This is a genomic window from Corynebacterium sp. CCM 9204 (genome assembly GCF_041357695.1).
Lineage (GTDB): Bacteria > Actinomycetota > Actinomycetes > Mycobacteriales > Mycobacteriaceae > Corynebacterium.
The window spans coordinates 346,028-403,698 of record NZ_JAUERX010000003.1 but is presented as its reverse complement, the minus strand read 5'-3'; the positions used below and the strand labels follow the sequence as shown (position 1 = coordinate 403,698).

The 57,671-nt window shown below is 62.8% G+C and carries 55 protein-coding genes (2 of these 55 running past the window's edge); 23 read left to right on the top strand and 32 right to left on the bottom strand.

Features of this window, described 5'->3' with window-relative positions; translation table 11 throughout:
* The 3 genes from QWU43_RS08280 to QWU43_RS08270 form a co-directional block, all read right to left on the bottom strand.
* Window positions 1-356: the beginning of a ferredoxin reductase gene (locus QWU43_RS08280; protein ID WP_370917568.1), read on the bottom strand. The gene continues 748 nt to the left of window position 1, outside the view; 356 of the gene's 1,104 nt are visible here — the first part of the coding sequence; its start codon is at window positions 354-356; its stop codon lies beyond the left edge, outside the window.
* Between the two features lie 187 nt (window positions 357-543).
* Complete coding sequence (locus tag QWU43_RS08275; RefSeq protein WP_370914386.1) at window positions 544-1,050, bottom strand: hypothetical protein; 507 nt, start codon at window positions 1,048-1,050, stop codon at window positions 544-546.
* 3 nt (window positions 1,051-1,053) lie between these two features.
* Window positions 1,054-1,539, bottom strand: coding sequence for an HAD family hydrolase (locus QWU43_RS08270; RefSeq protein WP_370917567.1), 486 nt, complete (start codon window positions 1,537-1,539; stop codon window positions 1,054-1,056).
* Window positions 1,540-1,739: 200 nt separating this feature from the next.
* Between QWU43_RS08270 and QWU43_RS08265 the strand changes: the two genes are divergently transcribed.
* On the top strand, window positions 1,740-2,219 hold the full coding sequence (locus QWU43_RS08265; protein WP_370917566.1) for a hypothetical protein: 480 nt from the start codon (window positions 1,740-1,742) through the stop codon (window positions 2,217-2,219).
* A gap of 134 nt (window positions 2,220-2,353) precedes the next feature.
* Here QWU43_RS08265 and secA read toward each other — a convergent pair whose 3' ends face one another.
* The 13 genes from secA to QWU43_RS08200 all read right to left on the bottom strand — a co-directional run bounded on the left by secA (window position 2,354) and on the right by QWU43_RS08200 (window position 17,354).
* Entirely contained in the window at window positions 2,354-4,990 is a 2,637-nt protein-coding gene (secA, locus tag QWU43_RS08260) for a preprotein translocase subunit SecA (RefSeq protein WP_370914389.1), read from the bottom strand.
* A gap of 196 nt (window positions 4,991-5,186) precedes the next feature.
* The gene (gene hpf / locus QWU43_RS08255) at window positions 5,187-5,855 is read right to left on the bottom strand and encodes a ribosome hibernation-promoting factor, HPF/YfiA family (protein WP_370914390.1); all 669 of its coding nucleotides are present in this window, start codon (window positions 5,853-5,855) and stop codon (window positions 5,187-5,189) included.
* A 132-nt stretch (window positions 5,856-5,987) separates the two neighbouring features.
* The gene (locus tag QWU43_RS08250) at window positions 5,988-6,542 is read right to left on the bottom strand and encodes a ComF family protein (protein WP_370917565.1); all 555 of its coding nucleotides are present in this window, start codon (window positions 6,540-6,542) and stop codon (window positions 5,988-5,990) included.
* A gap of 99 nt (window positions 6,543-6,641) precedes the next feature.
* Window positions 6,642-8,426, bottom strand: coding sequence for an MtrAB system accessory lipoprotein LpqB (gene lpqB, locus QWU43_RS08245; RefSeq protein ID WP_370914392.1), 1,785 nt, complete (start codon window positions 8,424-8,426; stop codon window positions 6,642-6,644).
* Entirely contained in the window at window positions 8,426-10,075 is a 1,650-nt protein-coding gene (gene mtrB, locus QWU43_RS08240) for an MtrAB system histidine kinase MtrB (protein WP_370917564.1), read from the bottom strand. Before mtrB ends, lpqB begins: the two co-directional genes overlap by 1 nt.
* A gap of 72 nt (window positions 10,076-10,147) precedes the next feature.
* Window positions 10,148-10,828, bottom strand: coding sequence for an MtrAB system response regulator MtrA (gene mtrA / locus QWU43_RS08235; protein ID WP_370914394.1), 681 nt, complete (start codon window positions 10,826-10,828; stop codon window positions 10,148-10,150).
* Between the two features lie 102 nt (window positions 10,829-10,930).
* Window positions 10,931-11,605, bottom strand: a complete 675-nt coding sequence (locus tag QWU43_RS08230; protein ID WP_370917563.1) for a dTMP kinase — start codon at window positions 11,603-11,605, stop codon at window positions 10,931-10,933.
* Window positions 11,606-11,622: 17 nt separating this feature from the next.
* Complete coding sequence (locus QWU43_RS08225; RefSeq protein ID WP_370914396.1) at window positions 11,623-11,985, bottom strand: hypothetical protein; 363 nt, start codon at window positions 11,983-11,985, stop codon at window positions 11,623-11,625.
* An 82-nt stretch (window positions 11,986-12,067) separates the two neighbouring features.
* On the bottom strand, window positions 12,068-12,676 hold the full coding sequence (locus tag QWU43_RS08220) for a hypothetical protein (RefSeq protein ID WP_370914397.1): 609 nt from the start codon (window positions 12,674-12,676) through the stop codon (window positions 12,068-12,070).
* 221 nt (window positions 12,677-12,897) lie between these two features.
* Window positions 12,898-14,103 carry a mannose-6-phosphate isomerase, class I gene (gene manA / locus QWU43_RS08215; protein ID WP_370914398.1) on the bottom strand — a complete coding sequence of 402 codons (1,206 nt, stop codon included), beginning with the start codon at window positions 14,101-14,103 and terminating at the stop codon, window positions 12,898-12,900.
* 18 nt (window positions 14,104-14,121) lie between these two features.
* Window positions 14,122-15,117, bottom strand: a complete 996-nt coding sequence (locus tag QWU43_RS08210) for a hypothetical protein (RefSeq protein ID WP_370914399.1) — start codon at window positions 15,115-15,117, stop codon at window positions 14,122-14,124.
* A gap of 171 nt (window positions 15,118-15,288) precedes the next feature.
* Window positions 15,289-16,665: a phosphomannomutase/phosphoglucomutase gene (locus QWU43_RS08205; RefSeq protein WP_370917562.1), complete on the bottom strand. Its 1,377-nt coding sequence runs from the start codon at window positions 16,663-16,665 to the stop codon at window positions 15,289-15,291.
* 242 nt (window positions 16,666-16,907) lie between these two features.
* Entirely contained in the window at window positions 16,908-17,354 is a 447-nt protein-coding gene (locus tag QWU43_RS08200) for a DUF3499 domain-containing protein (protein ID WP_370914401.1), read from the bottom strand.
* 95 nt (window positions 17,355-17,449) lie between these two features.
* On the opposite strand from QWU43_RS08200, the gene QWU43_RS08195 reads away from it, so the two are divergent.
* Window positions 17,450-17,905, top strand: a complete 456-nt coding sequence (locus QWU43_RS08195; protein ID WP_370917561.1) for a metallopeptidase family protein — start codon at window positions 17,450-17,452, stop codon at window positions 17,903-17,905.
* A gap of 69 nt (window positions 17,906-17,974) precedes the next feature.
* On the opposite strand, the gene QWU43_RS08190 is transcribed toward QWU43_RS08195, so the two are convergent.
* The 4 genes from QWU43_RS08190 to rfbD form a co-directional block, all read right to left on the bottom strand.
* Window positions 17,975-18,322: a WhiB family transcriptional regulator gene (locus QWU43_RS08190; RefSeq protein WP_370914403.1), complete on the bottom strand. Its 348-nt coding sequence runs from the start codon at window positions 18,320-18,322 to the stop codon at window positions 17,975-17,977.
* Window positions 18,323-18,736: 414 nt separating this feature from the next.
* Window positions 18,737-19,828, bottom strand: coding sequence for a sugar phosphate nucleotidyltransferase (locus tag QWU43_RS08185; RefSeq protein ID WP_370914404.1), 1,092 nt, complete (start codon window positions 19,826-19,828; stop codon window positions 18,737-18,739).
* 70 nt (window positions 19,829-19,898) lie between these two features.
* On the bottom strand, window positions 19,899-20,789 hold the full coding sequence (locus QWU43_RS08180) for a glycosyltransferase family 2 protein (protein WP_370914405.1): 891 nt from the start codon (window positions 20,787-20,789) through the stop codon (window positions 19,899-19,901).
* 4 nt (window positions 20,790-20,793) lie between these two features.
* A complete protein-coding gene (gene rfbD / locus QWU43_RS08175; protein WP_370914406.1) occupies window positions 20,794-21,762 on the bottom strand; it encodes a dTDP-4-dehydrorhamnose reductase in 969 nt (322 codons plus the stop codon).
* A 36-nt stretch (window positions 21,763-21,798) separates the two neighbouring features.
* Here rfbD and QWU43_RS08170 point away from each other — a divergent pair, with 36 nt between their 5' ends.
* From QWU43_RS08170 to QWU43_RS08140, 7 genes are all read left to right on the top strand, one after another.
* The gene (locus QWU43_RS08170) at window positions 21,799-23,373 is read left to right on the top strand and encodes an LCP family protein (RefSeq protein WP_370914407.1); all 1,575 of its coding nucleotides are present in this window, start codon (window positions 21,799-21,801) and stop codon (window positions 23,371-23,373) included.
* A 34-nt stretch (window positions 23,374-23,407) separates the two neighbouring features.
* Window positions 23,408-24,064, top strand: coding sequence for a TIGR03089 family protein (locus QWU43_RS08165; protein ID WP_370914408.1), 657 nt, complete (start codon window positions 23,408-23,410; stop codon window positions 24,062-24,064).
* 29 nt (window positions 24,065-24,093) lie between these two features.
* A complete protein-coding gene (locus QWU43_RS08160; RefSeq protein WP_370917560.1) occupies window positions 24,094-25,158 on the top strand; it encodes an ABC transporter ATP-binding protein in 1,065 nt (354 codons plus the stop codon).
* A 249-nt stretch (window positions 25,159-25,407) separates the two neighbouring features.
* The gene (locus QWU43_RS08155) at window positions 25,408-26,730 is read left to right on the top strand and encodes an ABC transporter substrate-binding protein (protein ID WP_370917559.1); all 1,323 of its coding nucleotides are present in this window, start codon (window positions 25,408-25,410) and stop codon (window positions 26,728-26,730) included.
* 238 nt (window positions 26,731-26,968) lie between these two features.
* Entirely contained in the window at window positions 26,969-28,039 is a 1,071-nt protein-coding gene (locus QWU43_RS08150; RefSeq protein WP_370914411.1) for a carbohydrate ABC transporter permease, read from the top strand.
* Window positions 28,033-28,857 (top strand): carbohydrate ABC transporter permease, encoded by an 825-nt coding sequence (locus QWU43_RS08145; protein WP_370914412.1) that lies wholly within the window; start codon window positions 28,033-28,035, stop codon window positions 28,855-28,857. Before QWU43_RS08150 ends, QWU43_RS08145 begins: the two co-directional genes overlap by 7 nt.
* Window positions 28,858-28,887: 30 nt before the next feature.
* The gene (locus QWU43_RS08140) at window positions 28,888-29,103 is read left to right on the top strand and encodes a hypothetical protein (protein ID WP_370914413.1); all 216 of its coding nucleotides are present in this window, start codon (window positions 28,888-28,890) and stop codon (window positions 29,101-29,103) included.
* A 19-nt stretch (window positions 29,104-29,122) separates the two neighbouring features.
* Here the strand turns inward: QWU43_RS08140 and QWU43_RS08135 are convergent, their stop codons facing one another.
* The 5 genes from QWU43_RS08135 to QWU43_RS08115 are packed head-to-tail and all read right to left on the bottom strand — an operon-like array spanning window position 29,123 to window position 32,791.
* On the bottom strand, window positions 29,123-29,605 hold the full coding sequence (locus QWU43_RS08135) for a YdcF family protein (protein ID WP_370914414.1): 483 nt from the start codon (window positions 29,603-29,605) through the stop codon (window positions 29,123-29,125).
* Window positions 29,602-30,135 (bottom strand): 5-(carboxyamino)imidazole ribonucleotide mutase, encoded by a 534-nt coding sequence (gene purE / locus QWU43_RS08130; protein WP_370914415.1) that lies wholly within the window; start codon window positions 30,133-30,135, stop codon window positions 29,602-29,604. Before purE ends, QWU43_RS08135 begins: the two co-directional genes overlap by 4 nt.
* A gap of 42 nt (window positions 30,136-30,177) precedes the next feature.
* Window positions 30,178-31,440 carry a 5-(carboxyamino)imidazole ribonucleotide synthase gene (locus QWU43_RS08125; RefSeq protein WP_370914416.1) on the bottom strand — a complete coding sequence of 421 codons (1,263 nt, stop codon included), beginning with the start codon at window positions 31,438-31,440 and terminating at the stop codon, window positions 30,178-30,180.
* A gap of 32 nt (window positions 31,441-31,472) precedes the next feature.
* Window positions 31,473-31,940, bottom strand: coding sequence for a hypothetical protein (locus tag QWU43_RS08120; protein WP_370914417.1), 468 nt, complete (start codon window positions 31,938-31,940; stop codon window positions 31,473-31,475).
* Between the two features lie 8 nt (window positions 31,941-31,948).
* On the bottom strand, window positions 31,949-32,791 hold the full coding sequence (locus QWU43_RS08115; RefSeq protein ID WP_370914893.1) for a biotin--[acetyl-CoA-carboxylase] ligase: 843 nt from the start codon (window positions 32,789-32,791) through the stop codon (window positions 31,949-31,951).
* Between the two features lie 160 nt (window positions 32,792-32,951).
* On the opposite strand from QWU43_RS08115, the gene QWU43_RS08110 reads away from it, so the two are divergent.
* From QWU43_RS08110 to QWU43_RS08100, 3 genes are all read left to right on the top strand, one after another.
* Window positions 32,952-34,583, top strand: a complete 1,632-nt coding sequence (locus tag QWU43_RS08110) for an acyl-CoA carboxylase subunit beta (RefSeq protein WP_370914418.1) — start codon at window positions 32,952-32,954, stop codon at window positions 34,581-34,583.
* A gap of 324 nt (window positions 34,584-34,907) precedes the next feature.
* Complete coding sequence (locus QWU43_RS08105) at window positions 34,908-36,521, top strand: acyl-CoA carboxylase subunit beta (protein WP_370914419.1); 1,614 nt, start codon at window positions 34,908-34,910, stop codon at window positions 36,519-36,521.
* Between the two features lie 41 nt (window positions 36,522-36,562).
* Window positions 36,563-36,826 carry an acyl-CoA carboxylase subunit epsilon gene (locus QWU43_RS08100; RefSeq protein WP_370914420.1) on the top strand — a complete coding sequence of 88 codons (264 nt, stop codon included), beginning with the start codon at window positions 36,563-36,565 and terminating at the stop codon, window positions 36,824-36,826.
* A gap of 68 nt (window positions 36,827-36,894) precedes the next feature.
* Here the strand turns inward: QWU43_RS08100 and QWU43_RS08095 are convergent, their stop codons facing one another.
* Window positions 36,895-37,578 carry a TetR/AcrR family transcriptional regulator gene (locus tag QWU43_RS08095; protein WP_370914421.1) on the bottom strand — a complete coding sequence of 228 codons (684 nt, stop codon included), beginning with the start codon at window positions 37,576-37,578 and terminating at the stop codon, window positions 36,895-36,897.
* 121 nt (window positions 37,579-37,699) lie between these two features.
* Between QWU43_RS08095 and QWU43_RS08090 the strand changes: the two genes are divergently transcribed.
* From QWU43_RS08090 to QWU43_RS08070, 5 genes are all read left to right on the top strand, one after another.
* A complete protein-coding gene (locus QWU43_RS08090) occupies window positions 37,700-38,614 on the top strand; it encodes an NAD-dependent epimerase/dehydratase family protein (protein WP_370917558.1) in 915 nt (304 codons plus the stop codon).
* Between the two features lie 240 nt (window positions 38,615-38,854).
* Window positions 38,855-39,472, top strand: a complete 618-nt coding sequence (locus QWU43_RS08085; protein ID WP_370917557.1) for a nucleoside triphosphate pyrophosphatase — start codon at window positions 38,855-38,857, stop codon at window positions 39,470-39,472.
* A gap of 53 nt (window positions 39,473-39,525) precedes the next feature.
* On the top strand, window positions 39,526-40,218 hold the full coding sequence (locus QWU43_RS08080) for a peptidylprolyl isomerase (RefSeq protein ID WP_370917556.1): 693 nt from the start codon (window positions 39,526-39,528) through the stop codon (window positions 40,216-40,218).
* A 73-nt stretch (window positions 40,219-40,291) separates the two neighbouring features.
* A complete protein-coding gene (locus QWU43_RS08075) occupies window positions 40,292-40,906 on the top strand; it encodes a hypothetical protein (protein ID WP_370914425.1) in 615 nt (204 codons plus the stop codon).
* A gap of 60 nt (window positions 40,907-40,966) precedes the next feature.
* Complete coding sequence (locus QWU43_RS08070) at window positions 40,967-41,416, top strand: DUF3151 domain-containing protein (RefSeq protein WP_370914426.1); 450 nt, start codon at window positions 40,967-40,969, stop codon at window positions 41,414-41,416.
* An 84-nt stretch (window positions 41,417-41,500) separates the two neighbouring features.
* Here the strand turns inward: QWU43_RS08070 and QWU43_RS08065 are convergent, their stop codons facing one another.
* Window positions 41,501-42,568 (bottom strand): Cj0069 family protein, encoded by a 1,068-nt coding sequence (locus QWU43_RS08065; protein WP_370914427.1) that lies wholly within the window; start codon window positions 42,566-42,568, stop codon window positions 41,501-41,503.
* Window positions 42,569-42,888: 320 nt separating this feature from the next.
* On the opposite strand from QWU43_RS08065, the gene QWU43_RS08060 reads away from it, so the two are divergent.
* The 5 genes from QWU43_RS08060 (at window position 42,889) to glpK (ending at window position 48,444) form a co-directional block, all read left to right on the top strand.
* Entirely contained in the window at window positions 42,889-43,830 is a 942-nt protein-coding gene (locus QWU43_RS08060; protein ID WP_370914428.1) for a sulfurtransferase, read from the top strand.
* Window positions 43,831-44,082: 252 nt separating this feature from the next.
* Complete coding sequence (locus tag QWU43_RS08055) at window positions 44,083-45,855, top strand: biotin carboxylase N-terminal domain-containing protein (RefSeq protein ID WP_370914429.1); 1,773 nt, start codon at window positions 44,083-44,085, stop codon at window positions 45,853-45,855.
* Window positions 45,856-45,937: 82 nt separating this feature from the next.
* A complete protein-coding gene (locus tag QWU43_RS08050; RefSeq protein WP_370917555.1) occupies window positions 45,938-46,426 on the top strand; it encodes a DUF1707 domain-containing protein in 489 nt (162 codons plus the stop codon).
* A 57-nt stretch (window positions 46,427-46,483) separates the two neighbouring features.
* Window positions 46,484-46,873: a hypothetical protein gene (locus QWU43_RS08045; protein ID WP_370917554.1), complete on the top strand. Its 390-nt coding sequence runs from the start codon at window positions 46,484-46,486 to the stop codon at window positions 46,871-46,873.
* Window positions 46,874-46,908: 35 nt separating this feature from the next.
* The gene (glpK, locus tag QWU43_RS08040) at window positions 46,909-48,444 is read left to right on the top strand and encodes a glycerol kinase GlpK (RefSeq protein WP_370917635.1); all 1,536 of its coding nucleotides are present in this window, start codon (window positions 46,909-46,911) and stop codon (window positions 48,442-48,444) included.
* 483 nt (window positions 48,445-48,927) lie between these two features.
* Here the strand turns inward: glpK and QWU43_RS08035 are convergent, their stop codons facing one another.
* The 5 genes from QWU43_RS08035 to prpD form a co-directional block, all read right to left on the bottom strand.
* Window positions 48,928-52,326: a pyruvate carboxylase gene (locus tag QWU43_RS08035; protein ID WP_370917553.1), complete on the bottom strand. Its 3,399-nt coding sequence runs from the start codon at window positions 52,324-52,326 to the stop codon at window positions 48,928-48,930.
* A gap of 22 nt (window positions 52,327-52,348) precedes the next feature.
* Entirely contained in the window at window positions 52,349-52,522 is a 174-nt protein-coding gene (locus tag QWU43_RS08030; protein WP_370917552.1) for a hypothetical protein, read from the bottom strand.
* Between the two features lie 54 nt (window positions 52,523-52,576).
* Window positions 52,577-53,728 (bottom strand): bifunctional 2-methylcitrate synthase/citrate synthase, encoded by a 1,152-nt coding sequence (locus tag QWU43_RS08025; protein ID WP_370914435.1) that lies wholly within the window; start codon window positions 53,726-53,728, stop codon window positions 52,577-52,579.
* A gap of 161 nt (window positions 53,729-53,889) precedes the next feature.
* On the bottom strand, window positions 53,890-54,804 hold the full coding sequence (prpB, locus tag QWU43_RS08020) for a methylisocitrate lyase (RefSeq protein ID WP_370914436.1): 915 nt from the start codon (window positions 54,802-54,804) through the stop codon (window positions 53,890-53,892).
* The gene (prpD, locus tag QWU43_RS08015) at window positions 54,805-56,310 is read right to left on the bottom strand and encodes a 2-methylcitrate dehydratase PrpD (protein WP_370917551.1); all 1,506 of its coding nucleotides are present in this window, start codon (window positions 56,308-56,310) and stop codon (window positions 54,805-54,807) included. It lies immediately after the preceding gene.
* Window positions 56,311-56,538: 228 nt separating this feature from the next.
* Here prpD and QWU43_RS08010 point away from each other — a divergent pair, with 228 nt between their 5' ends.
* Window positions 56,539-57,671: the 5' portion of a short-chain fatty acyl-CoA regulator family protein gene (locus QWU43_RS08010; RefSeq protein WP_370914438.1), read on the top strand. 322 nt of this gene lie beyond the right edge of the window; the window shows 1,133 of its 1,455 coding nt (coding positions 1-1,133); it begins with the start codon at window positions 56,539-56,541; the stop codon falls past the right edge of the window.

Here is a 57,671-nt window from a genome sequence, read left to right as displayed (position 1 = left end):
ACGGTGATGGAGAGCAGATCCCCCGCCGGGCGGGGGCTACAGGTCAACGAATAGGAGCGCCAGACGTACCGCCCGTCGATCTGTACCCCGATCCCGATGTACTGTCCCGCCTCGAAATCGACGGGTACACCCCACCCTGGACGAATGACGAGATTGATGGTGTCCTCCGTGGCCCTGGAGGCACTGACGATCTGCCCCCGCAGTTCCCGCACCGACCACAGCGGGTTGACCAACTGGGTGTAATCGTCCGGCAGGAGTGGAGTGGTGAAACGTCGTAGTACATGGCGCAGGGCGCCGAGGCCGTCCCGTGCTCTGGCGGCTTTTGTTACCACAGGTGATTCACTGTCCTTACGCATTCCCGAATATTCGTACGACACCGTAGCTTACGGCATCGTAGGTTACCGTGTCCATGCAGGACATGACACAGGATCAGGGCGAGCGGATGATCTGCAGCCCCTGACCGGGAACAACGCCACCAAAAAATCAAGCCGCAACATTGACTGATAACCCCGCCACCCCCACTGGAGGACTACCCGGCACGGATCAGAGAAGCTCGACCAACGCTCCGAGCTCCTGGACCTCGTACCACGCCATGAAATTGTCCAGAGCGTCGCCAACAGTCAACTCCGCATCCTCATCTCCGAGATCCGCAGCATCCACAACCTGTACCGCCGCAGCCGTCGCCCCCTCACTTCCCGCAATATCAACATGGAAGCACACGACGTCATCCAGGTTCACCCGGGGTGGATCCAGCCGAACCACGGATTCCCCCGATTCAGCGGAAAACGAGACAGCGTCATCATCAATGTCTGCGGAGACCACCACCCGACGATGCGGAAAACGCTCCTGCTCACCGGTAGCCAAGAGACGTAAAGAGGCACGCGCGGCATCCAGAAAAGCCAGGTGCGCAATCTCTTCCTCATCTCCGGAAGTGTAGAACTCGAGAAGCGCCGGGGTAACGGCAAAACCCCAGCCTCCCCGCGCAGAGAGAACACGCTCCTGCGCGAGTTCCGCAAGCATGTCGAAAGTCGCCGGAATATAGACACGCACGGGTCAGAACTCTCCTTCGATGCCGAACAGTCCGGTGATCTCCACTACAGCGCGATCAAACTGCTGATAATAAACACCGACCAGTCCCGCGCGCACCGCCGCATGAACGTTGAGGATGGAATCATCGACCATGACGCAATCCTGACGCCTCAGCTCGATTGCGTCAGCCGCAGCCTGGAATGCCGCCTCATCAGGTTTCTCCACCCCAACTTCACCGGAGAGCACCACAGCATCCACGACGCCCCGGTACTCCAACTCCCGGATCGGCTCCGCTCCCGGGCCGCCCGGGTCATTCGACAGCACAGCCGTGGCCACACCGTTGCTCTTGGCTGCAGCCAGCAGATTACGCCAACGGCGCTGGTCTTCTTCAGGTCCGTCCAGGACACCACAGTAATCGACGATCAGTCCACGCACTTTTGTTCTCTCCGCTCCTCGAACACGTTTCTGCGCACCCGACCACCCGGTCGGCGCGTGCCGACGGGCGGACATCAACCGATGCCCGTAACCCCGGCACCACCAAGGTAGTCGGTCACTACCCCGCCTGTCGCCCCGAAGCATCCGATGACCACTTGTGATCCCGGGAGAACACCGTTACACATGCTCAACCCTGCCCCCACAGGGAACCTGAAGGCACCTGAACCCGGTCAATAACAACAGATCAGTCCCCTCCCAGTACCCAGGAGCAGAAGATGCTGAGCACACTACCAGGACACATCCACCTGAAAACCCTTCCCGAGCCGAGCCACCGAGGCTTCTCCTCCCACCGGGCGGTCGCCCGCAGATCCTTCAGTCCCTCAACCCAGGCGTCCCAGGAGGCGGTGCGCGCGAGCCACCGCCTCACTATGATCAGCCTCGAGGCCGCGTTCGCGGTCCGTTCCCCCTCCCAACTCCGTATGTCTGAATATTCGGCGCAGGTCCGACAACTCGTACAGATCCGACACAGAAGGGCACTCCGCGCCCGTGGGACGACGGGTGGCCGGGTAGCACTGACTTCCCTCCACATCCGGAGAGAGGATCACCACCCCGGGACCTCGGACGGTTCCCGGGGCACCGTCCTGGAAATCTGTGGATCAGCACAAGCAGTCGGGCGGAGATGGGCATTCGCCGCCCGACTAGAAAGAGAATCCGAGTCCCGCCCCTGGCGGATGGCCGTCCTCAAACTCTTCTGACCGCTCAGGAGGTTCCCAGGCCTGCGCAGCTCCATCACCTATCACGGTGGCGGATGCGCTCACCGGCCATCCGACCGGCACACATCCGCGCCACCACCCTCCGGGGAATCGGAGGACCACAACCGGTCAGGGAATCAGGATTCCTTCCGGAGGGAGTCCGGGACCGAAGGCTCACTGTCTTCGACGTAATCCATCAGGTCATCTCCATCGAGTTTGCCGTCTTTGTTCAGGTCAGCGGTTCCCTCTTCCTCAATCTTCGGGAGTGCCTGCTTACGTAGGATGAACAGCTTGCGGACGGTCTCTTCCTTGATGCCGTCCTTCATCGCATGGAACATGTCGCCGCCCTCCTTCTGATATTCGACCAGTGGATCGCGCTGTGCCATCGCACGCAGACCGATACCCTCCTTCAGATAGTCCATCTCATAGAGGTGTTCCCGCCACTTCTGGTCAACCACGCTGAGGATCGCCATACGCTCAACGGAACGCATCTGCTCCTCCGAGCCCTGGGTGATGACGAAATCCTCCATCTCGTCGTACTGCGCGTGCACATCCTTGAGCACGGCATCCAGCAACTGCTCCGCGGTGAGTTCTCCCGGCTGCCCGTATTCACTCCCAGAGACGAGACTCTTCCAGGACATGGACGGCCCGTAGAGGCTCTCCAGTGCGTTCCAGAGACGATCGAGGTCCCAATCCTCCACATACCCGTTCGACGTCTCCTCCGCGACATACGCGGTGACCGTGTCATCGATCATCGCCTGCACCTGGGGTCCGACGTCCCGGCCCTCGAGGATCTGCCGACGTTCACGGTATATGACCTTGCGCTGCTCGTTCATCACCTCGTCGTACTTGAGCACGTTCTTGCGCATCTCAAAGTTCTGGTTTTCGACCTGCGCCTGTGCGCCCTTGATCGAGTTGGAGACCATCTTCGCGTCGATGGGCATATCGTCCGGCACATTGAGCCGGTTCATCATGTTCTCCATCGTCGCACCGACGAAACGAACCATGAGGTCATCACGCATGGAGAGGTAGAAGCGCGTCAGACCAGGATCACCCTGACGCCCCGAACGACCGCGCAACTGATTGTCGATGCGGCGGGACTCGTGACGCTCCGTACCAAGGACGTAGAGGCCCCCGGCCTCCCGAACCTGCTCGGCGAACTTCTCGGATTTCGCCTTCATCCGGGCGATCTCCTCATCCCACGCATCCTCGTACTCCTCCGGATTCTCCACGGGATCGAGCCCCCGCTCACGCAGGTTAATGTCGGCGAGGATGTCCGGGTTACCGCCCAACACGATGTCCGTACCGCGACCGGCCATATTGGTGGCGACGGTGACTGCGGAGGGAAGACCGGCCCGGGCAACGATCTCAGCCTCCTGCTCATGGTGCTTGGCGTTCAACACGTGATGCCGGATGCCACGCTTCTGGAGCAGGCTGGAGAGATACTCGCTGCGCTCAACAGACGTGGTACCCACGAGAACGGGCTGCCCCTTCTCGACCCTCTCCGCAATATCGTCAACCACTGCCGCGAACTTCGCCTCCTGAGTCTTGTAGACCAGGTCCGTGAGATCCTCGCGCTGATTCGGCCGGTTGGTGGGGATCGGCACCACGTTGAGCTTGTAGATCTGGTGTAGCTCAGCAGCCTCAGTTTCGGCGGTACCCGTCATACCGGCGAGCTTGTCGTAGAGACGGAAATAGTTCTGCAGGGTGATCGTGGCGAGCGTCTGGTTCTCGCTTTTGATCTCTACCCCTTCCTTGGCTTCGATCGCCTGGTGCATGCCCTCGTTGTAGCGGCGACCGGGCAGCACACGGCCGGTGAACTCATCAACGATCATCACTTCACCGTTGCGGACGATGTAGTCCTTGTCACGGGTGAACAGCTCCTGCGCTTTGATCGCATTGTTCAGGTAACTGACCAGTTGGGAATGCTCCGGTGCGTAGAGGTTGTCGATGCCGAGCTGATCCTCGACGAACTCGACCCCCTCTTCCCGCACACCGATGGTCCGCTTCCGGTGATCCACCTCATAGTGGACGTCGAGGCGCATTCTCGGGACGATCGTGGCGAAAGCGGAATACCACTCACTGGAGCCGTCCGCAGGACCCGAGATGATCAACGGTGTCCGGGCCTCGTCAATCAGGATCGAGTCAACCTCGTCAACGATGGCGTAATGATGCGGACGCTGCACCAGGGCATCAACGCTCTGTGCCATGTTGTCCCGCAGATAATCGAAGCCCAGTTCATTGTTGGTTCCGTAAGTGATGTCAGCGTTGTAGGCACGACGGCGTTCATCCGGCCGCATGTTGGAGAGGATCACGTCCGTCTCCAGACCGAGGAAACGGTGTACACGCCCCATCCACTCGGAGTCACGCTTGGCCAGGTAGTCATTCACCGTAACCACGTGGACGCCCTTGCCTTCCAGAGCATTGAGATAGGCCGGCAACACACAGGTCAAGGTCTTGCCCTCACCGGTGCGCATCTCCGCGACATTACCGAAATGCAGCGCGGCACCACCCATGATCTGCACGGGGTAGTGCTTCTGACCGAGTACCCGCCACGACGCCTCCCTGGCCACCGCGAAGGCGTCCAGCAGGATATCGTCGAGGGTTTCCCCCGCCGCCAGACGCTCCCGGAACTGGTCCGTGAAGGCCTTCAGCTCTTCATCGCTCACATCGGCGTACTTCGGCTCAAGGGCGATGACCTCGTCGGAGATCTTCTTCAGGCGCTTCACGGCGCGCCCCTCACCGACTCGGAGGATCCGGGACAGTCCAAACACGGGCAGTCGTCCTTTGTCTTTTGGGGTTCAAGCGGATAGATTCCCGATCATTCTACGCGCCCTCCCAGACATGGGAAGCACCCGCCACCTCACATCCGGTGTGAGCGACGGGTGCCGGGCACCTCCCGACGGGGTCAACACAACCCTGTAGAGAGCATCAGTACCGCACGAGAAACACGGTGAAAATCTGCGGAGATCACTCCTCCGGTTCAGTCAGTGTGATCAAGCCGTAGTCGAATGCACGACGACGGTAGACCACCGACGGTTGACCGTTCTCCTCGTTCACGAAGAGGTAGAAGTCGTGTCCGACCAGCTCCATCTCCGATAGCGCGTCATCAACACTCATCGGCACAGCCGGGTGTTCCTTCGAACGGACGATCTGGCCGGGAACCACGTCCTGGACACTGTCCGCGTACGGATCAACATCGAACGGACCCTGCGGCTCCTCAACTTCCTTCGGCTTCGCGGTGAGTTCGGCGGCAATCTCACCGGTGGACAGCGGTGCCCGGTGCCCCGAACGGCTGATCTGCCGCCGTGCCTTCACCTTGCGCAGCGACCGTTCCATCCTGCTGAGTGCGGTCTCCAGGGCAGCGTAGAAGCTGTCTTCCTTCGCCTCGGCGCGGGCGATGTGGCCCTTGCCGGTCGCGGTGATCTGGATCTTGTCGCTCTGATCACTGCGTCGCGGATTCGGCTCGTGCTGGAGCTCGACGTGGAAGAAGGTCAACGTCGGGTCCAGGCGCTCGATCTTGGCGAGCTTCGAATTCACGCGTTCCGCGAAGTGCTCCGGAACCTCCACGTTACGGCCTGTAATACTCACCTGAGTCTCAGGACGCAGGCCGTCTTTGTTGTCAGCAGGCATGGTCATTGCTCTTACCTCCCGGTATCGGCCACCGCACAGAAGTGGGTGGGATTACCCACGACGTCCACGGTGACGGGGACTACTGCAACCTCAAGTTTACCTTCCGGTCATAACCATTGAGACGAATACCCCCGGAGCCTAAGCAGCGGTAAGCGCAACTACCCCCATGACCTTTATTCCGGCGGCAGCGAGGCACTCAACTGTGGCAGATACGGTTGCCCCCGTTGTCACCACATCATCAACGAGAACCACCGACTCCGGGCTTCTCAGGCCCCTGGGATCAGGGGAGTTCAAGCGGACTGCACCCGCTAGATTCGCCCGCCGAGCCGCCGCATCGAGCCCAACCGAATCGGCGGTGGACGCACGGAGGTGCACCAGTGGCACCACAGTGAATCCAGTCGCGCGGCACACCGAAGTTACCGGATCACCGCCCCGCAACCGAGCCATCCGCCTGCGGGTAGGCGCAGGTGAAAGGGTAAGAAAGGACGGGTCCGGTAATTCTCCCCGGGCAGCGAGAAAACGAATCGCGGATCCCAGTACTGCACCGATCGCCGGGACAGCGTCGCGTCTGCCACGCTCCTTGATCTCCAGGATCGTCGAACGGTGTACACCACCCCAGGGCCCCAATGCGAACACCGTCACCCGGGGATCGATCCGCGGGTCGACACGGAACGGGGGCGTCCGCCAGACCATCCGACAAAGTTCACACAATGTCACCCCTGCTGATCCACAACCGACACACCGCCTCGGGAGCAGAAGTTCAAACACGGACACACCCCCGCTCGGATTCCTCTAGTCCGCGACCACCGGCACCGCGCGAGTTCCCTGGAGCGCCGGAACTTCACGCCAGAACGCTGCAGACGGTGTCGACGACGGGAGCTGGAGCATCGCATGAGCGTCAGTCACATAAAGGGTGTTCGAGGATGCTGCGACCGCAACGACCGGGGCAGTGAGGTTACCGGTCGGCAGAGAAGTCACCGCAGAACCGTCAACCTCGACCCGCCAGACAGGTGTGTCCGGTGAGGAGGTACCGACCAACAACGAACCATCCGGCTGCCATGAGAGGGCGAGTGCCGTATCGCCGATGGCCGGTGCGATCTCCACGGGCCGCACGATCTTTCGCTCTCCCGGCGCGGGCCGGGCGACCGTTCCCACCCATACCCTGCCGTTGCGGATCATCGCGACCCGCACGCCATCCGGGGAGAGACGGAGAACGGAGATGAGCTGATCGGGACCCCCGTTGTCAGGTTCATCAAGTACCCCGGCTGCAACCTCCACCTGGGAGAGCTCCCCCGTGGACGTCGAACGTGCGACACGAGCGATGGTTCGCCCGTCCAGGACGGTCCACAGGGCGGTGGCCTCGTACTCGAAGCTCGGCTGTGTCAGCGTCCCAGCCGTGAGCACCTCCGTGGTCTGGCCCCCGACCGGCCCCAGCAGAAGCCGCGATCTGCCCAGACCGGCCACCGGCGCCGGCACCGAATCCGTGTCACCGTCCGCTCCCGGTTCGCCCGTACTTTTCCGGGTTTCCACGACCGCGACCACCCCGCCAGATGACGAGATCTCCGCGGACGCGATGGTGCCCGCCTCACCCAGCGGGCCTGCGACAGGCCGCGACGTCGCCCCATCGACGAGGAATAGCGATCCCTCATTCAACGCGTAGAGCGGACTGATCGCACCGGCAAACGCATTGGGATTGAACTCCGCAACATCCTCCACCGTGAGTGCCTCGTGCACCGGATCAACCGGAGTTCCGTCAAGTTCAACTCGGTAGGGGCCGCGGGTCCCCGCATGAGCAAGGGTCCAGACGACCTGCGCCGCGAACCTGTGACGCTGATCGATGTCGAGGTCACCGAATCCGGTGAAACGGTAGACTCCACCCTCCATTCCGGTGAACACAGCCTCCGGTGGAATCTCATTGACTACACCGGGAGCCAGATCATGCTGCGGTCCCTCCATGAGGAGGGAAAGCAGGGCGGTATCCAGCGATGCCTGCCCGTTGTACACCCATCGCCGGTCGCGCACCAGGAATTTTCCGGTCGGGGCGAAGAAAAACAATTCGTAGGGACTGAACTTATTGCGGAGTTCCGTCCGTTCAAGAACCACTCCCGGTGGAAGAGATGAGATCCGCCACTCACCGTTCACCCGCTCCAGTTCCATCGTGGCCTCATACTCACCGTTCTCCGGGGTATAGACGCCACCCGCCCCCAGGGTTCCGACGACGGTTCCACGAACCTTGTAGGAGATCGACTGATTCGTCGCCCCCGGCTCAGCGTTGAGATCGATACGATCAAGGATTAGGGTTGCCGCGGTATCGTCCCAGTTGGTGGCCATCGATTCAGTGAGAAACACTCTCGCCGCCTGATGTTTCTGGGCCGGGTTTCCCGCTGCAGTGAAGAATCCCCGAAGCAGGAGGTCCGGCTCCTGGCCTGGAACCGGAGCGAGTTCATCCCCGTTCGGATGGGTTCTCTCGAAGGAACGGATCGCCTGCGGAGCGGAATCCCCGGGGAGACTCGTGCATCCGGAAAGCACAGTCGGGACCATCAGCAGGGCACACAACGAACGTAGGCGTCGGTTCATCAACTGCGCTCATCCTCGCCATCGGTATCCGGTATCGGGGGAAAGACACCAACTGTAGGCTCCGGTTGCGGCAGAACCTGTTCCTGGACGCCATCGGGCAGACCCGGCGGATCCCTGTCGTCCTCAACGGACAATGGCAGTGGAGGATCACCGACCCAGACAGATCCCGGGGTCATGGGAAGGGTGAGCCTGAAGCAGGACCCCACGCCGATCTCGCCAATCGCTTCCAGCGCCCCTCCGTGGAGCACCGCGTCCTCGTGGGAGATCGCCAAGCCGAGTCCGGTTCCACCGGAATGCCGGACCCTCGACGGATCAGCCCGCCAGAAACGGTTGAACACAAGAGCCTCCTGTCCTGGTTTCAGTCCGACGCCGTGATCTGTGACAGTGACCGCTACCACATTATCTCCGGTGCCGATACGGACATGGACGGGATTACCCTCCGAATGGTCCACCGCGTTTGCCAGGAGGTTTCGCAGGATCCTTTCGATCCGGCGGGAATCCCCCACGAGTGCAACCGGAGTGGAGGGGTGATCGAAGGTGACGTCGACCCCGAGTTCTTCCGCGAGATGCTGCACCTGCTGCCACGCTGCAGCGACACACGTCCGCAGATCGATACGTTCCTCAGAAAGATCCGCCACCCCGGCATCATGCCGGGAGATCTCCAGCAGGTCCGTGAGGAGGGACTCGAACCTATCAAGCTCCCGAACCATCAGTTCTGCGGCACGCCGAGTGTAGGGATCAAGCTCATCCGCCCTATCCGCGATCATGTCGGCTGCCATACGCACCGTCGTCAACGGTGTGCGCAACTCGTGGGAAACATCAGACGTGAACTGTCGCTGGAGGTTCCCGTACTCCTCAAGCTGACGGATCTGCTTCGACAGGGATTCCGCCATGGCGTTGAAACTCATGGCCAATCGCGCCATCTCATCCTCACCGTCCACACGCATCCGTTCCCGCAGGTGCCCGGCAGCGAAACGCTGCGCGATCCGGGACGCGGACCGTACCGGCGCTGTGACCTGTTGGGTCAGCAACCACGCGATACCGACGAGGAGCAGAATGAGAACCACTCCGCCGAATGAGAGCAGCCCCCGCATGAGAGCGAGCGTCGCCTCCTCGTTCTCAAGGGGAAGAACCAGATAAAGCTGCAGACCTGGGATATCCGACTCAGTCGGTGTCCCGATGATGAGTGCCTTGTACACCGAACCATCGGCCCGGTCGATCGTGGCGTACTGGTAGGAGATCTGCCCTTCCGAGACGAAGGTCCGGAGCCGGTCAGGTATTCGGTACGCCTCCGGAGATGTCGCCATGACGTTCCCGTTCTCCGTGACGACGAGGACGGGTTCGAACACCGCCACGGACTCCGCAGTCGCACCCGCACCCCGATTGGTCAACGCCGCGCGGGCGGAGTTGATACGCACCTGCGTCGAATTCGAGGTGTCCGTCGCCGCCACCTGCTGTTCGACGATTCCCCGGGCGCGGTCAATCTCGGACGTGGCTATCGACAGTTTGGACTCGATCAGCCGCTGGGCGACGATGCTCACCATCGCGAGCCCGAGAATCAACACCACCGCTGCTGACGCGGCCAAAATCGAACCGATGACCCGAACCTGGAGCGAGGTACGCCACGCCTCCGTGAGCCGCTTCCGCACACCCGTGAGTTGTCTTTCTAGAACTGTCCCGCTCCCTCATGTTCCCGTCCACCAGCACCTGATACGGTGCCGCTAGTCTCCGGCTCCTGTTTTGTACCCAACGCCACGAACCGTCAGTACGATCTGCGGATTCTCGGGATCCTTCTCGATTTTCGCCCGAAGCCTCTGAACGTGCACATTGACGAGGCGGGTATCAGATGCATGCCGGTACCCCCATACCTTCTCCAGGAGTTCCTCCCTGGTGAACACCTGACGAGGCCGACGCGAAAGCTGCAGGAGAAGATCGAATTCGAGTGGAGTGAGCTGAATCTCCTCGGTTCCACGTTTCACCATGTGCCCGGGAACATCGATTGTGAGATCACCGACTTCAAGCACTTCACCCGGTTCATCGTCGATACGACGAAGACGCGCACGGATCCGGGCGACCAGCTCCTTCGGTTTGAAGGGCTTGTTGACGTAGTCATCCGCTCCGGACTCCAGCCCCAGGACAACGTCGACGGTGTCCGTCTTCGCCGTCAACATCACGATAGGCACCGTGGATTTCTTCCGGATGATCCGGCAGATATCGATGCCGTTCATACCGGGAAGCATGAGATCCAAGAGAATCAGATCCGGTTGCTCCCGCTCCGCTGCAGCCACCGCCTTCGTACCATCCATGACCGCGACGGTATCGAAACCCTCGGCTTGGAGAACGATGGTGAGCATCTCTGAGATGGCGGGGTCGTCATCGACCACCAGAATCTTGGCGTTCATCTGTCCTACTTCACGTCTGTGTCCGGGGTTGTCCTGCGGCGGCCCCGGGATACGGGAAAGTACCCAACCTACGATGGTGCCGCGCGGTTCACTCCCCAGATACTACCCAGGCTTACCCGTCACGTCTGTTTTACGGCTTCCGGTGCCCTCACCCGAACCTCGGATGGTGGCAAGCGCATCGAGCACCAACCGCGCAGCTTCGCCTGTATCCCGGGGTGAAACGATGAGCCAGGGCCCATACCACGATTCCTCCGCGAGCCGACGGTAGACGGACAATGTCCGCTCCTGCAGACCACGATCGGACTCGTACCGGTCGCGCGTACGGGAACTGTCCGCAGCCTCCCTCGAAGCCGCCCGCGTGGCGGCGATGTCCACCGAGGTGTCCAGCAACACCTGCAGATCGGGAACCGGCAGACCCAGATCCCCAAACTCCAGTTCAGCGATCCACGCACACTGTGAGAAATCATCGGCCCGGGCAGCAGAATAAGCCGCATTACTCGCCACATAACGGTCGAGCAGAAGCAGCTCTGGCCCCCCTTGAAACCCATCCAAAATATCCCTGGCGCCGAATCTGTCGAGGGCGAACAGCGTTGCCATTCCGCTGATGCTGTCCGTGAGATCCCCCATCTCCCCGTGCAGTGCCCGGGCAGCCAGGCGTGCAGGCACTGAACTGTCATAACGTGGGAAACACAGGACCTTCGCCCCCGTCCGGCGTCGGAGCTCCGTGACAAGGGTGTTCTTTCCTGCCCCGTCGATACCTTCAATACTGACGATCATGGAAATGGTGGCCCGGATCAGGCAACAACGCCGAGCGCCTCGATATAGGGCTCAGTGTCGTACTCCTCATCGACCTCCTCGAGGATCGCGGTGGCGTCATCGTAGAGCGATTCATCCCCTCGCCCAATGAGCTCCCGGATGAACGGGTACTCCTCGACCACATCACCGGCGGAGTACGGGGCACCGGCCCAGATCGCAGCGATCGTGGCAGCGCACTGTCCGTTCAACCGATCGTCGTCCGTGACGTGCGGATCCCCCAGCAACAACTTGCAGGAATCCGCCACCGCCTCGACGATGTCATCACCGTCGAGGGTGGCCAACTCATCCAGAAAGTCCGTGTTTGCCGGATCGTTGAGGATCTTGTTATCCCATACACCCATGTGGACTTCTCCTGCTCTCTCGAGGGCAACAACACCCTTGACCGGGGTTCCCGGACCGGGCACCATGCTAGTGTTTTTACTGTCATAGAGCCGCCACCTGCGGTTTCCACCCGGCGACAGACCTGGTTCTCCGAGCGATGGACAGGTTTTCCGAGGAGAATGCGATGAGACGAGAGATGGGGAAGACCCTCACCTTCGCCGCCATCGGTTGTCTCACCGCCACCGCTATCGGCTTCGGAGTCTGGCGTTCAACGGCTCCAGCCCCCACCTTAGCCACAACTGCACGGGGTTCTGCAACCACCACACCAGAGGCTGCGGAACCGCTTCCGACAACGGCATCACAAACACAGGTCGCACCCGTTTCACCACCCGCCACAGATCCTCGGGAAGGCCCCGTCGAGGCGCGTACCCCCGGCACAAATCGAGTCATCGTCGACCGATCTGACCCCCTACTGCCTCCGAACGCCTTCATTCCGGAATCCGGGGTCGGTGTTACCCGTACAGCGCAGCCGACCATGACCTTCCGTCCCTCCGCCGAGCCTGCGCCAACCAGAGACCTGTCCACCACCCCTGCGCAACCGTCCCCTACCCCCGGTAGGCCGTCCACGACGGAACAGCAGCCCACCGCTACATCTGAGGACGCCTCTGAAGAGCAGACTGATCCACCGTCCTCAACACCGGCGGTGGACACCGGCCCCACCGAAAGCAGTACTGCCGACCCCGGTGCTCCGGATGATGTCGACCCTCCTGCAATCGAACCCCCTGAGCCACCGTTGGTTCTGCCGGGGAAAGAGCCAGACACGGAGGCGGATACGTCAGTTCAGCAATCAGACGGGACACCGCCGCCCGCAACCTCGACAGCACAGGCGAGCAGCGTCATCCGAATCACCCCCGGAACGGTCACTCCGACATCTATGCCTTCGCCACGAACAACTGCGCCCCCTCCGGAGCAGACACCGTGACCGCACTGTCTGAGGCGGGAACCCAGAGAGCGGAGCCGGGAGCCAGAATGAGAGGTTCATCCTCGACACCATGACTCGCCGTGACCTGGCCCGCAGTGCAGAGCGCGATAACTGGGCCGTCATGTTCCAGGACCGTCGACGATCCAGGACGAAGGTCGAACCGCGTCAGATCGAACTCGGCGGTGGGAACCGGATAGTGGGTTGACTCGCCGTCCGCTTCACTGTCCACCAGTGGTTTCGCCAACGCCCGGAAAGTGAGCACTCTGACCAGTTCGGGAACGTCAACATGCTTCGAGGTGAGACCGCCACGTAGCACATTGTCGGAGTTCGCCATGATCTCGACGCCCATCCCGGCAACATACGCGTGCAATTGGCCTGCATCGAGGAATACCGCCTGCCCCGGTTTCAGATTGATCTTGTTCAGCAGGAGCGCCCCCAGAACACCGACGTCACCGGGGTAGCGTTCATTCAGCGCCAGGATGTTCCGCAGTACGTCGAGGATCCACGCTTCACTGTCCCCTCGATCCAGGGCCGATCGGATACAGCGGGTGACGCTCTCAATGAGAGCTAACCGCGTGGCCGCCGGAATGGTGATCCACGTGGTGAACAATGCCCGGAGGTTCGTTTCCTCATGCTCCGGGTCAGTGTCCAGCATGGTGAGGTACCGCGCAAGTTCGGGACAGGCTATGGCATCGAAGACCCGCACCGTCTCGTTGAGCGGACGGAATCCTGCCAGCGCCTCAAAATCTGTGAGCGCGACGATCAACTCGGGTTTGTGATTGTCATCCCGGTAGTTGCGGTTATTCGCGGTCCGAGACAAACCCGCAGCGTCTTCTCTGGCGCAGCCCTCCCTAGCTTGCTCCAGAGACGGATGCGCCTGAAGGGACAGTGGTTCCGCGGCGGCGAGAATCTTCATCAGGAACGGCAGCCTACCGTCGTACTGGGCGCAGACCCTCGGCCCCAGAGCGGACTCGGGGTCCACCGCGATGATGTCGATCAACGGTGTGTCCCCCACCGTGGAGGAACCACCGGGATGCGACCCGAACCACAGTTCCGCCTCGGGCCGAGCCGACGGTGTCGGCAGCCCCCGGAGTTCCGCGATGGCCGTACGGGATCCCCACGGATAGGCACGGATCGTCCCTGTCAACAGATGCATGTTTCTGAAGTCACGTCCTCATTCGGTGGCGCGGTAAATGGATGCGGCCCAGCCGCGGGTGGTAAGGCGCAGTGCGCCCGCGAGCCGCCCGGGCGCGGGATCCCCGCACCCCTGAGCGACCGCATCCGGTAGCTGCGTGTCGTCAGCGGCCCAGATGACGATCCTCAAGGATAGCACCGCAGGGGCGTCGTCAAGATGCGGGTCATAGAACAGATCCACTGTCGACGGTCGTAGCGCAGGTAGAGCCATGCCCAGTTCAGGCCGAGAAATCACGGCCCCCGGAAGTCCCGCCACATCCCAGATCGAAGCGACAACGGATGCGACCGCCATCCCGACCGGATGTTCCGCAGAGTGGATGATCCGTCGCCCCTCGACGCTGTCCCGCAGTCTCCTGGCGGGGTTAACCAGCTCATCACGTTCAGGTCTCACGGACATCAACTCCGTGTCGATCTCATCGGCGACGCGCTCCAGGGAATCCACAACAAGAGTCCGATCCTGCTCCAGTAGATCCAGAACGGCGTCAACGGTCGCTGCAACCCTCGCAGGGGATGTCGCCTGAACGGTCGGTGGTTCCGGGACAACCACAACCCGGGCAGGGGCGTCTTCGGTGAGCGGCCCACGCGAGGGACCGATGAGGACGGTCACGCATCCGCGACTCACCGCCGCCGACATCGCGCGGGCACACTCCGGGGAATCCGCGCGCCCCGAGGCAATGATCACCACATCAAGAGGTCCAGCATAGGAGGGCAGCACATCCGCCACTACCATCGGCTGGCGCAGTGGAGAGCGCAGAGCGACCGCGAGCTGCGCGGCGCGGGCTGACAGGGTGTCTCCCGCGACGATGATTAGGCTGCGGGGCCGGATTCCCGCGAGATCACCAAGTGCCCCCTCCGCAATGAATCCGGCCACACATCTCACCTGAGCACCCTCATGGGCGACGTCAAAGAATCTGACGGCATCACCGTCATACCCCGATCCATCGACCCAACCGTTGCCGTGGGTATCGTCCACCATGCCGCAGAGATCCTTCCTCGGTACGAAGACAGCGCCTCCGGATGAGCTGCCGCCCCCGGAGCATCCCGGTATCGGGTCACCCTAACGGGCGGTGCATACCGCTTCGGTTCAAAACTCCAGGGTAGCGCGGAACGGTGAAATTGCGGCAGAGGTCCTCTCGGGGACTCCGTGCTAGGCCCGGATGATACCTAGAATCTCCTCCGTCAGAGCATCCACCTCAGCAGCCGTAGGAGCCTCGACGTTCAGGCGTAGAAGCGGCTCCGTGTTGGATCCCCGCAGATTGAACCAGGCCGGGGTGTCCCGTAATTCCACGGTGACACCGTCAAGGTGATCGATGTTCTCGGTACGGTCCGCGAATGCAGCGATGACAGCTTCGGTTCGCTCGGTCTGCGCTGCAGCACTGTCCAACCGGGAGTTCAGCTCCCCGGATGCCGCATAACGATTGTACCGGGCCATCATCTCACTCATTGGAGCATCCTGTTGACCAAGAGCCGCGAGAACGTGCATTGCGGCGAGGAGACCGGAATCAGCGTTGAAGAATTCAGTGAAGTAGTAGTGCGCGGAGTGTTCACCACCAAACACTGCGTTCTCCTCCGCCATGGTGGCCTTGATGAAGGAGTGCCCGACACGGGTCCGCACGGCGCGTCCGCCATTCTCTCCGATGATCTCCGGGACCGCCCTGGAAGTGATGAGGTTGTGGATGATCGCAGCTCCGGGGTGTTTCTCCAGGTACCGTTCCGCGACGATCGCACACACCGCTGACGGGCTCACCGGTTGTCCCTTCTCATCGATGACGAAGCAACGATCAGCATCGCCGTCGAGAGCAAGTCCGACGTCGGCACCGGTGTCGATGACGAACTGCTGCAGATCCCGGAGATTGGCCGGTTCAAGAGGGTTCGCCTCGTGGTTGGGGAAGGAGCCGTCGAGCTCGAAATAGAGTGGACGAATCTCAATCGGAAGACCTTCGAACACGGCAGGAACAGTGAGTCCGCCCATCCCGTTTCCGGCATCCACCGCGACCGTGAGCGGACGTATCCCGGTGAGATCGACCAACGATCGGAGAAAAGCACCGTAGTCCGCTAGAACGTCGTTCTCGGTGACGGAACCTGCATCACCCGGAAACTCCTCAACCCCCGCTACGAGGTCATCGGCGATGACGCCCAACCCGGATGACTGACCGACCGGGCGCGCACCCGAACGGCACAGTTTGATCCCGTTGTACTTCGCGGGGTTATGGCTGGCGGTGAACATCGCCCCGGGACAATCTCGACTACCGGAGACATAGTAGAGCTCATCCGTCGAGGTCAACCCGAGCAGCTCCACATCGAGTCCCTGCTCGGTTACTCCGCGGGCGAATGCCCGCGCGAGTTCCGGGGAGGAATCACGCATGTCATGTCCGACGGCGACCACCGTCGCCCCTTCCCCTCGCATGAGGCGGGCGAAGGCCGCGCCGGTGTCACAGACGAAATCGGCATCGATTCCGTCCCCGACGACGCCTCGGATGTCGTAGGCCTTGATGACGGCGTCTACCGATTCACGGGTACGCATGTACAGGTTCTCCTTTGAGGGTGCGGCACAAAACGGAGCGACCCACGAGCACGTGGTTCCGCATATCCGGTTTTTCTAATCCGTTCCGTTTTTCGTTCCGCCCGATCATACCCGCCGCCCGAACGGGTCATCCCGCAGTAACAAACCCACGTGAGCGGTCTCACTCCGCAATCGGAGGGCATGGAACGGGTCAACCCTTTCCCACATCCGTAGCCGACAGATCCGGGGTTCGGGAAGTGCGCTCAACTTTCACTGGAGCCGGGGACGTCAGAATTCCCCTCATCAGGGTCCGGCACGATGTGCAGATGCGAACGACGACGCTGCCGAGCCGCACGAATCCGGGGCATACGACGCGCCGGGTGCCTCTCCAGATCCTCTCCAGAACCGGGTTCACCAGGATCAGGAACGAGGCCGGAGGTGGAACGCCCTGCCTCCCGGACCGCCTCGGCAAGCGCAGTGAGGTCATCGTCTTCCCCGAACTCGGGGTGAATGTGATTGAACCGGAGGAGTTCCCACCCGAGAGGAGCGGTAATGGATCCCGCATGATGGGCACAAAGATCCCAACTGTGGGGCTCACTGTTCGGTGCAAGCGGCCCGATCACCGCCGTCGACTCCGCGTAGGCGTAGGTCAGGGTGGCCACGGCGGGTTTACCGCAGCCCGGGCGGGAACAGCGTCGAAATTGGCTCACAGACACAAAGTCTAGACCCTTGGTTGAGGTTTAGGTAGTACGTCCTCCCGGCGCGCCCCACCGGGAAGATCCGCACCACGTATTACGCTGAGCACATGCCAGTCCAGTCGTCTCGTGACCGGAGGGGCCGTGGCATCCGCGGCCCCCTGATCCCGCCCGGGACCCCACGACACCGAAGCGTCAGTCAACGTTTCGATGCCGCCGTCGTGGACGCCTACACCCCACTGCTCGACGCCTACCCTGAGCAGCTCCTCAATCTTGATGTGGCCGTGGACACCATTCCGCGCATGAGGCTCCGACCTGACCTGACTGTTTTCCCCGAGGAGATCGCCGCTGACGGGCCAGTTCCACTCGGACGGGTGATCCCCGCCGGAGTGGATTCACAGGGGCATCCCACGCGAGCGCGAATAGTCATATTCCGGAAACCCGTGGAACAACGCTGCACCGGAGTCATTGAACGCACCGAACTGTTGCGCAGGGTACTCACGCAACTGGTGGCCGCCCACCTGAACATGGATCCGACTGATATTGACCCGGGGTTCCATGACTGACACTTCAGAACACGAGAATCCGGCGACTCCGCTGGAACAGCCACGAAACGGGAAAATGAGGAGGAATGACTAACCGAGCTGTTTCTTCAGACGCCGACGCTCACGTTCGGAGAGCCCACCCCAAATACCGAAACGCTCATCATTTTCCAGCGCGTACTCCAGGCATTCATCCCTGACCCCGCACGCCTGACAGATCCGCTTAGCCTCCCGCGTTGAGCCTCCCTTGTCCGGAAAAAACGCCTCCGGGTCAGTTTCGGCGCAGAGTGCCTGTTCCTGCCACTCCTGTTCGACCGCACCGAACAATGCATCCAAGGGCAGGTTCACACCCCTAACGGAAGAGCCGGAAGAACGGTGCGCTGCAGCATCACCACCACCGTCCACACTGCGGAGTGGCGCGTCGGACGCATAATCCCCCATGGACGCTCCCCTCTCACTGATAGACACGGACGGCACTGACACTGACCAAAATGACACCGATGACACCGATGCCCACACACCCCGGAAGGCGCGCCTTTGAATCTTCCAGATAGGGCACGGAACTCGTCCGGTACCCGCCGGTTACATACGTGTGATTACACACGCACCCCTAGATATCGTCAACCCACTCAGGCTCTATCTCTACCCGCAGGTGCATTTACGCAGGAAGCAAACCACACCAATCACACACGTCACAGCGAGCAGATACTGGGGGTAAAGTGAGGGGGCGCCACATGTAGTAGCTCCACACCTGACAAACCGCAAGTGGCGTGCACCGCGGCGTGTCGCAACCACAGAAAAGGCCTGAAAGATGTTAGGACACCTTCCAGGCCCGAAGCGGCGAAAGCCCACCCCTCACGCGTCCGAGGAGAACCTGATCCCACTGTCCGGTACGACGACACCGGGCCAGACCCGCATCCCATGGCGGAACTCACAGCGTGCTCCGATCTGCGCCCCTTCACCGATCACAGCGTCGAAGATTCGCGCGTTCGGGCCGATGTGCACACCCGAGGCAATGATCGAATTCTTGATGATCGCCCCCGGCTCGATAGTGACACCATCGAAGACGACCGTATCGTCCAGGCGACAACCGGCACCGATCTCAGTTCCACGCCCGACCGATGTTCCACCGAGCAGGAGCACGCCGTCCTTCACCCCGGCTGACTCGTGGACGAGAGACTCCCCGGTCCGTCCCTCAAGCAGAGGAGAAGGTGCGATACCCCGGACCAGGTCACTGGAGCCCCGCACGAAATCATGGGGCGTACCCATATCCCGCCAGTAGGCATTGTCAACGTGTGCGAACACCCGGCACCCCTCCTCGAGGAGCCGCGGGAACGTCTCCCGTTCCACCGATATATTCCGCCCTTCAGGAATCTGCTCGATCAACTCGCGCCGGAACACATAACACCCGGCGTTGATCTGGTCCGTCGGCGGATCCTCGGTCTTCTCCAGGAAGTTCCGTACCCGCCCGTCACCGTCGGTGGTCACACAACCATAGGCCCTGGGATCCGCGACCCGCACCAGATGCATGGTCAGATCAGCGTCCTTCGTAGCGTGGGTATGAAGAATCGATCCCAGATCGGTACCTCCGAGAACATCACCGTTGAACACCATGACCGTGTCGTTCCGCAACCGGTCGTAGACGTTCCGGATCGCCCCACCCGTACCCCGTGCGGTCTCCTCTACGACATACTCAATCTCCAGCCCCATCTCTGCGCCGTCGCCGAAGTGGTTCTCGAACACCTCCGCGCGGAAAGACGTCCCCATCACCACATGGGTGATACCCGCCGCCCGGATCCGACCGAGCAGGTGCGCGAGAAAGGGCACATTGGCTGTCGGGAGCATGGGTTTTGGTGTGGACACCGTCAACGGCCTGAGCCTGGTCCCCTTGCCTCCGACGAGGATAACGGCGTCGGTGTGCCTGGCGAGCTGGTGCGGGTCAGTCATCTGATCTCTTTCTTCCGATCGGTTCTCCGGCTGACAGTACCGCACCTTCCCCGTTGTTTCGTGGAACCCGTCAACGGAGTCGTGGTAGCTTCCCGGACATCCCGAGAACCACCACTGCACGCATCTTCAACCCGAGCCACAGAACAACGCGGAGTGGTGCCATCCACCACGAGGGGTGTCGGTCAGCCTGAAAACGGTAGGCACTATCGTGGTGCGCGGGAAGCATGAGCCCGAGATGTGCACCAGCGGAATGTCCCTGGTCATGCTCAATCTGGGCGGTGGGACAGTAGATGTTCTCCCAACCCGACCGCCCGAGCCGATCACCCAGATCAACGTCCTCCATGTACATGAAGTAACGCTCATCGAATCCGCCGATTTCATCGAAGGCCTCCCACCGCAACAACAGACAGGAGCCGGAGAGCCAGCCCGCGGGACGCTCGGTATCCATGTCCGCGTCCGCCCGGTACGCCGCGGTCCAGGGATTTCCCGGCCAGAAACCGGAAAATAACGCATGCCCGATACCGTTACGCAACGTGGGCACAGCGCGCGCCGACGGATACGTCCCGCCATCGGGTTGCCGGATCTTGGGTCCGACTGAACCCGCCTGTGGATGCCTGCCCGCGCAGTCCAGCAGCTCATCGATACTCCCCGGGTCGAAGGTGACATCCGGGTTGACCACCAACAGAAACTCAGGGTCGACCTTGCCCGCCTCACGGCGATCCCGCAATATTCGGGCGGCAACGTTGATCGCGCTGCCGTACCCGAGGTTCCCCCCGGTACGGACCAGCTCGACGTTTCCCCACTCTTCAGCGGCCTTCTCCGGCACCCCATCCGTCGAACCGTTGTCGGCGAGGATGATATGCAGATCCCGCGAACTCGCCGCAGGCACCGAACGCAGGAAAGCGCCCAGGTGCCGCCCAGGCGAATAGGTCACGGTAACGACGGGAAGAGGGAGGTTCACGGGGTCAGAGTCTAGCGCCTACGGCCCTGTCGACTCCGGAGCGCCACTCCGGTAGTTCCCCATAACCTCGTGCACACCAGTCGCCGGTGTCGAGGACCGACCACGACGGCCGGGGGGCCGGGCGGGGATACTCCGCGCTGGTGCATGGGTGCACGCGATCCGGGTCCTCGCCCACCGCCGCGAACACCCGACGCGCCAGGCCGAACCAACTCGTGTAACCTTCCCCCGCAGCGTGGAGCACTCCCCCCGGGTCAGCGTCGTCGGCGGCGAGCCGCCACAATCCACGGGCCAGGTCGATGGCGTACGTGGGACTCCCCACCTGATCGTCCACCACACGGATAGGCCCATCCCCCGCGGCGAGCCTCAGCATCGTCCCCACGAAGTCACGGTGCCCCGGAAGCAGGGCACCGGAGTACACCCAGGCGGTACGCACCACCGTCGCCCGGAGGTCGGTGTGCTCGACAATCTGCTCGATCGCCATCTCCCCGGCACGTTTGGTCTTGCCGTAGACACTGTCCGGGACGGTCGGGGCGTCGACACGCAGTGGCTCTCCCCCCGGCACCCCGGATGCACCGAAGACGTAATCAGTGCTGATGTGGATAAGCCTACTCCCCGCACCCGCGCACCGGCGCGCCAGTAGCTCCGGGGCACGCACGTTGAGCGCCTCCACCGTTGAGCGTCGCCGCGGGTCCTCCGCTGCATCCACGTCGGTGAAGGCCGCTGTGTTGATCACGACGTCGGCCGCACCCAACACCTCCGAAGAACCGACAGTGTCCGCCGAGGTGACGTCCAGCCCCTCCCTGTCGAGCCAGGTGACCCGCATTCCGTCCGGAACAGTGAGCTTCAGCGCGGAAGCAACCTGTCCGTTGCTTCCGGTGACGACAACGTCCATGACATAGACTCCTTCTCTGACGACGACGTGCACCCCACGTCGACGGGTGGTGCCCGGTGCTCCGGTTTCCCCTCCGCCCATTAAAACCTTTTTCGCCGATGCAGTTGGAGCTTGCCCGTGACCGACCAGTACCGCCCGGTACGCGACATCCAGCCTCCACCGTCTCCTGTCCCGGAACTCCGGCAGACCGGTCCCCGACCACTGCGACTTCTGCTCGCCCTGATGTCGGTCGCCGTCCTCACCGTATCCGGGCTGGGCTATGCCACCGTGGGAAGGCTCGGGAACACGGTCACCGGCGCAAGTAACCTGAATCTCGGTGGCGGCACCAAGGTCAGGAAGGGGGAACAACTCGACGGAGCCACCGATATCCTGCTCGTTGGATCCGACTCCCGCTCAGACGCACAGGGCAACCCCCTGACCCCGGAGGAGATCGCGATGCTCCGGGCAGGCGATGAAGCCAATGACAACACTGACACCATCATGGTCATCCGCGTCCCCAACGATGGTTCCTCAGCCACCGCAATCTCAATTCCCCGCGACACCTACATCCACGACGATGAGATGGGAAACACCAAGATCAACGGTGTCTACGGCGCCTACAAGGCCCAGCGTAAGGAAGAACTCATCAACCGCGGGGTCACCGACGAAAACAGTCTCGAGGAACAGTCCAAGGAGGCCGGCCGTAAGGCACTGATCAATTCAGTCGCAGATCTCACCGGCATCACCGTCGACCACTACGCGGAGGTGGGACTGCTCGGATTCGTCCTACTCACCGACGCCGTCGGCGGAGTCGAGGTCTGCCTCAACGAAGCGGTCTACGACGAATTCTCCGGTGCCGACTTCCCCGCGGGCCGACAGAAGCTCTCCGGACCCGACGCCCTGTCCTTCGTTCGACAGCGCCATGGCCTTCCCCGCGGCGACCTGGACCGGATCGTCCGCCAGCAGTCCTACATGGCGTCATTGGTCAACAACGTGTTGAGCAGTAGAACTCTTTCCAACCCCAGAACCCTGACCCAGCTCGGGGAAGCGGTCAGCCGTTCCGTGATCATCGATGAGGACTGGGACGTGATGAGTTTCGCCAATCAGCTCCAGAACCTCGCCGGAGGCCGGGTCCAGTTCACGACGATTCCGGTGACTTCAATTGACGGTGTCGGCGACTACGGTGAGTCTGTCGTCACCGTCGATGTCGAGTCAGTCCACGACTTCTTCGACACGCTCCTGGGAGACGAAGAGGGCAGGGCAGGCTCGTCCTCAGCCCCCACCGATCCCGGCGAGGACCGAAAGCCGGTGCCGGAACTGGATGTCCACGTCCTCAATGCGACCACGATCACGGGGAAGGCTGGCAGGGTCGCCGGTGCGGTGAACGAACTCGGCTACCGGATCGGGGAAGTCAGTAACGCACCCGACGGTCTCTACCCGGAGAGTGTGCTCATCGCGGCGAACGCGACAGACCCGGCCATCGTGCTCCTGGCGCAGCAACTCGGTGGTCTCGAGATCACCGAGTCCTCGTCACTGGTCAATGGAGAGGCCGTCATCGCGGTTGCCGCAGACTGGTCCGGACCAGTGGGTGATGAACCTGTCGACGGTTCCTCACCCCAGGACGGAACCACCGTCGGCCAGCCAGGTCCGGACAGTGCCCCCGCTGCACCAGTCATCGATGCGGGTGGCGACGGACCTCGGTGCGTCAACTAGAACCGAGCCGACGGCTTTCGCCTACCCTTATGGCATGGACCTGCTCCGAGACCTGTTAGCCGCTGACCCCGGGGTGCCCCGCCTGACCGTCTACAACGAGACCACCGGCGCCCGTCTGGATTTCTCCGCACAGACCCTCGACAACTGGGCGGCGAAGGTCGGGAACATGCTCTACGAGGAGTTTGATCTGCAGCCCGGCTCCCGTATCGCCGTCGACCTGCCGGCTGGTTGGCAGGCAGTGGCGGTGGTCCTCGGGGCCCTGGCTTCTGGGATCGGCTACACGATCGGCCCCGATCCCTCCGCCGAGGTACTGTTCACTTCTCCAGACCGAGCGGACGGCACCTTCACCGGTGACGTCGCCGTGGTCACGGATGATCCTTTCGGACGCGGTGTCGAGGAATGTGGCGGTACCGTTCCCGACGGCATCGTCGACTTCGGTCCGGTGGTCCGGTTCTACGGCGATCAGTTCCCGTACCCGACAAAGACCCTCAACGCTCTCGTCGATTCCGCTGTGCCCCGCCCCCCGACAGGGGCGCGGACGCTGATCACAGGATGGAGCGATGACAAGGGTTTCACCTCTGGGGTTCTCGCCCCACTCGCAGCCGGTGGCTCTGTCGTGGTGGTCAGCGGTCCAGTTGATTCCATCCGACTCGATGCCATTGCCACCGCCGAACGGGTGACCCACCGGTGAAGTTCCCGGACCGCTGATAGATTCTCCCCATGGCTACCGTTCACTTCGACAATGTCACCATCCGATACCCCGGCGCCGAGCATCCGTCCGTCGACGGATTCGACCTGGAGATCGGGGACGGGGAGTTTCTCGTTCTCGTGGGTCCCTCCGGTTGCGGCAAATCGACGACCCTCCGGGCACTCGCCGGGTTGGAGGACGTCGAGAGCGGCAGCATCATCATCGACGGACGCGATGTCACCCAGGAAGAGCCCGCAGACCGGGACATTGCGATGGTGTTCCAGAACTACGCGCTCTATCCGCACATGAGTGTCGCGGAGAACATGGGCTTCTCCCTGAAACTATCGAAACTGCCCAAAGCCGAGATCAAAGCCAAGGTGCGGGAGGCCGCCGAGCTGCTCGGACTCACCCCCTTCCTCGACCGTAAGCCCAAAGATCTTTCCGGTGGTCAGCGTCAGCGTGTCGCCATGGGCCGGGCCATCGTTCGGAAGCCCAGTGTCTTCTTGATGGATGAACCGCTCTCGAATCTCGACGCGAAACTCCGTGTGCAGACACGAACCGAGCTGGCCGCACTGCAGCGACGACTCGGAACCACGACGGTCTACGTCACACACGACCAGGTAGAAGCGATGACAATGGGGGACCGGGTCGCGGTGCTCAAGGACGGGGTCCTCCAGCAGGTCGCGCCGCCGAGGGAGCTTTACGAACGCCCCGTCAACGCATTCGTCGCAAGCTTCATCGGGTCGCCCTCCATGAATCTCATCACTGCGGATGATCCCGAATTCGGCCGGGTGATTCTGGGTATCCGGCCAGAGCACGTTCATGTTCTCGCGGACGCCCCTTCCACCACGGATTCCGAACCGGTGCTCGACGTCGTCGTGGATCTCGTCGAAGAACTGGGGGCTGAGTCCTACCTCTATTCGCACCGGGTCGACGCACCGGATGTGACCGTGGTCTCCCGGTTGGGTGCCGTGGCTGTGCCCGCTCGCGGAGACCATGTCCGGCTCAGTCTGGACATGACTCACGCCCACTGGTTCGACGCTGAGAACGGGCAGCGCCTCCAGCGGGGAATCACCTCCGGGAATCTCCACGGCTAGTGCCGAGGGCAGGGTTCCGCGATGGTGGATCACCGGACAGGGGCAGGGAATCCGGATTCCCTGCCCCCATCCCATCGGTGTGGCTCCCCCCACATCCGGCATGGAACAGGCCGAACGCGCCCGATTCGGGCGAAAGCGAAGGTATAGTCGATCACAACCGCCCCGGCATGTGTCGCAGGTCATCCACGCTGCTTCAGCGTGATGCACGCCCGCACTGGAGGGGAACACCGAACGAGAGGTATCCACCTTATGACGATCAGATTCAATCGCAGGGCCGTCACCGCCGTCGCAGCGACCGCAGTTATCGCAACCAGCGCCCTGACAGCCTGCTCCTCAGATGACGCGGCAGAAAAGGCCGGGGACGCTGTCACCTCCGGCAGCTCTGCAGCTTCGTCCGCGGCGAAGAAGGCGACCTCCGACAAGGAGGGCCGCGGCCCGATCACCTTCGCGATGGGTAAGAACGACACCGACAAGCTCAAGCCCATCATCGAGAAATGGAACGCCGAGCATCCGGACGAAAAGGTCACACTGAAGGAACTCGCCGGTGAAGCTGATGAGCAGGCGGACACCCTCAAGCAGGCGCTGCAGGCGAAGAGCACCGACTACGACGTCATGGCACTCGACGTCATTTGGACTGCCGAGTTCGCCGCGAACCAGTGGCTGGAGCCACTCGAAGGCGATCTGGCCGTGGACACCTCCGGGCTACTGCAGTCCACCGTCGATTCCGCAACCTACGTGAACAAGCTGTACGCGGTACCGCAGAACACCAACGGTCAGTTGCTCTTCCGCAACACGTCCCTTGCCCCCGAGGCCCCGGAAAACTTCGAGGAGCTCGCCGAAGCCTGCAAGGAGGTCTCCGAGCAGGACAAGGACTGCCTGACCCTACAACTCAAGAAGTACGAGGGCCTGACAGTGAACACGGTCGGTTTCATCGAGGGGTGGGGTGGTCACGTCATCGACGACAACGAGAAGCCCGTCGTCGACTCTGATGCGGCCAAGGAAGGCCTGCAGGCCCTCGTGGACGCCTACGATGACGGCGTTATCGCCGGGGACTCGATCTCTGCTACCGAGGAAGAGACCAATCTCGCATTCACCGAAGGACGTACGGCCTTCGCCATCAACTGGCCCTACATGTACGGCAATGCGGAGAAGGACAACTCCGCTGTCAAGGGTGAGTTCGAGGTGCAACCGCTGGTCGCCAAGGACGGTGTCGGTGTCTCCACCCTCGGCGGTTACAACAACGCGATCTCGGCCTACTCAGAGCACAAGCACACAGCACGTGATTTCATCGAGTTCATCATCTCCGAGGATAACCAGATGAGCTTTGCCGAGGCGTCCTTCCCGCCGGTTCTCGCATCGATCTACGATGACAAGGATCTCATCGAGAAATTCCCCTACATGCCGGCCCTGAAGGTTTCGCTCGAGAACGCGGTCCCGCGCCCGGTGAGCCCTTTCTACCCAGCGATCTCCAAAGCGATCCAGGACAACTCCTATGCCGCACTGACGGGTGAGAAGAGCGTCGATGACGCCGCTTCCGACATGCAGGCGGCCATGGAGCAGTCCAGCCGTTAGTCCATCCATGGTCGTGGTAGCGCAGCACGCCACGACTTCGGAAGCTCGACGATGAGGGCCCCTTCGGTACGCTGATGTACCGGAAGGGGCCCTCATTCCCTTCCCCCACAGCACCCCCAGTATCCGGGAGAGATCACTTGTCCGGGAGCCGGCGGGTAGATGTTGTAGGCGGTACCTTCCACCGGGTCCGGGACGAATCATCGCCGGATCCTCCCACCCCACCGGACCGAGGAGATCCATGTCCAGGCTGAAGCAGACCCGCTCCGCGGCCGTGCTCATCGCACCAACGATAATCGTGCTGGCCATCGTCATCGGGTACCCCATCATCCGGGCCATCTGGTTGTCGTTCCAGGCTGACAAGGGCCTCGATCCGACGACAGGGTTCTTCGTCGAAGGTGGTTTCGCGGGACTCCAGCACTACTTGTACTGGCTCACACAGCGCTGCCCTGCGGGTGGAGGAGAGTTCAGCACCTGTCCCCCGGGAGTGCTGTCCACCGATTTCTGGCCTGCACTCCGGATCACCCTCTTTTTCGCCGTGGTCACCGTGAGTCTGGAGACCATCCTCGGCATGTGGATGGCGACAGTGATGAACCGGGAGTTTTTCGGCCGTGGTCTGCTCCGTGCTGCGGTGCTGATCCCGTGGGCGATCCCAACTGCGGTCACCGCTAAATTATGGCAGTTCATCTTCGCTGACCAGGGTGTGGTCAACGCCGTCCTCGGACTCAACATCCGGTGGACCACCGACCCGTGGGCGGCCCGGATGGCGGTCATTCTTGCGGATGTCTGGAAGACGACTCCGTTCATGGCGCTGCTCATCCTCGCCGGGCTGCAGATGATCCCGAAGGACGTCTACGAGGCCGCACGCGTCGACGGTGCCTCCCGGTGGCAAATCTTCACCAGGATCACCCTCCCGCTGGTGCGTCCGGCGCTGATGGTGGCTGTCCTGTTTCGTACCCTCGACGCACTGCGCATGTACGATCTCCCAGTAATCATGATCTCCGGGGCGTCCAGTTCCCCGACTGCCACGATCTCGCAGCTCGTGGTGGAGGACATGAGACAGAACCACTTCAACTCAGCATCTGCGCTGTCGACCCTCATCTTCCTGTTCATCTTCGCGGTGGCGTTCGTGATGATCCGGTTCCTCGGTGCAGATATCCGCAGTGCTTCCCGGGCGTCGACGGCCACCGTCCACGTCCCCGTCGATGATGCTCCCCCTGCCGATAACCCGCTCGTCCTGGCCTCCCCGGGTGGGTGCCAGCAGACAGCCGCCCCCCGCCGGAATCACCCCGAAGGAGACGCAGCATGCTGAAAAACATCCGAAACTACCTCGGGGTACTGGCGATTCTTGTCTGGGGACTCGCACCCTTCTACTGGATGCTGGTTACCGCACTCCGGGATTCAGACTGGACTTTCGACACCACTCCTTGGCCCACACACGTCACCCTCGACAACTTCCGTAATGCTCTGGCGACGGATGCGGGAAACAACTTCCTCGCGGCGATCGGGAACTCACTGATCATCGGACTGGTCACCACGGCGGCGAGTGTGCTCGTCGGAGTGTTCGCCGCCTATGCACTCGCCCGTCTCGATTTCCGCGGTAAGGGCATCGTGACCGGTGTGGTCCTCGCGGCGAGTATGTTCCCCGGCATCGCGCTGGTCACCCCCCTGTTCCAACTGTTCGGTGACCTGGGTTGGATTGGCACCTACCGGGCACTCATCATCCCGAACATCTCCTTCGCGCTGCCGTTGACCATCTACACGTTGGTCAGCTTCTTCCAGCAGCTTCCGTGGGAACTGGAGGAAGCAGCACGGGTCGACGGTGCCTCCCGCGGGCAGGCCTTCAGGCTCGTGCTCCTGCCGCTCGCGGCACCCGCGCTGTTCACGACAGCGATTCTCGCATTCATCGCGGCGTGGAACGAATTTATGCTGGCGAAGCAGCTCTCCACCACCGGTACCGAACCCGTCACCGTCGCCATCGCACGTTTCTCTGGCCCCTCAGCGTTCGAATACCCGTATACCTCAATCATGGCGGCCGGGGCTCTGGTGACCGTCCCGCTGGTGATCATGGTGCTGGTGTTCCAGCGTCGTATCGTCGCGGGCCTGACCGCCGGCGGCGTCAAGGCCTGATCTGGGTACCACCCACCGAAAGGGATTCTCGTGAACACATGTCCCTCCGGGTCCGACCCATCCGAGGCCCGTCGACGTAAACTGCAGCGCGACACCTGCACGGGCTTCGTGTCCTTCTTCGCGGCGGTAGCGCTGCTCCAGGCGGTAATCAACGTCACCCGCCCGGAACCCGAGGTGTGGCCCGCGGTCCTCGCCCTCGTCCTCGTCCTCTCAGCGGTATGGCTACGGAGGTCCGGCCGGAGGTGACGGTGCCTTCGGCCGGACGTCAGCGGCGTATTCTCCGCCAGATGATTCGGAGCGCCGAATGCAGCAACGCGAACACCTCACGGGTCCATAAGTGGGGAATCCGCATCGGAGGGGTCCTTGCAGCCACGATCCGGACGCGGAACCCGTGGTGCCACGCCCAGAGCTTCACCCGGGGCATGTGGAACTCGTTGGTGACCACGATCCAGTCCGGCCACCCGGACAGGAGTTCGCGGGTGTTCTCCAGATTCTCGTTCGTTGAGGTGGCCCGTTCCTCGGTGATGATCCGCGCCGGTTCCACTCCTTTGTCCACGAGCCAGTCTCTCATGGCCGGGGCCTCACCGAGCCCGGTGACCACGACCGGCGCACCGGTGTGCTCCCGGACCACCGGGAGCGCAGCAACGAGCCGCTGCTCAAGCGCCCGACCGGGGCGGCCATCACGGAGCCTGCATCCGAGAATGACGATAGGCAGCGGCGGGCAACCGTCCGCGACATGCGGGATCACTGTCCCAGCAACCGCTCACGCAGAGCCGCGTCCTTGGCAAGGACAGCGTCACGCATCTCGGCCTGGTAATCCGCCATGCGTTCGATCAATCCGGGGTTTCCCGCTCCGAGTATCCGGACTGCGAGAAGTCCGGCGTTCTTCGCTCCACCGATGCTCACGGTGGCGACGGGCACCCCCGCCGGCATCTGGACGATGGACAGTAGAGAATCCATGCCGTCGAGAGTCTCCAGCGCCCTCGGGACACCAATGACGGGAAGTGGCGTCGCCGCTGCAACCATTCCAGGGAGATGTGCGGCACCGCCTGCACATGCGATGATGCAGGACAACCCCCGGGTATGCGCCGAGCGTGCATAATCAAGCATCCTCTCCGGCGTGCGGTGCGCGGAGACAACCCCGACTTCGAAGGGAACCCCGAATTCAGCGAGAACTTGAGCCGCCGGTTCCACGGTAGGCCAGTCGGAGTCGGATCCCATGATGAGTCCCACCAGGGGGCTGGCGTTCCGTGCGCTGTGTGTGGTGTTGATGGACATGACCGTCTTTCATGAACTGGGTGATGGTGGTGTGTGCTGTTGTCAGTCGGGAAGCCAACCGTCAGCCCAGGTTGCGTGGACAAGGTAGTGGGCGGCAAGCCGTGCCTTCCTCCGCAGTTCAGCCACGTCCCCTTCGCTGCCGGTGACCGCAGTCATGTTGACGTGTCCGATCTTACGTCCGGGGCGCCACCCCTTTCCGTACATGTGGATCTTCGCCTCCGGAAAGCGCGTCCATACTTCAACCATTCTCTCGTGGAAGTTCCGGGCCGGGTCCTCCTCCGCCCCCAGGACATTGGCCATGACCGTCGTACCCCCGACCGGATCAGTGGCACCAAGTGGAAGATCGAGGACTGCACGGATGTGCTGCTCGAACTGGCTTGTCCGGGAACCATCCTGAGTCCAGTGTCCGGTGTTGTGCGGGCGCATGGCGAGCTCATTGACGAGAATCCGGGGGCTTTCCTCGACATCACCGCAAGTGAGAAAGAGCTCCACGGCCAGCACCCCGGTGACATTGAGTTCCGTGGCTATCCGTGCGGCCAGCTCTCCGGCCTCAGCCGCCAACTCGGACGGAAGATCCGGGGCTGGGGCAACGGCTTCAGTGCACACTCCCGAGGTCTGGACCGACTCAACCACCGGCCAGGCTGCGGTCCTCCCGGAGGGAGTCCGCGCCACCATCGCCGAGAGTTCCCGGTCCAGACGCACCTTCTCCTCCACCATGAGCGGTACGCCTCGACCGAGGAGTCCACTCACCAGGTGAATAAGCTCCTCCCGCGTACCAGGAAACCAGACCCCCTTGCCGTCGTATCCACCGCGACGCGCCTTCAGACACACGCGGGAATCCACGGCGGCGAAAAAGTCCGTGGCATCGGCCACTGACTCCACCGGAGCGAACGGCGGCACAGGGGCGCCGAATTCCCGGAGCCGTTCCCGCATAACGAGTTTGTCCTGTGCATGTGCCAGGGCACCTGGCCCCGGCTGAACGTTGACACCCGCCTCGATGAGCGTGCGCAGGTGCTCTGAAGGAACATGCTCATGGTCAAAGGTGACGACACTTGCCCCTTCAGCAACGACCCGCAGGGCATCCAGATCTGTGTAGTCCCCGATGACGACGTCTGCCGCGACCTGGGCTGCCGAGGCCCCTGATGAACCGGCCAGAAGCCGGACGGACTGGCCCAGTTCAATGGCTGCGGTCTGCATCATCCGGGCGAGCTGCCCGTCACCGACGACGGCTACGACAGGCATGCCCGCGGCATGCGCCTCCGGGTTTCCACCGGCGGGGAGGGGATCACGGGGATGGTTACTCACAACGCATAACTATAGCCGTGGAGTCGTTCGGATCAGGCGAGAGGATCATTGATCATCCGGGCGATCTTCCGAACCTTCGGCAGGCCGCGGTAGTACACGGGGAGATCACTGTCCCGCAGATACACGGCGAGCAGTCCACGTTCCTTCTCCGCCCAGGTCACCGCAGACATGGCGAGGGAGCGGGGACGTGCACGGAAGCCGTCCGCCCGGAAGATGATTCGCCGGTCGGTGACGATCATCCGGCGACGACGCTTCCGCAGGAGTGGGATCACGAAGCGCCAGAGGACCAACACCCCCCAAAGGAACACGAAGCCGTTGCGCCACTCCGGCAGCAGGCGCAGCGGCCCCACCCCGTATCGCCCGGCATCTGCAGCGTCGAACCAGCCGATGACGATCCACAGCACACCTGTGATCACGATCGTCTCCAGAAACGGGAAGATCATCTCCCGGAGCGGCGCCCGCACATCAACGAGGATATGTTCATCGGGTTCTAGAGACATCCGACCACTCATACGGACCTCAGATGGGTGACATCCCCGGCCGCCAGCTCGTGGTTAGTTCCGTCCTCATCACAAAACAGCAGTCGCCCGTCGTCGGCGACCCCGGTGACGGTGCCGTAGATGGTCCGCTCCCCCTCCGCAGTCGGCACGACAACTTTGGCTCGGGCACCGATCGACGCACAGACCCGTCGGTAGTCCCCGAGAAGCCCGGGGTCACCCGCAGCCCACTGGGTGAGTCGGTGGTGGAGAGCGATGAGGACATCGCCAGTCAACCGGGTCCGGTCGAAAACGCGTCCAGGCGCCGCGAGATCCAGGGAGATCGCGTGCGGAACAGGTAACTCATCCTCGGTCAGAGAGACATTGAGGCCCAGCCCGACAACCACAGCCGGGGCATCGGAGAGATTGGCGGCCTCAGCCAGTATGCCGCAGAGTTTTCGACCTCCGATGAGAACGTCGTTCGGCCACTTCAGGACAGCATGCACCTGATCCTGCTCCGCTCTCCCGGAGATGTCTTCCGCCGCGGCGACGGCATCGACAACCGCGAGGCCCGCAGCCAACGGCAGGGTACCCAGTCGCCGAAGGCTCGATCGGGGCGGGCGAATGAGAACACTTAGAGTGATCTGACTGCCGACCGGCGCGGTCCAGACCCTCCCGTGCCGCCCACGGCCCGCTGACTGATGCTCAGCAACCACCGCAGTCCACTCCTGCGCTCCCCGCCCAGCGGCCACGACCAGGTCCGTATTCGTGGAACCTGTCTCCGGGGTGTGATCGATCCGGTTGTATGGACCACCGTCCACACAGCGGCGACGCAGTGCATCGGAGTCAACCGGAGTGCGTGGGGTCGATGAAATCATACCTGTCACGATAGCGCGTGCGAGATGGAGCCGATGACACACCGAAACTCCGCAGCACCCCGGAAAAAGCGACTCACCAGCACGTTCCCTAACATGTGATACAGATCACCATGATTTTACTTTGCAAACTAAAACTGCTGCTTTAGACTCCCAAAACATGACGATTTCCTCACCTTTGATCGACGTTTCCTCGATGACCGGCCCCATGACAACCGCAGACAAGATCGCGGACCTCAAGGCGCGCCGTGCCGAGGCCACATTCCCCATGGGCCTCGCCCCGGTGGAGAAAGTACACGCGGCTGGACGTCTCACCGCCCGCGAACGGCTGGATTTCCTCCTCGATGAAGGTTCCTTCATCGAGACCGATCAGCTTGCCCGCCACCGCACCACGGCCTTCGGCATGGGAGGTCGCCGCCCCGCAACCGACGGGATCGTCACCGGATGGGGCACCATCGACGGCCGCGAGGTCTGCATCTTCTCCCAGGATGGCACCGTCTTCGGCGGCGCCCTCGGTGAGGTCTATGGCGAAAAGATGATCAAGATCATGGAGTTGGCCATCGAGACGGGCCGCCCCCTCATCGGCCTCTACGAGGGTGCAGGTGCACGAATCCAGGACGGCGCCGTGTCCCTTGATCTCATCGCGCAGACCTTCTACCAGAACATCAACGCCTCGGGCGTCGTCCCACAGATCTCCGTGATCATGGGGGCCTGCGCGGGCGGTAACGCTTATTCCCCAGCCCTGACCGATTTCGTCGTCATGGTGGACAAGACCTCCAAGATGTTCGTCACCGGCCCCGACGTGATCAAGACCGTCACCGGCGAACAGATCACCCAGGAAGAACTGGGTGGAGCCAGCACCCACATGGAGACTGCCGGCAACAGCCACTACACCGCCGCCACCGACGAAGACGCCCTCGAGTGGGTCCAGGAACTCGTCAGTTATCTACCCTCAAACAACCGCAGTTTCGCCCCGCTCGAAGAGCACGACCGCGAGGAGGGATCGATCAACGACAATCTCAACGCCGACGACCTCAAGCTCGACGGGATCATCCCCGATTCGCCCACGACTCCCTACGATGTCCGCGAGGTCATCGAGTGCCTGACCGATGACGGCGACTACCTGGAGATCCAGGAGGACCGTGCCGCGAACGTCGTGATCGCATTCGGTCGCATCGAGGGTCAGTCCGTCGGCTTCGTCGCCAACCAGCCGACCCAGTTCGCCGGCTGCCTCGACATCGACGCCAGTGAGAAGGCTGCCCGCTTCATCCGTACCTGCGACGCCTTCAACATCCCCATCGTCATGCTCGTCGACGTCCCCGGCTTCCTGCCAGGAGCGGGCCAGGAGTACGAGGGAATCCTGCGCCGCGGCGCGAAGCTGCTCTACGCCTACGGCGAGGCCACCGTCCCGAAGATCACGGTGACGATGCGCAAGGCATACGGCGGAGCGTACTGCGTCATGGGTTCCAAGGGCCTCGGCGCGGACCTCAACCTGGCGTGGCCCACCGCCCAGATCGCTGTCATGGGCGCCAAGGGCGCGGTCGGCTTCATCTACCGCAAGCAGTTGAAGGACGCCGCCGATCGTGGCCTCGACGTCGCCGAGTTCGCAGCCTCCTTCGAGCGCGAGTACGAGGACTACATGCTGACCCCGTATCTCGCCGCGGAACGCGGACTTATCGACGCCGTCATCCTGCCGAGCGAGACCCGCGGACAGATCGCCCGCAACCTGCGCCTCTTTGCCGGCAAGAATGTCCATCGGCCCGCACGCAAGCACGGAAACATCCCCCTGTAGAACAGGAATCGGACGCACTCATCAACGCTGGAAACCCGCAAAATCCCCGGAACGGGGGTAATTGTGGCGACGGAGGATGGATCACGGCGCCTCCCCACCACCCGTCAGGGAAGCGGGGAAGGCGTCTTCCATATGCCGCCTCCCGGAACGTTCTCCGCAACAAAAGTACTGCACAAGTGCCACCTGCAGCGGGCCAAGGGCGCGGGCGACGCTGCTAAAGTGTCTCTGTCCGCGAACCTCCGCCACCGGTGATACTCCTCGACCGAAGAACACCGGACGTCTTTCACTCCTTGACCTGGCGCCACCCCTATAAACTTGGAAAGTATGACGACCGCAAACTCCACACCTGACCTGAAAACCACGGCAGGAAAACTGGCCGATCTCCGCGCTCGACTCACCGAGACCGTGGCGCCCATGGGCGAAGCCTCCATCGAACGTGTGCATCAGGCGGGCAAGAAGACCGCCCGTGAGCGTATCGAGTACCTCCTCGACGACGGGTCGTTCGTTGAGGTGGATGCACTTGCACGCCACCGGTCGAAGAACTTCGGACTCGATGCCAAGCGACCGGTCACAGACGGTGTCGTCACCGGATACGGCACCATTGAAGGCCGCAAAGTGTGCGTGTTCTCGCAGGACGGTGCCGTCTTCGGCGGCGCTCTCGGCGAGGTCTACGGAGAGAAGATCGTGAAGATCATGGATCTGGCCATCAAGACCGGTGTCCCCCTGATCGGAATCAACGAAGGTGCGGGCGCCCGCATCCAGGAGGGCGTCGTCTCCCTCGGTCTCTACTCCCAGATCTTCTACCGCAACACCATGGCCTCCGGTGTCATCCCACAGATATCACTGATCATGGGGGCCTGCGCCGGCGGGCACGTCTACTCCCCGGCGCTCACAGACTTCATCGTCATGGTGGACAAGACCTCCAAGATGTTCATCACGGGCCCTGACGTCATCAAGACCGTGACCGGGGAGGACGTCACGCAGGAAGAGTTGGGTGGTGCGAACACCCACATGTCCATGTCCGGAACCTCGCACTACACGGCGTCCGATGACGCAGACGCTCTCGACTGGGTCCGCGAGCTCATCACCTACCTGCCGCAGAACAACCGTGCGGAGGCACCGCGGGTGGAGGCACCGCTGATGGAGGGGTCCATCGTGGACAATGTCACGGACTCGGATCGTGAACTGGACACCATCATCCCCGATTCCCCGAACCAGCCGTACGACATGAAGGAAGTCATCACCCGCGTCGTGGACGACGGTGAGTTCTTGGAGGTCCAGTCGGGTTACGCCGAGAACATCCTCATCGGGTTCGGTCGCATCGAAGGCCGCAGCGTCGGGTTCGTCGCGAACCAGCCGATGCAGTTCGCCGGCTGTCTCGACATCCGGGCCAGCGAGAAGGCTGCTCGTTTCGTCCGGACCTGCGACGCCTTCAACATCCCCATCGTCGAGTTCGTCGACGTCCCCGGGTTCCTCCCCGGCACAAGCCAGGAGTATGACGGGATCATCCGCCGCGGGGCCAAACTGCTCTTCGCCTACGCTGAGGCGACCGTCGGCAAGATCACCGTCATCACTCGGAAAGCCTACGGCGGGGCCTACTGTGTCATGGGTTCCAAGGATATGGGCGCAGACATCTGCCTCGCCTGGCCCACTGCACAGATCGCGGTCATGGGCGCCTCCGGTGCCGTCGGTTTCATCTTCCGCAAGGAACTGAAGGAAGCCGCAGCCGCAGGCAAGGACGTCGCCGCAGTGATGAAGGAGTACGAGAAAGAGTACGAGGAGGCCCTGTGCAATCCGTACATGGCCGCCGAACGCGGTTACGTCGACGCGGTCATTCCCCCGTCCCAGACCCGTGGACAACTCGTCGAGGGGCTGCGGCTGCTCGACCGCAAGGTCGTCAACGTACCGGCGAAGAAACACGGCAACATCCCGCTGTAAACCACAGCACCGTTAGCGAAAAACACACAACCGGAGGATCCATGTCTGACACCACCACCGCATCCGCGGACACCGACACCACCGAGACGGCCGCAGCGAAGCCAGCCCTTCGGATCATCAGCGGCAATCCGGATGAAACGGAGACCGCAGCGCTGATGGTGTTGTTCGCGGGACTGGCCGCCCAGGCCGCCGCGGCGGAGGAGAAGCCGGTCCGGTCCAGGAACCTGTGGGGAAACCTGGAGGAGCGCCTGCGCCGCCCCGTGACCCACAACCCAACCGCGTTCCAGAACGTCAGCTTCTACTGACCTCCGTATAAAACGCATCCGACCCCAGCCCAGACATCTGTGATGCTCAGGGTTGGGGTCTTCGCACGTCAGTCAACGGAGGCGTCGGCACGACCATAGCCGGCGAGTACGCGGATCACCCCCTCACGAACCGACCGAAGAAACAGGGATTCAGGATCGACACCGGTTCCCGCGAAATGTCCGAACAACTCGAAGCTGATCATTCCGTAGCTCTGTGCCCAGAACCCGATGGTCTCCTCAGTCAGATCGGCTAGCTTCAAGCGGGGTCCTTCCGGACGTAAGGCACGGCTGAGACTATCGATGATGAGTTCACCGACCCCGCTGGCCGGGGCGATGGTGTCCGCAGGTGCGGTGTATCCGGGGACCGGGGAACCGTAGATCAGCGCGTAGCGGTGGGGGTTCGCCACAGCCCACCGGCGTGCCGCAACCAGCATGGTGACTATCTCTTCGACCGCGCGTTCGGTCGCGGATGCGCCCGCAGGTACCGACACCTCTTCCAGTCCGGACCGAACTTCGGCGGCCTGGTCCCGGTAAGCCCTGATGATGAGCGCGGTGAGTAGGGCGTCGATACCGTCAAAGTAGCGGTAGATCGCGGACGGCGCCATTCCGATGTCCCGGGCGATTGAGCGCAGACCAAGTCCGGTGGCTCCGTCCTGCGCCAGCCGGTGCTCTGCCGTAACGAGAATCGTCTCTTCCATCTCTGCACGATGTTCAGCCCGGTTCCTTCGTGGCGGCGACTGTCTCGAACCCATGCTCAGGAGTATCCCACCCCCACGAATTCGAGGAAAGCGAGAACAGTGTTCTTGTATTTTTCCCACGGCCCCCATTACACTTCGAGAACACCGTTCACACTCACACGCAAGGGAAGCGACCATGAACAGGTACCTCATACTCGGCGCAGGTCCGATCGGGCGGGCGGCCGCCACCGCGCTGCTGTCTTCGGGAGAACAGGTGACGGTCGGCACGCGGTCCGGGAGCCACGTCCCCGACTGCGCCACCACGGCCCTCGACGCCACCGACCCCGAACGGATGATCCGCGTCGCCGGGAACCACTCCGGCATCATCGTCTGCACGAATCCCCCCTACCACCGTTGGCCGACCGACTGGCCGCCTCTCATCGAGTCGGTCATCGCCGCCGCCGCACGCACCGGCTGCCGCGTGGTGCTCATGGGCAATCTCTACCCCTACGGGGATCCCGGCGGAGTACGCATGCGCCCCGACTCCCCCGAACTCACCACCGAAGCCAAGGGCAGGACACGCGCGGAGATCTCCCGCCGTCTGCTCGCCGCGGGGTCCGAACACGGATTCGTCGCCACGGAGCTCCGGGCAAGCGACTACTTCGGAGCCGACGCACATTCCGGCGCGATCCTCGGGGAGAGCTTCTTCCGGCGACTGCTCACCGACCGCACCTGTTGGATCCCCGGCGACGCCGATGCCGTCCATAGTTGGTCCTACCTCCCCGATATCGGCACCACTCTGGCCGCCTTGGCCACAACCGAACACGACGTATCGGGCCGAATCTGGACGGGACCGAGCTCCGGTGACGCAAGCATCCGGGAGATAGCGGAGATGTGTCGGAGCACCAGCAGAATCAACAGGGTCCCGGCACCGGCGATTCGGGCGGCGGGTTTCGTGAACCCACTGGCGCGTGAGGTGCACGCGGTACTCCACCAGCACACTTCTCGGTATGTGCTGGATGATTCCGCGCTACGCGGAGAACTGGGGACCGTACCGACTCCGCTCCGCGAGGCTCTGGCTGAGACAACTGCCACGATGGTGTCCACGTAGTGATGGTCCTGCGTAGGAGCAGCCCGATGGTGACGAGATAATGCTCCAGGCACACCGACGGCGGTGTAGGCGATGGCATGGCACACCTAGATCCGCTGACTGGCCGGAGAACGCGTCGCGTTTCGTGAATCGACTGTCCAGCCGCTCAGGACACTCACCTCTTCGCCATCTGAAGGATGGATCGCTCGCGGCACCCGATTCCCGTTGCCCCTCCGGATGAGCGAACAATAGAGTCGGGGCATGAACATCGTCCTCGCATCCGCATCCCCGTCCCGTCGCTCGATTCTCAATTCGGCGGGGGTGGAGCCTGTCATCCATCCCGCCGACATCGACGAAGACGCACTGATCACCGGGATGCCGCGGTCCACCCCCGATGAGGTTGTCTCCGCGCTGGCTGAGGCGAAGGCCCGGAAGGTGGCGCCGGATCATCCGTCCGACATCGTCATCGGCTGTGATTCGATGCTGCTTCTCGACGGCGAACTCCAGGGTAAACCGCGTACCGCCGCGGCAACGGTGGAACGCTGGCGCGAACAACGCGGGAAGACTGCGGAGCTGATCACCGGGCACTGCATCATCGGGCCCGGTGGGCGCGGCACCAGTACGGTCTCACGCACGTCTGTCACGTTCGCGGATGCGTCGGACACGGACATCGAGGCATATGCCGCGACCGGGGAGCCGCGGCAGTGCGCCGGGGCATTCACCCTGGAGGCACTGGGCGGCTGGTTCATTGACCGGATCGAAGGAGATCCCTCCAACGTGATCGGACTCAGTCTCCCCGTCGTCCGACGCGCGATCTACGAACTCGGTCATGATGTGAGCGAACTGTGGAATCTACGTCCGGGCCCCGACTGGAAGTGAAACCCCAATCACAGATCCAGCAGATGTTCGCGGTAGCCGGATAGAATCCGGGCATGAACAAAACCAGAACAGCACTATCGGGGATCATCGCCGCGACCGCACTTCTCGCCGTAGCCTGTGGCTCACCGGACACCGGCACGGATCCGGCTGGTGTCGACGCGAAGGGTGGAGACTCCACCACCGGCCCGGTCACCTGCGCATACACCGAGGCAGGGAAGGCCGCGTCCGAGGTGGACCTCCCGCCGTCCGAGGCCCAGCGCGGCACTGTCTCCATGACGTTGGAAACCAGCGCCGGGGACATCCCGCTGAAGCTCGACGGTGACCGTGCCCCGTGCACCGTGAACGCGGTCACCTACCTCGCGAAGGCCGGATACTATGATGACACCGTTTGCCACCGCATCACCACCTCGGGCATCTACGTGCTGCAGTGCGGCGACCCGACGGGCACCGGAACGGGCCGCCCTGGATTCATCTACGCTGACGAGTACCCGGTCGGGTCCGGGGATTCCCCTCTCTATGCCGCAGGAACCCTAGCCATGGCCAATTCAGGGCCCGGTACGAACGGCTCCCAGTTCTTCATGAACTACGACGATTCCCCTCTACCCCCGAGTTACACACTCTTCGGCACCATCGAACCGGAGGGAATGAAGGTACTGGAAAAGATCGCGGAGAAGGGTGCCGAGGGTGGCAGTGCTGATGGTGCCCCGGCAGAAGAGGTTCGGATCGAACACGCCACGGTAAACTGAACACGATGGCTGCAACGGGTGGGCCGGGGTGAAGGCGCTGCGGTAGCGGGCCACGGTTGTTAGGCTCGGAGTCATGCAGCAGTTCCTGGCCCTCCTCGGTGCCCTCGGTACGGTGCTGGCACTCATCGCCCGGTTTCTCACCGGACCGGCGTCGGCGGAGAACGAGCTCAGCCCAGTAGCACTCCCGGACGCTCCCACCATCATCCTCACCGACGGACTCGATGACGTCCACATCAACGGGATCACCGTGGGCCAGCCACTCGACGAGATTCGGGCACTGCACGATGATTTCCCGGAGACCGGTGTCTCCGTGTTCCTCGAAACCGGTGAGGTCCGTACCCGGTACGATTTCGAGAACACCGAATATTACGCGGTGGATGGGACGATCACCCGGATCCGCGTTCCCCATACCCCGCAGGGGATCCGCCCCGGTTCCAGCCTCGCGGAGGCTTCAAGTGTCTACGGCCGCCCGGTACACGGCTACAGCTCTTCGAACGGTCGGCGCTATGCCGTCTATAGCGCAGCGGAGAACCTGAACCTGGCTTGGGTCTTTGAGTACAGAGATCGGGTGATCCAGAGAATCTACCTGGAGAACTGTCTGGAACAGAGACGCCGGGATGCAGTCGCAGCACACCCGCCGACCGCACGGCCCCGTGGTGGCGACCCCGGATCCAGTGGGTTCCACTGACACTCCCGCGGATAACGCGGTTACACCCGTCGAACCGGGTCCGACACGTAAGGTTGGTGTATGAACCAGTTCAAGGACATGCTCGCTCCACCACCAGTCACCCTTCCCTCCGATCCTGCGGCATCGACCGTCGCCGCTGCCAGGAATGATCTTCCGGCGCTGGCCATCGAGGCGCAGCGTTTCCCGGATTCTCCCTTGATCTGGGCTGTGCTGGCCGAACACGCGCTGTCCACCGCGGAGGCGGAATCGGCGACGGACACCGAGAAAATAACTGCCTACGCCCTCGCCCGCACGGGATACCACCGGGGGCTCGATCGTCTCCGCGGTAACGGCTGGAAGGGGTTCGGTCCGGTCCCGTACTCACATGAGCCCAACAGAGGTGTGCTGAGGGCTATCGCCGCCCTTGCCCGCGCTGCCCGTCTGATCGGCGAGGACAATGAATACGACCGCTGTCGTGCCCTGCTCTCCGACTGCGATCCCGGTAGCGTCACCACACTCCTGGATATCTGACGTCCCGACGGAGAACCGCCCACGATTGTGCTGCCGCACAGGTGGACGGTTTCGCGGTGATCACGGAGATCCAGCCGTTCGGTCTCAGGCGTGATGCTTCTCTTCGACGCGTTTGATGGCCTCGTCCGCGACAAGTTCCTGGATGCCCATGTCCAGTTCGGACGTGAATCCGACGCAGGAACAGTTGATCTCACCCAGGACGTAGGCGTCCCCTTCACCGTCGACGGCATCGGCGAGCATGAAGTCAGCGGTCCAGATCAGCGGGATGTTGTCGCCACCGAGTTTCTCGGCGATGACCGGGCGGGCGGCGGAGAACTGGTCGATGAGTTCCTGCCATGCCTCCGGTTTATCGTAGGTGTACTTCGCCCCGGAGAACAGGGTCGCGGAGAAATTGTCGCCACCGGCGGCAGGCTTCTTGTGCACGACGAAAACGGGATGCGGTCCGACGAGGAGAATACGGATCTCCCCCTCGACGATTCGAGGCATGAAGCGCATGTCCACGAGCATCCCGTTGTCACCGACGATGTACTGGTCACAGAAATCCATGAATTCGCCGAGTTCGCGGACCTCGGTGTGGTTATCCACCGCCTCGGTGCACTTGAGCTTCGTGTCAAGGGGCAGGGCTGTGCCGGGTTCAACGGAAGCGGCGAGTTCCTTGTCGACGAGCTGGACACGCCAGATACCGGATCCGGTTGAACCACGGTTCTGCTTGAGGACCCGCTCACCGTAGGAAAGGGAAGAGGGGAAGGTCTTGTGGAAGTTCTCCACGTCGTAGTAGGCGTAGGTGTCCTCGGGGACGAGATCGGTGTCAGCGAGCTTCACCAGCGCGTCCTTGGCACCGTATGACATCATCTCGTCGGGGCGGGACATGCCCACGAGTCCCGCTTCATCGGACAGTCGAGTCAGCAGATCGAAGTAGCCGCGCTCGCCTCCGGGGATGTTCCCGGGGTTGACCCGGGAGATGTAGGCGTCGAAATTCTTCGATACGTACTCGAAGAGGGCATCGGCCCACTCCGGTCGGTAGAACACGACCTCGGCGTTCCATCCCTTCTCACGGATCGCGCGGACGATGGGCATGGTGTCCTTGCGATGGCCGTCGATGAACTTGTCGGAGCCGCCTTCGACCTCGAATACGACGATGCTCTTGTGCACGTGTTTTCTCCTTGTGTGTTTCTTCGGGTGATTCAGGGTGCCTCAGATGGTGTGGCGCGCGCGTCCGGCCACTGTGATGACGCTCGCCCCGGACAGTCGGAGCCACATCCGGTGTACAGTCCGGACATCTCAAGGCTATGTCAGATCAATAAGCTGCACCCACGATGGGCACACAACGTAACTAAGCCCACACCACATCCACGGGCGTGCCGTGAGGTGTACGACATAATATGCTTGGAACTCACGTCTGCCACACAGCACCCGTACCCGGCAACCACCGTCGGGTGCGGTACCCGAGAGCCACCGGAGAAGAGGAACCCATGTCCACAGCATCCGATCAGACTCCACCCACCGACACCACCGGACCACAAGAGAAGAAGGGGTACGCCAATCCGGAACGCTTGGTGGAGGCGGACTGGTTGAGCGCCCGCCTCGGTGGCAAAGGGCTGAAGGTCGTCGAATCCGACGAAGATCTGCTGCTCTACGACATCGGCCATATCCCGGGCGCAATCCGCATCGACTGGCGCCGGGAGCTCAACGACCCTGTGAAACGGGATTTCATCAGCCCGGAGGCCTTCGCCGAACTGATGCGTACCAAGGGCATCTCCAGGGACGACACGGTGGTGATCTACGGGGATAAGTCCAACTGGTGGGCCAGCTTCACGCTCTGGGTGTTCGAACTGTACGGCCACCCGGACGTTCGTCTCCTCAATGGTGGCCGTGACGCGTGGATGGCTGAGGAACGCGAAACCTCCTACGTGGTGCCAGACTATCCCCGTACCGACTATCCGGTGCCGGAACTCAACGAATCTGAACTCCGGGCCTTCGTCGACGACACTCTCGCCCAGATCGGCAACGGTCCGCTCGTCGATGTCCGCTCTCCGTCCGAATACGCAGGAGAGGAAGTACCCCCGGAATCCTCCCCCTGGGAATTCGTCATGCGGGGAGGTCACATCCCAACAGCAGTGAACATCGAGTGGAACCGATCCGTCCATCCGAACAGCCGCTTCCGTTCTCGTGCTGAACTCGAGGAAATCTATTCGGACCTTGATCCGGAGAAGCCGACTATCGTGTACTGCCGGGTCGGTGACCGCGGTGCCCACACCTGGTTCGTACTCAAGCATCTGCTGGGTTTCCGGGCCATCCGGAATTATGACGGTTCGTGGATCGAGTGGGGAAACATGGTCCGGATGCCGATCACCCTGGGGACGGAACCCGGAGACCCACCAAAGATCACCCCCACCTCCCCCAACCGGAGATGAACAATGTTCAACTCTGCTGTTCACACGGCAGACCGGAAAATCGATCCCCCCGACATCGCGGGAAAAACTACCGAGATACAGTATTCCCGACCAAACCAGCCACCACATTGTGCAAGAATGTGAGGGAATCCCGCAGGTCGCACACGATGTGTTGTGAGTGACCCCACGGTAAAAATGTCAGGCCCACCCATCCCCTTCCCTTGACCGGGACCACGGCGTGGGTGGCGCAGCAAACTATCAGGAGTGTTTTCAGTGACCGTCGAGACGAAGAAGATCACCAAGGTTCTGGTGGCCAACCGCGGCGAGATCGCCATTCGTGTTTTCCGGGCAGCCCGGGATGCCGGTATCGCCAGCGTCGCCGTCTACGCCGAACCGGACGCCGATGCGCCGTTCGTGACCATGGCAGATGAGGCCTTTGCTCTCGGCGGGCAGAACTCCGCCGAGTCCTACCTCGTCTTCGACAAAATCCTGGATGCCGCCAGGAAATCCGGTGCAGATGCCATCCACCCGGGCTACGGATTCCTCTCCGAGAACGGAGAGTTCGCACAGGCCGTCATCGATGCGGGACTCATCTGGATCGGCCCCTCCCCCCAGTCGATCCGGGAACTCGGGGACAAGGTGACCGCACGGCACATCGCACTCAAAGCCGAGGCACCGATGGCTCCGGGTACCAAGGAACCCGTGAAGAACGCCGAGGAATGTGTCTCGTTCGCCGAGGAACACGGCTTACCCATCGCGATCAAGGCCGCTTTCGGCGGCGGTGGACGCGGCATGAAGGTTGCTTACACGATGGATGAGGTCGCGGATCTCTTCGACTCCGCGACCCGCGAGGCTACCTCCGCCTTCGGCCGCGGTGAGTGCTTCGTGGAGCGTTATCTGGATAAGGCGCGCCATGTCGAGTGCCAGGTCCTCGCCGACCAGCACGGTAACGTCATCGTCGCAGGCACTCGTGACTGCTCCCTCCAGCGCCGTTTCCAGAAGGTCATCGAGGAGGCTCCCGCTCCCTTCCTTACCGACGATCAGCGCCATCGGCTGCACGAGTCCGCGAAGGCCATCTGTCGGGAAGCCGGCTACTACGGTGCCGGCACGGTCGAGTACCTCGTCGGCGCCGACGGTCTGATCTCCTTCCTGGAGGTCAACACCCGCCTCCAGGTCGAGCATCCCGTCACCGAAGCCACTACCGGCCTGGATCTCGTCCGGGAACAGTTCCGGATCGCTGAGGGGGCGGAGCTGCATCTGAAGGAAGATCCCGAACCCCGTGGGCACGCCTTCGAGTTCCGCATCAACGGTGAGGACGCCGGCAACAACTTCATGCCGGCCCCCGGCAAGGTCACAAAGTACGTCGAGCCCTCGGGCCCGGGGGTCCGGATGGATTCCGGCATCGTCGAGGGCTCGGTCATCGGTGGCCAGTTCGATTCCATGCTCGCCAAGCTCATCGTTTTCGGGGAGACCCGTACCGAAGCTCTGGAACGGTCACGCCGTGCGCTGGCCGAGTACGTCATCGAGGGTCTGCCCACCGCTCTGCCCTTCCACCGTCACATGGTGGAGCATCCCGCATTCGTCGGTGATGGGAACGGCTTCGACATCTATACCAAGTGGATCGAAGAGGAGTGGGAGAACACCATCGAACCCTTCGTCGATCCCGCGGATGCGGAGGACGAGGACGAGGCACTGCCCACCAAGAAGGTCGTCGTCGAGATCAACGGCCGACGCGTCGAAGTCGCCCTCCCCGGAGACCTCGCCTTGGGCGGCGGCGGCGCGAAGAAACGCCCTAAGAAGCGTCGCACGGGTGGCGCGAAGAAAGCTGTTTCCGGCGACGCTGTCGCCGCCCCCATGCAGGGCACCGTGATCAAGGTCAACGTTGAGGAAGGCCAGGAAGTCAACGAGGGCGACACCGTTGTCGTGCTCGAGGCCATGAAGATGGAGAACCCGGTCAAGGCCCACAAATCGGGAACCGTCACAGGCCTCGCCTGCGAAGCCGGCGTCGGCGTCAACAAGGGCGCTGTCCTGATGGAGATCAAGTAACACGGTACGTGCCGTCGCCCCCCCGGGGTTTCCGGGAGAGGGGGGTCCATTCACATCCACCACCCAGTCATACACTGGACCCATGAATCATGACGTCCCCAGACAGCCGCCCGATCCCGGTCACATTCCCCCGTCACGGGAGACCCGTATCGGTGACGCCGAACGCACACGGGCCCTGGACCTACTCGCGGGATACCTCGAAACGGGCCATCTCACGATCTCCGATTTCGAGGAACGTTCCGCGGCGGTCCCCGGCTGCCGGACGATCAGTGATCTGGAGGTCATACTCGCGGATCTCCCCATGCACGGAGACGTATCACGGTCCGCCACCGCACGTCCGGTGTCAGCTCGCGTCTCCGGACTCCGCACCCGGATCGGAATTTTCCTCCTCATCGGCGTGCTCTGCATGACCGCCAGTGCCACGGCCGGGAATCCGCTGCCGTTGATCGTCTGGGTGCTCGCGGCGATCGCACTGTTCATCCTCAACGTCGGTCCCGACAGGTGGTACACCCCCTCGCTGCGACAGCTCGAACGTCGTAACCATCGTCCCGACGGGAACCACGGGGAATAACACGGTCTCCCCCGCAACCACATTCTCCGGGATGCGTCGTTCCGTAGACTGGGACACATGGAACCCATGGAGATCAACGGCGGCAGGTTCTACGCCCGCCCCCTGCACGATGACGACCGCATCGACGATCGCCCGGCACTCGGAGAGGTGTTCGGCGGACCCGTGGACCCGGATTTCGTCGAGAGGGCCCGCGCGGGCTGGACAGCCGACAGGGCTTACACGTGGGCAATCTGCGAGCAGACCTCCGTGTTCATGCTCGCGCTCGCTACCCTGACACTCCACGGAGACGGTACAGCGAGCCTGGAGGTGTTGCCAGCCGGTGACCCGGATCGGATGTTGCCGAATGATCCGACGCTCCCGCCAAAGTCAGTGGGAGACAGTGTCATCGAGGGCACCGGAACCATCGAACGCTGGGCTCACGGTTACTGCGGGCTGGATCTTCGGTGAATACCGGGAGAGGAACGATGAGCGAGGTCGGCGAGATGGTCGGCCGAGTCACCGGGAGAAGCCGGAGGAAGCGGAACCACCGGGAACGGGACAGTTCCGCCATCATCGCGGCGCTGGACCACGGTACTACGTCGACACGCTGTATTCTCTTCGACGCTCGCGGTAACGCGCTCGCGACGTCGCAACTGGAGCACCGCCAGATCTTCCCCAGAGCCGGATGGGTGGAACATGATGCGACGGAGATCTGGGCGAACAGTCGCCGGGTGCTGGCTGATGCGGTGGCGCGCTCCGATGTCGATCCCGGGGACATCGCGACCCTCGGGATCACGAACCAGCGGGAGACCGTCGTCGTCTGGGATGCGGCGACAGGCAAACCGGTCCACAACGCAATCGTGTGGCAGGACACCCGCACGAAGAAGGTCTGCACAGGACTCGACCCCGACCTGTTCACCCGGACAGGGTTACCGGTATCCACCTACTTCTCGGGACCGAAGATCACCTGGATCCTGGACAACGTTCCCGGAGCCCGGTCCCGCGCGGAATCCGGCGAGCTGCTCGTCGGCACGATGGACACCTGGCTGGTGTGGAACCTGACCAAGGGGGAACGCCACATCACCGACGTCACCAACGCCTCCCGCACCATGCTGATGGATCTGGAGTCCCAGGAGTGGGAACCGGAACTGTGCGCCGCGCTCGGCGTCCCGGAATCCATGCTCCCCGAGATCCTCCCGTCATCAGGCCACCTGGGTACCGTCAATCGGAAAGGTGACTTCTCCGGCGTGCCGATCGGCGGGATTCTGGGTGACCAGCAGGCCGCTACCTTCGGTCAGGCGTGCCTGGAACCTGGCGAGGCAAAGAACACCTACGGTACGGGCAATTTCCTCCTTCTCAACACCGGTACGGAGGTCAAACGCTCGGAGCACGGACTGATCTCCACCGTCTGCTACAAGATCGACGACCAACCCACGGTATTCGCTCTGGAGGGCTCGATCGCGGTGACAGGTTCGCTGGTGCAGTGGTTGCGGGACAACCTGGGGATCATCCGCACGGCCCCCGAGGTGGAGCAACTGGCACGGACCGTCGATGACAACGGCGGCTGCTACATCGTCCCGGCGTTCTCCGGCTTGCTGGCCCCGCACTGGCGGGATGATGCCCGCGGCGTGATCGCCGGACTGACCCGCTTCAACAATAAGGGGCACATCGCCCGCGCCGCGCTCGAGGCGGTGGCCTACCAGACGCGGGAGGTCGTGGAGGCGATGAACGCCGACTCCGGGGTTCCGTTGACCGCGCTACGGGTGGATGGCGGCATGGTGTCCAATGAACTGTTGATGCAGTTCCAGGCCGATCAACTCGGAGTTCCTGTGACGGTGCCTGCGGTACACGAGACGACCGCTCTGGGCGCGGCATACGCCGCCGGGCTCGCCGCCGGGATCTACTCCTCCACCGACGAGATCCGCACACTGTGGCGGGAGGAACACACCTACCAGCCGACGATGCCGGACACCGAGCGTGAAACCCTGTACGCGGGGTGGCACAAGGCGGTCGAACGAACACTGAACTGGGTGGACTGACCAGCCCTCTGCATCAGATCCCCTCAGCGTCCTCGTCCATCAATTCCAATACGGGGTACGTCCGGCAGGCCCCGTGCCGGAATCCGATCCACATGGGTCCACCACGGAACCGGCCCATGATCTCCAGATTGTGCGCTCCGGGTGATGAGCCCCCTGGCCTCGCTGCGGAACCGCAGAGAGGTGTGCCGGGCGGCGTCAGAGCAGACGATTTCCGGGGTCGCCGCTTCCATCTAGGCAAACAGGTCCCTCGGGAAGCACCGCGTCGCACCTCATGTCTCCGGAACCAACGATTCCCGGTATGTGGCGGGGATCCGTGCGCGGCTGGCGAGTGGAGAACATGTCGATGTCATGGAGCTTCCGCAGCCATTCACGGATGCGGTCACAGATCCGTCGGCCGACGTTCCCTTTCCAACGAAGACGGGTGCCTCCCTCCCCGACGCTGGTCGCCAGGGTGAGAGGCACCCGGTGTGTCTCATGGCAGAGTCACTCCGCTGGGTCGATGACCACCAGCAGGTCACCCCCCTCCACCTTGACCGAGGTTCCGAGAACGACACGACTGATCCGGCCGGCCACGGGTGCAGTGATGGTGGCCTCCATCTTCATTGCCTCGATGATTGCCACCGGGTCTCCCGCGTTGACGCTGTCGCCTTCCTTAGCATTGACGGTGACGACACCGGCGAACGGAGCCGCGACATGGCCCGGATTCGAAGCGTCGGCCTTCTCGGCTTCGGGGGTCTCGGACTTCACTGAACGGTTTCGGACCCGGATGGGCCGGATCTGTCCGTTGACCGTGCAGACGACGGTGCACATGCCCTTGGCGTCAGCTTCTGAGACCGCATCGAGGCGTACGGTGATGTCCTTGCCGGTACGTAGCCGTACCGTGATCTCCTCACCGTGCTCCAGGCCGTAGAAGAACTGGTTGTCGCAGAGCACGGTCGTGTCACCGTGCAGGCGGCGATGCTCGGCGAGCTCCCGTGCCGGGGCGGGGAACAGCAGCCGGTCGAGGGTTGCCCGACGAACCATCCGGTCATCGTCCGCGAGTAGTGCGGCATCATCATCGGAAACCGGAGTGAGGGTGGAGGGCTTTTCCGCACGCCCTTCGAGAGCACGGGAACGCAGCGGCTCGGGCCACCCACCGGGCGGAGTGCCGAGTTCACCGCGCAGGAACGCGATCACCGAATCGGGAATGTCGTACTTCTGCGGATCCGCGACGAAATCAGCCGGGTCAACACCGGCCCCCACGAGATGCAGGGCAAGATCTCCAACAACCTTGGAGCTCGGGGTTACCTTCGTCGGGCGGCCGAGCATCTCATTGACTGCGGCGTAGTTGTCCTCAATGAGCTCGAAGCGGTCAGCCAGACCCAGCGCCGTGGCCTGGGCACGGAGATTCGACAACTGTCCACCAGGGATCTCGTGGTGGTAGACGCGGCCGGTCGGCCCCGGGGTTCCGGATTCGAACGGCGCGTAGACACGACGGACGGCTTCCCAGTAGGGCTCGAGGTCACAGACGGCGCGCATGTCCAGGCCGGTGTCGTGTTCCGTGTGTTCAAACGCGGCGACGATGGCAGACAGCGACGGCTGCGACGTGGTACCCGACAGCGGTGCCGAGGCACCGTCAATCGCGTCGGCACCTGCGGTCACTGCGGCGATGTAGGTGGCCAACTGACCACCAGCGGTGTCATGGGTGTGGACGTGCACCGGGAGATCGAATTCGCTGCGCAGCGCCGAAACGAGGTTCGCGGCGGCGATCGGGCGCAGGAGTCCCGCCATGTCCTTGATGGCGAGGATGTGCGCACCGGATTCGACGATCTGTTCCGCGAGCTTCAGGTAGTAGTCCAGCGTGTAGAGCTTCTCCTTGGGATTGCTCATGTCACCCGAGTAGGCCATTGCGACCTCGGCAACGGTGGTTCCCGTAGACAGTACTGCGTCGATGGCCGGACGCATCTGGGAGACGTCGTTGAGCGCATCGAAGATGCGGAAGATGTCGACGCCACTGCGTGCGGCTTCCTCGACGAAGGCGTTGCAGACGCTATCCGGGTAAGGCGTATAGCCGACCGTGTTCCGGCCACGCAGCAGCATCTGGATGTTCACGTTCGGCATGGCACTGCGCAACTGATCGAGCCGCTCCCACGGGTCCTCGTAGAGGAAACGCATGGCGACGTCATAGGTCGCGCCGCCCCATGCCTCAACGGAGAGGAGCCCCGGGGTGGAGTGGGCGACATGCCGGGCTGCGGCAACGAGTGCACGTGAACGTACCCGGGTGGCCAGCAACGACTGGTGCGCGTCACGGAACGTCGTCTCCGTGACCGCAACGGCGGACTGTGCCCGAAGCTGCTCCGCGAAGGCCTTCGGCCCAAGTTCGAGGAGCAGGTCACGGGATCCCTTCGGCAGCGGAACATCAGGATCCAGTGGGGGCAGCTTATCCGCGGGAAGCGGCGCATCGGGGCGGGATCCGTGGGGCCTGTTCACCGTGTTGTCGGCCAAGAACGTCAGTACCCGGCCCGCCTCATTGTTCGCCGGCGGTGCCGCGAGCAGCCAGGGGTGCTCATTGATGAAGGAGGTATCGATACGCTTGTCCTGGAAGTCAGGTTCCCGGAGCAGTGCCCGGAGGAAACCGATGTTCGTGGCGACACCGGCGACGGTGAACTCAGCCAGGGCACGCTGGGCGCGGGAGACAGCGGCGGTGAAATCACCGCCGCGACAGGTCATCTTGACGAGCATCGAGTCGAAGTGTGCAGTGATTTCGCCGCCGAGCTGTGCCGCGCCGTCGAGACGAACACCAGCACCCCCCGGCGAACGGTATGCGGTGACGATGCCGGTGTCGGGGCGGAACCCGTTACCCGGATCCTCCGTGGTGATGCGGCACTGCAGCGCCGCTCCCTTCAGCTCGATCCGGTCCTGCGTCAGGCCGAGTTCCTTCAACGTCGCCCCCGCAGCAAGCTGCAACTGGGCACGCACGAGGTCAACAAGGGTGACCTCCTCGGTGACGGTGTGCTCGACCTGGATGCGGGGGTTCATCTCGATGAATACGTGTCGACCTTGCTCATCGACGAGGAACTCCACGGTGCCGGCCCCGGTGTAGTTGATGGAGCGGCAGAATTTCACGGCGTCGGCACAGATCGCCTCACGCTGCTCCTGGGTGATGTGCTGCGCAGGCGCGATTTCCACCACCTTCTGGTGGCGGCGCTGCACCGAGCAGTCACGTTCGAAGAGATGGACAACCTCACCGGTGTGATCACCGAGGATCTGCACCTCGATGTGCTGCGGCTTGATCACCGCGCGCTCGATGTACACCCGGGAATCACCGAATGCGCTCATCGCCTCACGCGATGCCTCGGCGGCGAGAGCGGCAAGTTTGTCCGGGGACTCGATGAAACGCATGCCACGACCACCGCCACCAGCGACAGCCTTGACGAACAGCGGGTAGTCCTGACCCTCCGCCTGGCGGACGATCTCGTCGATGTCATCCGTCGGTGGCGACTCGTTGAGGGTCGGTAGCCCAGCCCTCCGCGCAGCAGCAACAGCCTGTGACTTGTCGCCGGTGAGATCGAGAACCTCGGGTGACGGGCCGATGAAAGTGATTCCGTTCTCCGCGCATTCGCGGGCGAGTTGCGCGTTCTCGGAGAGGAATCCGTATCCCGGATAGATGGCGTCAGCCCCGGAGAGTTTGGCGACGCGGATCATCTCGTCGATGTTGAGGTATGCTTTTACCGGGGAGTCTCCCTTACCGATGAGATACGCCTCAGAGGCGTGACTCCGGTGGAAGGAGTTGCGGTCTTCCTGGGGGTAGACCGCAACGGTGGCGGCTCCGACCTCGTACGCTGCGCGGAACGCGCGGACGGCGATCTCACCGCGGTTGGCTACCAGAATCTTCTTCAGCATCTCGTCTGCTTCTTCCTTGGGGCTAAAACAGTGAATCAGGGGTGGGCCGAACCGTCCGTGACGGGTGCAGGTGGACACCGGAACCGACGACGGCGGCCTCGGTGAAACACCGCGGCGCCACCGTCGGAGCGACAGTGGCGCAGGACACTTTTGAATCTAGCAAGCGACGGGCATCATCCGCAGTTGTTTTGGTCATGTTCGTCACCCCTGGGCGGGGTCACCCGGGGGTGACGAACAAAGAAACCTGGAATCAGGCACCGCGCTCGGCCGGAACCTCCCGCTGTGCGTGACCGTGGTACGCGGACAGTGGACGAATCAGACGATTGCTCTCGCTCTGCTCGATGATGTGCGCGATCCAACCCGTGATCCGGGACATCACGAACAGCGGAGTGAAGAACTCGACCTCGAAGCCGAGCAGGTAGTACGCGGGGCCGGAGGGGAAGTCGAGATTCGGCTTCATTCCCTTGGCCTCATCGACGGTGGCAGCCATCCGGTCGTACATTTCGACCCACTTGGCACCGTCGTGGTTCTCGGCGAGTGCCTTGAAAGCGGCCTCCATCGTGGGAACCCGTGAGTCGCCCTTCTTGTAGACACGGTGACCGAAGCCCATGATGAGCTGCTTCGCGGCGAGTGCATCGGTGACCCACTGCTCGGCTTTTTCGGGATCGCCGATTTCGAGCATGGTCTCCATGACGGCCTCGTTCGCGCCGCCGTGCAGCGGGCCCTTGAGGGCTCCGATCGCGGCCGTGATGGCGGAGTAGCTGTCCGACATCGTCGAGGTGACCACACGGGAGGTGAACGTGGAGGCGTTGAAGGAGTGCTCGGCGTAGAGAATCATCGACACATCGAAGGCGTGGATGTCCTCCGGGTTCAGGGCCGGGGAGCCTTCCTCACGTCCGAAGGACATGGACAGGAAGTTCTCCGTGAAGCCCAGCTCCGGATCGGGGGCGATGAAGTCCAGCCCCTGACGACGACGCATGTCCAGTGCAACGATGGTCGGCAGCTTGGCCAGCAGATGCATGCCACTGTCCCGGATGTGCTCGGAGTCGCGGCTGTAGGCATCAGGGTCCTGGGTGCCGATCCAGCTCACCGCGGTGCGGAGCACGTCCATGGGGTGACAGGTGGTCGGAAGACCGCGGACCAGGTCCACCAGGCCCGGCTCGAGTTCACGGAGTGAGCGCTCACGGTCCGAGAATTCCTTCAACTGTTCGGGGGTGGGGAGCTCACCATTCCAGAGGAGGTAGGCGACTTCCTCGAAGCTGCAGTTCGCGGCGAGATCCTGCACGGGATAGCCGCAGTAGGTGAGTGAGTTGGTTTCGGGGACAACCTTGGACACGGCGGTGGAGTCGACGACGACGCCACCGAGGCCCTTGTGGATGGTCGGCTGTGTGTTTTCGGACATGGCGAATACTCCTTGGAGATGAGCTGGGGTAATGGGCGTTGTTGTGGTGCGTGGCGACACCCGCGTGGGTCGCGGTGCCGCGTCCGGGTCGCTCGTGGCGGCATCCGGAGAAGTCTGTGGGGCCGGTCCCGAAATGTCAGGAACGGGACCGGCCCGTCCACCTATTCGCCTGGAGGTCGGCGGTAGGTGAACAGCTTTTGGTCGAAGACGTTGTACTCGGCGTAACGCAGGAGTTCGTAGAGCCGGGAGCGGTGCTGCATCCGGTCGAGCCACCCGGTCTGGGTACCCGTCGCGGCGATGTCGGCGAGGGCGTCCTCGACCTGCCCCATCGCGATCCGCAGGGTGGTGACCGGGTAGATCACCGCGTTGTAGCCAATGTCCTCGAGTAGTTCGGCGCCGATCAGTTCGGTCTTGCCGAACTCGGTCATGTTGGCCAGCAGGGGAACGTCGACGGCGGCCCGGAACTTCTCGAAGTCGGCTGGTGTCCGGAGTGCCTCGGTGAAGATCATGTCCGCACCGGCGTCAGCGTAGGCCTTGGCTCGTTCGATGGCTGCGTCGATACCTTCAGTCGCGGCGGCGTCAGTCCGGGCGCAGATCACGAAACTGTCGTCCCGGCGCGCAGAGACCGCAGCACCGAGTCTGCGCACCATCACCTCCGTGGGGACGACCTCCTTGCCGTCGAGGTGTCCACACCGTTTCGGGTTGACCTGGTCCTCCAGGTGGCAGCCAGCCAGTCCGGCATCCTCGAATTCACTGATCGTGCGGGCTGCTGACATGGGCTCACCGAATCCTGTGTCGGCGTCGACGAGGACTGGTAGTTCCGTGGCACGGGCAATCTGCCGTGCGCGACCTGCGACCTCGGTGAGGGTGGTCAGTCCGATGTCGGGGAGCGCAAGATCAGCCGCGACGACGGCACCGGAGACATAGACACCCTCGAAACCGGCATCGGTGATCGCGCGAGCCACCAGCGGGGAGAAGGCCCCGGGCAGTCGCTGGATTCGGTCACCGGCGAGTCCCGCGCGGAATGCCTGGCGACGTTCGGCGGGGGTGGTGGCGGCGGAGAACAAGTTGGTCATCTAGAACAGCCCCTCCGGGGTCTCGGGTGCACGGGCGAGCACGTCATCGGAGAGCTCGATGTTGAGCTGGTCGAGTTCACCGGCGCCGAGGTCGTCGAGCCGCTGGACGGCGTCAAGGAAGCGGTCCTGTTCCGCGTCGGAGACAACGCCCTCGGAAAGGGTCCGGAACTTGGTGATGTACTGCTCACGGGCGAAGGGACGGGCACCCAGCGGGTGGGCGTCGGCAATGGCGAGCTCGTCGGTGATGACGGTCCCGTCCTTGAGCGTCACCTCTGCGCGGCAACCGAACGCCTTCTCATTCGGATCTTCGGCGTGGTAACGGCGGGTCCACTCGGGGTCCTCCACGGTGGAGATCTTCCGCCACAGTTCGATGGTTTCTGGGCGGTGCGCACGCTCGGGGGCGTAGGAGCGCTCGTGGTGCCAGTCACCGTCCTCGAGAGCTACCGCGAAGATGTACATGATTGAGTGATCGAGGGTTTCGCGGGAGGCATCCGGATCGAACTTCTGCGGATCGTTTGAGCCGGTGCCGATGACGTAGTGGGTGTGGTGGGAGGTGTGGAGTTCAATCTTCTCGACCTGAGCGAGGTCTCCGATCCGCTCCCGCATCCGCCGGGCGAGGTCGATGGGGGCCTGGGACTGGTACTCGGCGGAGTGCTCCTTGGTGAAGGTGTCGAGAATGGCGCGCTTTTCCTCACCGACGGCGGGCAGTGGAATGGTGTAGCTCACCTCGGGGCCGCCGAGCATCCAGGCAATGACCCCGTCTTCACCTTCCCAGATCGGGGCCGGGGCACCCTCGCCACGCATGGCGCGGTCGACGGATTCGATGGCCATCTTTCCGGCGAACGCCGGGGCGAAGGCCTTCCAGGAGGAGATCAGTCCCTTACGGGATTGACGAGTCGCGGTCGTGGTGTGGAGTGCTTGCCCGATGGCCTGGTAGATCGTCTCGCCATCCAGGTGGAGGAGCGTTCCGAGACCGGCCGCAACGGAGGGGCCGAGATGGGCAACGTGGTCGATCTTGTGCTCGTGGAGGCACATGCCGCGCACGAGGTCGACCTGAATCTCGTATCCGGTGGCGACGCCTCGGATCAGGTCGTGTCCTGTTGCGCCACGGTGCTGGGCGACCGCGACGATCGGCGGAATGTTGTCACCGGGGTGCGAGTATTCGGCGGCGAGGAAGGTGTCGTGAAAGTCGAGTTCACGTACGGCGGTGCCGTTGGCCAGAGCCGCCCATTCCGCCGAGTAGGTGCCGGAGACACCGAAGACCTTCGCCCCACCCTTGTTCGTCGGGTGGGCCGTGGCCTGCCGACGTGCGACACTCACCGGTCGGCGGAGGACGGAAGCCGCGGACACTGCGGCATTGTCGATGATCCGGTTGATGATCATTTCCCGGGTGTCGTCCGGAACCTCCACCGGATCGGTCGCCACGTCGGCGATCCGCTGGGCGAGGTGTTCACTGCGGGGGAACTCCTCCGCGGAACGGCGAGTGCGGACTTCGATGTTCTCCATGGGCTGTCCTATCGGGGTCGGGGCTGGCGCGTCGTCGCGTCACGGGCAATCAGTCTCCGTCACACCCCCGTTCGGAGGTATGAAACGGATATCTTGATGGCCGACTATACAGTGATTATCGAAACCTCCCATCTGCGAAAAGTGCGTAAATATGCGGTATCGAACAGGCCTTTTCGCAAAGTTCGCAAAAATGTCAGGCCACGGCAGCATTATCAGGAAGTGACACCCATGGAGAAGATGTACGCGGGGGCACGCATCCGGACGCTGCGCCGAGCGGAGAACCTCACCCAGGCGGAGATGGCCCGGCGCATCGGACTGTCCACCAGCTACCTCAATCAACTGGAGAATGATGCCCGCCCGTTGACGGCTACCGCGTTGATGGCCCTCGTCCGCACCTTCAACGTCGACGTCTCCTACTTCGCCCCAGAGTCAAACTCCCGCATGGTCGCCGCCCTCAAGGAAGTAATGACCATTGCCGGAACCTCCGGACTCGATGACGCGGAACTCGTGGAGTTCGCCGAGCGCCATCCGGAAATGGCACGCGGAATCCTCCGACTGACCCAACGTCTACCCACGGGCGATGAGAAAACGGATGCCTCCCCCACTTCCACCCCCATGACACCAGGAGAGATTCAATACAGGACTCTTGCAGCCGATAGCACATCCGCCTATGAGCATGTCCGTGACTACTTCTACGCGCGCCGGAATCACATCACCGAGTTGGATGACCTCGCAGAAGGATTCGCGGCGACCCTGGGGCGGCCAGGTCTACGGCTCACCCGACTCCTCGCCTTACTCGACGAAGCCCACGGCGTCACCGTCCGTCTCAACGCCCATGACCACGGCCCCCGCCGTATCTTCGACGACGGAACCAGGCAGGTCCGCCTCCGGGCAGATCTCACCGAGGCCCAGCAGACCTTTGAACTCGCTCTCCAACTCGCGTTCCTGGTCCACGGAGATCTCCTGACACGGTTGGCGGACGACCCAGAACTCCCCACCACGGAGTCACGGGAACTCGGGCGCTTCGGTCTGGCACAGTACTTTGCCGCAGCCGTCGTCATGCCGTACACCGAGTTCCTCAACACCGCACAAACCACAGACAACGACATCGACCGAATCGCCGCACACTTCGGAACCGGGTTCGAGACCACCGCGCACCGTCTGTCCACTCTCCAGCGCCCGGGACGGGAGGGCGTTCCCTTCTTCTTCGTCCGTACGGACCGCGCTGGCAATATCTCGAAACGGCAGTCGGCAACCGGATTTCATTTCTCCAGGACCGGAGGATCCTGCCCGCTGTGGATCGTCCACAGGGCATTCGAGAACCCCGGACACATCGTCCGCCAGATCGCGTCGATGCCCGA

What these genes read in the sequence shown, in the direction of transcription:
- QWU43_RS08270 (WP_370917567.1), bottom strand. Translation starts at nt 1,539, where the DNA reads ATGTCCGCCCGTCGGCACGCGCCGACCGGGTGGTCGGGTGCGCAGAAA.
- QWU43_RS08265 (WP_370917566.1), top strand. Translation starts at nt 1,740, where the DNA reads ATGCTGAGCACACTACCAGGACACATCCACCTGAAAACCCTTCCCGAG.
- hpf (WP_370914390.1), bottom strand. Translation starts at nt 5,855, where the DNA reads ATGACCATGCCTGCTGACAACAAAGACGGCCTGCGTCCTGAGACTCAG.
- QWU43_RS08250 (WP_370917565.1), bottom strand. Translation starts at nt 6,542, where the DNA reads ATGGTCTGGCGGACGCCCCCGTTCCGTGTCGACCCGCGGATCGATCCC.
- lpqB (WP_370914392.1), bottom strand. Translation starts at nt 8,426, where the DNA reads ATGAACCGACGCCTACGTTCGTTGTGTGCCCTGCTGATGGTCCCGACT.
- mtrA (WP_370914394.1), bottom strand. Translation starts at nt 10,828, where the DNA reads ATGAACGCCAAGATTCTGGTGGTCGATGACGACCCCGCCATCTCAGAG.
- QWU43_RS08230 (WP_370917563.1), bottom strand. Translation starts at nt 11,605, where the DNA reads ATGATCGTCAGTATTGAAGGTATCGACGGGGCAGGAAAGAACACCCTT.
- QWU43_RS08225 (WP_370914396.1), bottom strand. Translation starts at nt 11,985, where the DNA reads ATGGGTGTATGGGATAACAAGATCCTCAACGATCCGGCAAACACGGAC.
- manA (WP_370914398.1), bottom strand. Translation starts at nt 14,103, where the DNA reads ATGCATCTGTTGACAGGGACGATCCGTGCCTATCCGTGGGGATCCCGT.
- QWU43_RS08210 (WP_370914399.1), bottom strand. Translation starts at nt 15,117, where the DNA reads ATGGTGGACGATACCCACGGCAACGGTTGGGTCGATGGATCGGGGTAT.
- QWU43_RS08205 (WP_370917562.1), bottom strand. Translation starts at nt 16,665, where the DNA reads ATGCGTACCCGTGAATCGGTAGACGCCGTCATCAAGGCCTACGACATC.
- QWU43_RS08195 (WP_370917561.1), top strand. Translation starts at nt 17,450, where the DNA reads ATGCCAGTCCAGTCGTCTCGTGACCGGAGGGGCCGTGGCATCCGCGGC.
- QWU43_RS08190 (WP_370914403.1), bottom strand. Translation starts at nt 18,322, where the DNA reads ATGGGGGATTATGCGTCCGACGCGCCACTCCGCAGTGTGGACGGTGGT.
- QWU43_RS08185 (WP_370914404.1), bottom strand. Translation starts at nt 19,828, where the DNA reads ATGACTGACCCGCACCAGCTCGCCAGGCACACCGACGCCGTTATCCTC.
- rfbD (WP_370914406.1), bottom strand. Translation starts at nt 21,762, where the DNA reads ATGGGCGGAGGGGAAACCGGAGCACCGGGCACCACCCGTCGACGTGGG.
- QWU43_RS08165 (WP_370914408.1), top strand. Translation starts at nt 23,408, where the DNA reads ATGGACCTGCTCCGAGACCTGTTAGCCGCTGACCCCGGGGTGCCCCGC.
- QWU43_RS08160 (WP_370917560.1), top strand. Translation starts at nt 24,094, where the DNA reads ATGGCTACCGTTCACTTCGACAATGTCACCATCCGATACCCCGGCGCC.
- QWU43_RS08155 (WP_370917559.1), top strand. Translation starts at nt 25,408, where the DNA reads ATGACGATCAGATTCAATCGCAGGGCCGTCACCGCCGTCGCAGCGACC.
- QWU43_RS08150 (WP_370914411.1), top strand. Translation starts at nt 26,969, where the DNA reads ATGTCCAGGCTGAAGCAGACCCGCTCCGCGGCCGTGCTCATCGCACCA.
- QWU43_RS08145 (WP_370914412.1), top strand. Translation starts at nt 28,033, where the DNA reads ATGCTGAAAAACATCCGAAACTACCTCGGGGTACTGGCGATTCTTGTC.
- purE (WP_370914415.1), bottom strand. Translation starts at nt 30,135, where the DNA reads ATGTCCATCAACACCACACACAGCGCACGGAACGCCAGCCCCCTGGTG.
- QWU43_RS08120 (WP_370914417.1), bottom strand. Translation starts at nt 31,940, where the DNA reads ATGTCTCTAGAACCCGATGAACATATCCTCGTTGATGTGCGGGCGCCG.
- QWU43_RS08110 (WP_370914418.1), top strand. Translation starts at nt 32,952, where the DNA reads ATGACGATTTCCTCACCTTTGATCGACGTTTCCTCGATGACCGGCCCC.
- QWU43_RS08105 (WP_370914419.1), top strand. Translation starts at nt 34,908, where the DNA reads ATGACGACCGCAAACTCCACACCTGACCTGAAAACCACGGCAGGAAAA.
- QWU43_RS08100 (WP_370914420.1), top strand. Translation starts at nt 36,563, where the DNA reads ATGTCTGACACCACCACCGCATCCGCGGACACCGACACCACCGAGACG.
- QWU43_RS08095 (WP_370914421.1), bottom strand. Translation starts at nt 37,578, where the DNA reads ATGGGTTCGAGACAGTCGCCGCCACGAAGGAACCGGGCTGAACATCGT.
- QWU43_RS08090 (WP_370917558.1), top strand. Translation starts at nt 37,700, where the DNA reads ATGAACAGGTACCTCATACTCGGCGCAGGTCCGATCGGGCGGGCGGCC.
- QWU43_RS08085 (WP_370917557.1), top strand. Translation starts at nt 38,855, where the DNA reads ATGAACATCGTCCTCGCATCCGCATCCCCGTCCCGTCGCTCGATTCTC.
- QWU43_RS08080 (WP_370917556.1), top strand. Translation starts at nt 39,526, where the DNA reads ATGAACAAAACCAGAACAGCACTATCGGGGATCATCGCCGCGACCGCA.
- QWU43_RS08075 (WP_370914425.1), top strand. Translation starts at nt 40,292, where the DNA reads ATGCAGCAGTTCCTGGCCCTCCTCGGTGCCCTCGGTACGGTGCTGGCA.
- QWU43_RS08070 (WP_370914426.1), top strand. Translation starts at nt 40,967, where the DNA reads ATGAACCAGTTCAAGGACATGCTCGCTCCACCACCAGTCACCCTTCCC.
- QWU43_RS08060 (WP_370914428.1), top strand. Translation starts at nt 42,889, where the DNA reads ATGTCCACAGCATCCGATCAGACTCCACCCACCGACACCACCGGACCA.
- QWU43_RS08050 (WP_370917555.1), top strand. Translation starts at nt 45,938, where the DNA reads ATGAATCATGACGTCCCCAGACAGCCGCCCGATCCCGGTCACATTCCC.
- QWU43_RS08045 (WP_370917554.1), top strand. Translation starts at nt 46,484, where the DNA reads ATGGAACCCATGGAGATCAACGGCGGCAGGTTCTACGCCCGCCCCCTG.
- glpK (WP_370917635.1), top strand. Translation starts at nt 46,909, where the DNA reads ATGGTCGGCCGAGTCACCGGGAGAAGCCGGAGGAAGCGGAACCACCGG.
- QWU43_RS08035 (WP_370917553.1), bottom strand. Translation starts at nt 52,326, where the DNA reads ATGCTGAAGAAGATTCTGGTAGCCAACCGCGGTGAGATCGCCGTCCGC.
- QWU43_RS08030 (WP_370917552.1), bottom strand. Translation starts at nt 52,522, where the DNA reads ATGACCAAAACAACTGCGGATGATGCCCGTCGCTTGCTAGATTCAAAA.
- QWU43_RS08025 (WP_370914435.1), bottom strand. Translation starts at nt 53,728, where the DNA reads ATGTCCGAAAACACACAGCCGACCATCCACAAGGGCCTCGGTGGCGTC.
- prpB (WP_370914436.1), bottom strand. Translation starts at nt 54,804, where the DNA reads ATGACCAACTTGTTCTCCGCCGCCACCACCCCCGCCGAACGTCGCCAG.
- prpD (WP_370917551.1), bottom strand. Translation starts at nt 56,310, where the DNA reads ATGGAGAACATCGAAGTCCGCACTCGCCGTTCCGCGGAGGAGTTCCCC.